Origin of the sequence: Campylobacter concisus (genome assembly GCF_002913945.1) — a bacterium.
Taxonomy (GTDB): domain Bacteria; phylum Campylobacterota; class Campylobacteria; order Campylobacterales; family Campylobacteraceae; genus Campylobacter_A; species Campylobacter_A concisus_P.
The window spans coordinates 1-57,671 of record NZ_POZK01000031.1; the positions used below are offsets into that span (position 1 = coordinate 1).

Below are 57,671 nucleotides of genomic sequence, written 5' to 3' on the forward strand. Positions count from 1 at the left end.
GTATTATTTTTATATAAATTTTTTATTATTATAGTATTGACAATGATTATCTAATTCCCTATAATTCTACAATTAATTTTTAAGTTTAGGGAGCAAATATGAAAAGAATTTCTCTATCTAGACTAACGGCTGCTTTATTGATTCTTACAAATTCAGCCGTAGCCGCAGAAGATATAGTGCTTGGTGAAGTTTCGGTTACCGCAAACAAAATCAGTGAGAATTTAAAGGACGTGCCTCAAAGCATCAGTGTAATTAGTGATGTTGATTTAGAGGAGCGAGGCGTAAAAAATGTAGAAGAGCTGGTAAAAACTATACCAAATATCAGCGGTGTAGGTGGAATGTATGAGGGTATCAGCACTAGAGGACTAAACCCATCTATATACACTAGCTCAAATCCAGTAACTGTCTACATAGGCGGTGTGGCACAGAGTAACAAAGATGCAGCCTACATCCAGTAACCAACATTGACCATGTCGAAGTTTTACGAGGTCCTAGTAGTGCGATTTATGGCAAAGACTCTATCGGTGGCATAATCAATATCGTCTTAAAAGAGCCCGAAAATGAATGGAGAGGTAGTGTTGGTACTGAATATGGATCAAACAAATACATGCTGGGCCTCTTTGAAACAAACGGTGCGCTAATCGATGATAAGCTATTTTTGGGCTTAAATGGCTCGGCATCTAAAGAAGATGGCTGGATCATAAACGATCTAAACGGAGATAAAGCCAATGATAAGAAAAATTATAACTTTGGTTTAAATTTAAAGATTGTTCCAACCGACCGTCTTACTGTAAAAATTCGTGGCGACGTTTTTCACCGACAAGACGACTCACTTGACGAGCTTTTTATCCCAAAAAGTAGATTTTATGATATCTCAAAAAGCGAAGCCAAACATATCAATTTAGAAACTCCAGCTCGCGTAAAGCAGACTTCAACATCTGGTGCGATAGATCTAAAATATGAATTTGATAAATTTGATGTAACATCGGCTACGACTTTTCGTAGAGCTAAAAAAGATGGACTTTACGACGAGGACTTTGGTAGCAAGGCAACTTACCTGCATCCCGACCACTACGGGCTAGTTACATTTTTAAACTCTAAAAACGATACTTTATCGCAGGAGCTTAGATTTAGCAGTACAGATGAGCAAAGCTTTAAGTGGGTCGGCGGATTATACTTTGAAAAGGAAAAGCAAGTTTTTGGCCCTATCGGAGATCAATATGGCTATGGTGGTAATACGATAGTAGAGGACTGGCCGTCTGTAAATCGTGCGCAGACAATATCGACATTTGGTCAAGTTATCTATCCAGTTACTAGTAGATTTGATGTGACACTAGGCGGTAGGCTACAACAGATCAAAAAGCACACCAAGGTTGATTATTTCTCTTATCCGCTAGGACATACTCCTGGTACACCAGCGTTTTCAATGGATGAAAAAGAGACTTTTAGAACGTTTTTGCCTAAATTTGCACTTGGATACGATCTTACCAACGAGCTAAATATCTACGCGATGTATTCAAAAGGTTACTTAGCAGGCGGTTTTAACTTTTATACAACTGGTGGTAGCAGAAAAGATAATAAATTTGATGCTCAGACAAGTGATGATTACGAAATTGGCCTAAAAGGCACATATGATAGTTTTAGATTTTCTACAGCGTTATTTTATATGGCTATTAAAGGTACTCATATATTCTATACCGACCCTAACAACTCTAACATATACTATATATCAAATGCCGATAAATCAACATCTATGGGCGTAGAATTTGAAGGCACTCTAAAAGCCAGCAAGGAGATTGATATAAATTTGGCCGCAAGCCTGCTTAAAACTAAATATGGCAACTATATCAATAAAGACGGCTCAAATAATAAAGGCAATAGAATCGAGAAAAATCCAGAGTATAAAATTTCTCTTGGTGCTTCATATTATGCTCCGATGGGAATTTATGCCAGACTTGATGGAAACATGATAGGTAGGACATATTTTGATGAGCAAAATACGCTTGCTCAAAAGAGCTACTTTACAGCAGATGCAAAAGTTGGTTATCTAAAAGATAGCTTTGATGTATATCTTTATGTCAAAAATTTAACCGACAAAGAGTACTTTACTCATGCTAGAGCCAGAGCTAGCAACACCCTTGTTACTTACGGCAAAGGTAGAACCTTTGGCATAGGCGTAAAATATAGTTTTTAAATCTAATAAATTTTTATTAAAGGATAAAAAATGAAAAAAAGTTTAGCTCTACTAGCTATTTTAGGTGCATTTAGTGTAGTAAGCGCGCATGATTTTTGGCTATTTGGACAAAACGGCGAAAAAGCTAGCGTAGATATAGGCTTTGGGCATGATTTTCCAAAATCAGAACCGATTGACGCCGAGCGCGTAAATAACTTTGAAGCGCCTGTAATCCTTGGCAAAGACGGTAAAATCGCGTTAAAACAAAGCGGAGAGAACTATCACTACGAGGGTACAAAGCTAAAAGAGGGCACCTACGCGATTACCGGCGAATACAAACCTACGTTTTGGACGGAAGATACCGATGGCAAATGGCACATGGGCGGCACTAAAGAGACGATAAAAAATGCTAAATTTTGCCGCCGCGCTACGATGAGCGCAAAAAGCGTCATAAATATCGGCGCAGAAGATGACTTTATAACCAAATCAACTGGACAACGCCTAGAAATCGTGCCTCTAGCAAATCCTGCAAAATTTAAAGTCGGCGAGCCGTTTCGTTTAAAGTAAAGGTGTTGTTTGAAGGAAAGCCTTTAAAAGTCGCTACCATTGACGGCACCTTTGACGGATTTTTAAAAGACAAAAGCGCGTTTCACGCTACAACCGATCTAAAAGGAGAAACCGAGGTTTTAGCGCTTAGGCCAGGAAAATGGGTGCTAAAAGTAGTGCATAAATTCCCTTACGCAGATGCTAAAAAATGCGACGAAGAGACAGCGATCGCCTCTTTTACGTTTGAAGTAAAATAAATTACGATTTGACCGCTTGAACGCTTGGGCGGTCAAATTTTAAGGATTTTAGATGAATCTTAGCGATGCAAAGATCGGAAATTTATATGAGATAAAGGGGCTAAAAGCAGACGGCAAATTGCTTTTAAAGCTGCTTGATATGGGCTTTATAAACGGAGCCGTCGTCGAGGCGGTAAGACTCGCTCCGCTTCTTGATCCCATAGAGCTTAAAATTCAAGGCTGTCTTATTTCGCTTAGAAAAAGCGAGGCGACGTTAGTGGAGGTTGAAGTTTGCAAATAAAAGTAGCTCTTGCGGGGCAACCAAACTGCGGCAAATCCACCGTATTTAATATGATAAGCGGCATACGTCAGCATATCGCAAACTACCCAGGCGTTACCGTCGATAAAAAATCGGGATTTTTTAGCATCGCAGACGTGGACGTCGAAATGGTCGATCTACCTGGTACTTATTCGTTTAGTTCGTATTCGCTTGAAGAAAAAGTCGCGAAAGAATTTATCGTAAACGAAAAACCTGACGTCATTTTAAACATCATCGACGCTTCAAATTTAAAGCGAAATTTATATTTAACCTTTCAACTGCTTGAAATAGGCGTTCCTGTCGTCATCGTCTTAAATATGCTAGACGTAGCCAAAAGACGCGGCATAATCATAGACTCCGGCAAAATAGCTAAAATTTTAAAATGTCCCGTAATCTGCGCTAGCGCGTCAAAGGGTGAGGGCAAGGCTGAAATTTTAGATATTTTAAGAAACGCTAAAAATCTAAAACAAAACTACGAAGAATTTAAGGTAAATTACGAGGATTTGGAGCCTTTTGTTTTAGAGCTACAAAATAGCGTATCTTTAGATAAAGGCATAAGTACGAGATGGCTTTGCGTAAAAGCCCTTGAAAACGACGCTGCAGCCTTAAATTTGCTAAAAAACTCTAACGCCGAAATAGAAAATTTAACGGCGGAGCAAAGGGCTAAATTTAACGAAAAAACGGGCAAAAGCATTGAGGGCTATTTGGCTGCGCTTAGATACGAAAACGCGAGCATAGTCTTTAGCGAGTGCGTAAAAGAGACCAAGAAAAATCAAGCCACGTTAACGGACAAAATAGATAAAATAATCCTAAATCGCTGGCTTAGTTTTCCGATCCTTTTTGCCATTATTTTTGCGATTTACGAGAGTAGTATAGTTTTTGGTTATAAGCTCACGAACTACACTTGGCCACTGCTTGCGGCTATTAAAAACTTTGTGGTAGATATTACGCCTGCGGCAGATATTGCTAAAGTACCGCTCATTACCGATGCGGCTATATGGCTCGTAAATTCCGCCGTCGCGCTTTTAAACTACCTGCCGATATTTTTTATACTTTTTGCGATGATCGCGATTTTAGAGGATGTCGGATATATGCCTAGGATGGCATTTGTCTTAGATAAAATTTTTAAAAAATTCGGCCTACACGGGCAAAGCACCTTACCGCTGGTGCTTGGCGGGGCGTTTGTAGGAGGCTGCGCGGTACCGGGCGTCATGTCTACTAAGGGTATCGCCGACGATAGAGCTAGGATGGCTACCATACTCACCGTTCCTTTGATGAACTGCCTAGCTAAGGTGCCTTTTTACACGCTGCTTTTGGGCGCGTTTTATACGACTACGACCGTGGCGGCGGACGGGAGCAAAAGCATAGACGCTTCGCAAATGAGCGTGATGATGTTTTATATCTCGACCGTTACGATGTTATCGGCACTTTTGATAGCTAAATTTTTAACTTCGACGATTTTAAAGACAAGGGAAACCGCGCCCTTCGTGATGGAGCTGCCGCCTTATCACCTGCCGACGTTTAAGGGCGTCGTGATAAGAGCGTGCGAGCGTGTGTGGCTGTATATTAAAAAAGTCTGCACAATCGTCATCGCAGTAGCCGTGATACTCTTTGCGCTTTTACAGTTTCCGGGACTTTCAAACGAAAAGCAGGAGTATTATGCAAACGAAGAGGCCAAGGCTCTAGCAAATTTTGAGACGGCTGCGAAAAAATCAAGCTATTATGCGAGCATAGATAGCAGAGAAAAGGTCGCGCGGCTACTAAATTTCTACGACGGATACAAAGCTAAAAAGATGGGCGGAGGCAAAGGCGTAGACGAAAAATACGAGGCCGAGAACCCCGAGTTTTATAAATTTATAATGCCAAAAACCGATCAAGACGCAAAAGCGATAAATTCGGCGCTTAGAAAGCTCTCGGCGCAAAGAAAGACGATCCTAAGAGAGCAAAAAAACGACAAGATAGAAAGCTCGCTTCTTGGTATGGCCGGGCGCGCGCTTGAGCCCGTGTCTAAATTTGCAGGGTTTGACTGGAGGATAAACGTAGCGTTTTTAAGCTCGTTTGCCGCCAGGGAGTCTGCAGTGGCAACACTTGGTAGTATATACGAAAGCGGTAAAGCCACCGAAGCAAGTAGTGGCGAAGAGATGAGGCCTGAAGAAGCAATGAGGCAAAGTAGCGGCTATACTCCGCTTCATGCGGCTTCTATCATCGTTTTTATGTTGCTTACGCCGCCATGTATCGCTACGATGATCGTCGTAAAAATGCAAACGAATAGCTACGCGTGGATGGCGTTTGGGATATTTTTCCCTTTTACACTGGCTCTTGTTATAGCTTCGGCGTTTTTCACGCTGGCAAATACTTATGAGCTTAGCGGGCTGGCAGCGATGGGGACGTATTATTTTATACTTTTGTTTTTCGTGATTGTTTTAGGATTTATGCCGCAAAAACGCCAAAACTGGAGCGGCGGCGTCAAAAAGTAAATTTAACTTTATCAAAGGAGAAAAAATGAAGAAAATTTTATTTTCATCTATTTTGGTGGCTCTTACGAGCTTGCCTGCGTTTGCGCATACGGCACTTATGAGCTGCATAGATAACGGCGACGGTAGCGTTACATGCGAGGCGGGATTTAGCGACGGCAGTAGCGCTAGCGGCGTGGAGTTTAAGGTTTTACAAAACGGCAAGGTTATTATCGAGGGCAAATTTGATAAAGACAGTATGTACACTTTTAAAAAGCCCGAGGGCGAATATAAGGCTAGGATGTTTGCGGGCGAAGGCCACGAGGTCATCGTAGAGTCAAAAGATATTTCAAAATAAATTAATAAACTCGCCGCGAAATGTTTAAATTTGACGCGGCGAAACGTCTTTAAAAGGAAAAATATGGCTTGGTATGAAGCTGCGATTTTGATTGTAATGGCAGTCGGTGCGGGATATTTCGTTTACGCAAAAGAGTTTAGGCAAAAAGACTGTGGTTGCGGTAGCGGTAAAAACTGTCACTCTGGTGGAAAAAAGTATAAGTAATATTCTTTAGAGATAATGCCTGATCTTAAACAATGCCTTTTTGGCTTTTTATAATAGCTGTTTAGGTAGGACTCTAAAAACCCTTAAATATTATTATTTAAAAAATCAGAGACAAAACCACTATCTTTTAATACATGCATAATGCTACGCAAAAGATAATTATTTACAAAATATATAGTGTAAATTCTTCCACCATCAGTTATGGATCTAACCATTTTTTTATCTTTCAGTTTTGCCATAATATTTGATTTTTCTTTTGATTTTCGTATACCAAATTTATCAAGTTCTTCGGCTTTCATACACATATCATCTTTTTTAACAATATACGTCAATATATCAAATTCTTGTTTTGTTATATGTTCTCTATCTAGTGCTATTTTGAGCATTGGTAGAAGTATAATTTTTTGTACATATTCTTTTTTTAAAAGATGGTCTATTTTTTCGATCTCATTTTTTAATCCTATTAAAAAATATTCGCACCAAGCTAACAAATCTCTAGGCTCTAAAGTATCGGCGCACGACAACATATCGTAATACTGATCTCTATTTGCGTAAAAAACAGAAGACGGATTTATAAGTCTACCTTGCTTAACTTTAAATCCGAGCTTAATTAAAAAAGCATAATTTAAAAGTCTACCCATTCTACCATTTCCATTGTCAAATGGATGAATAAACTCAAATCTATGATGTGCAATAGCAACCATTAAAAGCTGGTACTGCTCCTTATGTTTTTCGTTGATAAATTCTATAAACTTATTAAAATAATCTGGCAATATAAAGTGCTTTGGTGGAATATGTCCTGATTTTTTTATACTTACGTCATGTCACCTTAATTCTCCAGGATAGTTAGATCCTTCACCTTTTGTCGGCGGTGTTAAGCCTTTTGTAATAATTTTATGGATTTCTGAAATATAGGCACGATCAAATATGGTTTCTTCATTTGTGTTGTCTTCTATAAAAGCTATGGCATTTTCTAAGCTTTTTATCTCATCATCGCTTTCATCTGTCAAATTTTTATCTATAATCTTCTCAACATATTCAGATAATGTTGTATTATTTCCTTCGATTCTGGCTGATCCTAAAGTTTCTAAAATCTGAAAAATATTTTTAAGCTGAAAAAATATATATGGAGGTACATCACCGCCAAGCCTTTTGGTCCTTAGCTTTTCCAAATCTAAAATAATATTAGTCAAATTACTTCCAAAAGATGGCTCTGGTATTATTATATTACTACTTACTTCTTCTTTCATTTTTTAATACTTCCTTTTTAGTATAATGAAAGTACGATTATAACGTATTCTTTTATAAAAAATATAATTGTATTACTTCTGGTTATACTTATATACTACTTCCAAATAAATATATAAATATATAAATTTACAATCTATAAAAATGAGTAAAATTTAGTGGCTTTTGTCCACTAAATTTTTAGAATCTATAAGCAAACTGAAGTTTTACGCTGCTTTGATCTCTTTTACCAAAAGATTGTGCTATGCCAAAATTTATGAGTGTTGCATAAGTTGGCGTATATCTTAGACCGACCTCAACCTCTGAGCTTGTGCCTTTTTGAGTTAGGCTGATCTCCTCGTCTTCTTGGATTACTGCTATTTTTGACTTGGTGTTAAATTTATACTCAGCACTAATTTTTCCATAAGGATTAAATTTACCAGCATCATAGGCTATTTTTGAGTAAATTTTAGCTCTACTTGATGTAACGCTGCTAAATTTTAATGTGCTTTGTCCGATATCTGCCTCATCGCTACCAACATAAGAGAGTGTGTAGTTTAGCCCACTATCAAGTATAAAACTATCAAATTTTATCTTTTTGCCGACGCCAAAGCTAGCATTGTAGTATGGCATTGAGATTTTATAATCAACATTTTTCGCATCAACCTCAGTCTTGCTCCTACCAGCTTTTGCCATGAGATCGATATAAAAATCACGCGGCAAATTTAGCCTTGAAAAAATACCAAGTCCATAGTTTCTAACTCTACCATCTATTTTGGCATCTTCATCGCTGTTATCAAATGTTGGTATAGCAAAAGCTCCAAGCATAGACTCGCCATTTTTATTTTTACTTTGCTAGAATTTACATCACTTCTATCTGTTAAACCACTATAAACACCTGATTGTCCGCTTTTTTCAATGGTAGAGCCAATTATATTAACTTCGTTATGCATTGCATTACCCTAACTCCGCTAGTAAAATTTATCCATTTTACTTATTTTGTTTCTAAAAAATTTTTATTAGAAATTTTAGCCTTAAGATCGATTTTTCAAAAACGAACTTTTACTAATTTTCATCTATAATCACTCCATGAAAAACGAAGTGCAAAAATTTTATGCCATCATTGATCTAAAGTCCTTTTATGCCTCAGTTGAGTGCGTAGAGCGAGGACTTGATCCGTTTAAAGCCGATCTAGTCGTGGCTGACGATAGTCGCGGCAACGGAAGTGTTTGTCTAGCCGTTAGCCCAGCTCTTAGAGCCAAAGGTGTGAAAAATAGATGCAGGCTTTTTGAAATACCAAAGGCTATAAAATTTATGATCGCACCGCCTAGAATGCAGTTTTACATCGACTATGCGGCTAAAATTTATGAGATATACCTAAAATATGTCTCAAAAGATGATATCTATGTCTATTCTATCGATGAAGCCTTTATCGATCTTACTTCTTATGTTAAATTTTATAATACCGACGCAAAATCCATAGCCAAAAAGATAATGGATGAAATTTTAAAAACTACTGGCGTGACGGCTACCTGTGGCATGGGTACAAATTTATACCTCGCAAAAATCGCCCTTGATATCCTGGCTAAGCACAGTGATGATGGGATTGCATTTTTAGACGAGCAGCTTTATAAAGAACGTCTTTGGACACATCAACCGCTAGATGACTTTTGGCGTATCGGTAAGCAAACTAGGCTAAAGCTGGAAAAACATGGAATTTTTTGTATGAAAGATATAGCAAATGCTCCGCGAAGCTTGCTTGAGAAATTTTTTGGAGTTGATGCCTATATAACGATAGATCACGCAAATGGCATAGAGCCAACAACAATAGCTGACATAAAAGCATATAAACCAAGCACAAAATCCTACTTTAGCTCTGAAATTTTACCAAGAGACTACGAACGTTGTGAGGCAGTGATCGTGCTAAAAGAGATGGCGGATAGGCTAGCACTTAGGATGATCAACAAAGAAGTAATGGCAAGTGGAATAACGATAAATATAAAATTTGCCGATAAGCTTGAGCCACTACAGCGTGCAAGCGTTCGATTTAAAACACCAACAAATGTTTCAAGCATGCTGATGAGTTCAGCCGAAGAGTTACTCTTAAATAAGATAAAAAATGTTGGGCTGATTAGGCAAATTAGCATCAGTGCAAACGACGTAGTAAAAGAGAGCCTCGCTCACTCTAGTCTTTTTGATGATGACACTAAAGAAAAGGCGGTTTTAAAATCCCTAAATCTCATAAAAGAAAAATTTGGTAAAAACTCGGTTTTAAGAGCGATCGATCTACTACCAGAAGCCACTGGGCAAGACCGAAATAAAAAGATCGGAGGGCACAAAAGTGGCGAGTAAAGATAGAGCAAAAATTTTTAGCTCGTTTAATCCTCTCTCAACCTTAGAGCGAGCCTTGCGACAAAAAGAGCGAGAGAAATGCGAAAAACTAGAGCTTGATGAAAGCAAAGTCGATGAAATTTTTAAAAAGATAAGCGAGCTAAGGCCGGCTGATGAAGTATATGTGAGCTATCATGACGGCTACACCTATACAAGTGCTAGCGGACTAATCTCTGACGTAAATTTCAAAAATAAAACTCTTATGGTTGTAAAAACTAGGATCAAATTTGAAGATATAAATGACCTAAAAATAATTTAGCCCCCAAGCGAGGGCTAAATTTATATAAATTCTACAAAGATTGTAAAATTTTTGGTTTAGAAAACGCAGTTATTGGTTTGATCTCGCCTTTATATTTTTCAAGATCCGCTAGTATCGTATGTCCGCAGTTGCTTTGAGCGATGCTAGATGTGCCTTTGTCACGTGTTAGGACATTGATGCAGCCATGCTTACAAAGACTCCTCTCGCCAAGCACTTCAGGGTCGTACCATGCGCCTTCACAAATAGCGATGACGTGCTCTGGGATAATGTCAGTGACAAGCGCTCCTACTAAAATTTCACCCCTGTCGTTAAAGACTCTCACTACATCACCAGTTGCGATGCCTTTTTTCTTAGCGTCGTTTGTATTTATTAACATCGGCTCTCTAGCACAAACTTCAGCATAGTTTCTGATTATTGAGTTATTTAGCTGAGAGTGCAAGCGATATCTTGAGTGTGGGGTTGTGATGCTAAATGGATATTTCTTAGCTTTTTCACTACCAAGCCACTCAAACGGCTCTATCCAAGCAAAGTGTGGAGCAAAGTCTTTGTAGCCAAATTTAGCAATAGTTGGAGAGTATATCTCTATCTTGCCTGATGGCGTGCCAAGGCGATTTTTGTGTGGGTTTTCTCTAAATTCACTAAGTCTTGTGTAGTATTTTGTTTCTTCATTGTCTTTGTCAAATTTGACATAGCCCTCTTTCCAAAACTCATCAAAATTTGGCATTTTAAGATCTAGTGCTTTGGCTTGTTCCACCGCATCTGCGTAAAATTCTTTTGCCCAGCCAAGCTCATCTTTACCCTCAGTAAAGACCTCTTCTCTACCCCAGCGTTTGCAGATTTGTGAGCAGATCCAGTAATCGCTTCTACTTTCTCCCATTGGCTCAACTACTGGTTTGTATGCTACGATGTATTCGCTTGATGGGACACTTTGGTTGATGTCATTTCTCTCTACTTCAAGTGCCACTGGTAAGACGATGTCGCTTAGTTTAGCTGTGCTTGTCCAAAATGGCTCAGCTGTGATAACAGTATCAAATTTACGCCATGCTTTAACTGCATTGTTTACATCTTGGTGTCTTGTAAACATCGAACCAGAGGCCATATAAGCTACTCTCATATGTGGAAGTTTGATCTTAGAGCCATCATAATCTATCTCTTTGCCAGGATTTTGCAAAGCTTCTATTGATCTTGAAGATGGGATGGTTACGTTTTTAAATTTCTTCCACGGAGCACCATCTACATTTTCATATTTCTCGCTTATCCTAGTACTGATACCTTTTAGAGCAGGTGCTATCTTGTCGGTGCTGCCGTTTCCGTAGTAGAGGTTAAACTCAAATCCAAGACCCTCTTTACCGATGTGGCCAAGCATCGCACTAAGTGTTACGATACCCCAAAAGCCCATCTCGCCGTGATCTTGTCTTTGAAGAGATCTGCCAGCGATAATAGTGCTTGGCTCTTTTGCAAGTACGGTAGCAAATTTAGCGATATCTTCAGCTTTTACACCACAAATTTTACTAGCCCAGTTTACGTCTTTTACTACTTTGTCGGTGGTGCCAAGCAGATAGTCTTTAAATTTATTAAAACCAACTGTGTATTTTTTGATAAATTCCTCGTCATAGAGTTTGTTTTCATAAAGATAGTGACACATACCAAGCATCATTGCTACGTCAGTGTTTGGACGAACGATGATAGTTTCGGAGTCAAGGTATCTTGTGGTGTCATTTTTAAAGACGCAAACGCTATAGGTTTTAATGCCAGCATCTTTTATCTTTTTAATGCCAAGATAACCATCATGTGTTGGTGGCTGCCATGAAATTTGACCAGTTACAAGCGGGTCAGTACCCCAAAATACAATGTTCTTAGCATTTTTAACCATAGCTTCCCATTTTGTAGGAGCGTCATAAACCGCACTATTTCCAAGGACGTGAGGCATGATGACAAGACCAGCTCCAGTTGAGTAGTCGCCGCTCTCTTCGACGTATCCGCCAAGCACTTTTAGCATCCTGTGACCAACGGTCCTACCCCAGCTGATCTTACCGCTGCCACCCCACCAGTAGCATTCGCCGTAGATGCTCTCAGGGCCATATTTGTCAAAATTTTCTTTTAAGGCTTTTGCAGCAAGGTCAAGTGCTGTATCCCAGCTAACACGTACAAATTCTTCTTTGCCACGAAGCTCACTTTTTGCTGCGCCTTTTGCCTTTAAGTAGCTTTTTCTTACGTACGGATAGAGTACGCGGCTTTCGTTTTGGATGAGATCTGGCAAGCTATTATTCATTGTATTTGGGAATTTATCACCATCAAATGGATCAACAGAGACGATTTGATTTGAGTTGGTATTTGCCCAAAATAGACCAAATCTATTTGCTCCAAAAGTTTTCTTTTGGTCAAAAATGGTTTTTGTCACGCCCTCTATCTTGTTTGCCTGCGCCGCAGTGGCTGCAAGTGCAGAAAATTTTATAAAATCTCGTCTTTTCATATTTTCTCCCTTATGAAAAATTTATTTTACTTTTTTGGCATTGTGTTGTAAGTATTTGAGCACTAAATTTAGGTCAGTTTCGTCTAGTGCTACAAATTTTGCATCGACCATTCCAGCTAAATTTGCTGGCCACTGAGCCGCTGTAAAGCTATTTGGCTCGTGAAGTCTATGACACGCAGAGCAGGTCTCTTCATAAATTTGTTGTGCTTTTACGTAAAGCTTTTTTGTATCGCCACCAAGTGCGTCATTTGGCACTTCGTAAACGCCCTCAGCTTGGTACCAAACCTCGCCGTAGTCATCTTCAAGATCTTTTACTTTTTTGAAATTTGCCTCACTCTCGTCATTAAAAGCTACAAAAACTTCAGGATCTTCTACGCTTCTTTGAAGCTGGGCTAAGTAGTTTGCCGATACGACGCCATTAACCTTGATCTTGCTCGTTTTATCGCCTTTTTCGACGACTTCAACTGGTGTTAAAACCTCGATCTTTCCGATCATCTTGCCATCTAGCGTTATATTGGCATCTTTTGCGATGACATCGGCGCTAAAAGCAAGACTACATGCTAAGACAGGGGCTAAAAATAGCATTTTCATGTTGCAATCCTTAAAAATAAAATTTAAAAAAATCTTATAACCTAATGGCTTAAAATTACATTGTTATATTTATCTTTATTTAAGAAAATTAATATTTGCTTTTGTTAAAAATAAGGTTTAGTAGAAAATTTATCAATTGGTTTTGTCGATTGTTTTTGATAGCTAAAAATATAAGCAAACACAAGCTCTATAAAAATTTTACTTTTGAGTCTAGTGAAGTAAAAATTTAACTTTACTTCACTGGCTAATATAAAAAAAGTATGGCAGAGCTTTTATAAACTTAAAAATATAAATTAGTAAACTTCTTACAGTATTTATAAATATGCTAAAAACTACTACTCTACATTGCTGGCTATGTTAAGACTTTATAGAGTTTTATCATTTTAAATTTTTTTATCAAAATACCTTATTATCAATTTAGCAGCTTTGCTTATCGCCTAGCTCGCAAGCCTTTTTTCGCATTTGCTCTGCCTTTTTCGCGTCTTTTTTTACTTGCTCGTATCTGTTTTCGTTGAAATTTACCTCATACAGCCACGCCGCCCTCTCGCAGCCGCCTACGTAGCCTAGCTTACACGAGCGCTCGTAATACTCCATCATCTCGCCTATATCGCCTCCCGTTCGCTCTATCATCCAGCCCACGTTGTAGCATCCGGGAGCGTATTTTTTGTTGCATAGGGTATTGTTTATCGCAAACGACTGCACCTCGTCGCCTAGCTCTTCTTGTATGAAATTGGCTAGCGCCAAGCAACCGGGCAAATACTCGTAAAGGACGCAGCTAGCCTTGTAATACGCGCTAATCTTAGTCTCGCGCTCGCTCTTATCCGCGGCTTTTACTAGGTTATTTTTATAAAGTTCGCCAAGGTAAAAGCAGCCCTCGCCGTCTCCTTTGGCGCAGGCTAGGCTAAATAGCCCCTCTGCAGCGCCGTAGTCTTGCTTTAAGTTAGCCGCTACCATGCCCGCTTGCACGCACTCTTTGGTGGCGTTTAGGTCGGGGTTTTTGCATTTTTTGAGCTTTTCTAGCGTATCTGCGGCCAGCAATGGCGAAAGGCCGGGCTCGCTAGCAAATAAATTTATCGCCGCAAGTAGCGCAAATAATAAATTTTTCATTTTTATCCTTAAAAATTTGCCTAACCCCTCGCTTTGGCGATGCAAGCGGCGATAGCCTGCATCAAAGCTCCGCGAAATCCGCCGTTTTCAAGCGCGACAAGTCCCTCGATCGTGGTTCCCGCCGGCGAGCAGACCTCGTCTTTTAGCGCGGCCGGGTGCTTGCCGCTTTGGATCAGGCGCGCCGTCCCCTCTATCGCCGCACAGACGGCGTCGTAGCAAAGCCGCCTAGGCAGTCCGCCCCGCACGCCCGCATCCGCCGCAGCCTCGATAAAGGCGCAAACATACGCGGGCAGGCTTCCTGCGATACCAGTAAATGCGGCAAACCCGGCCTCGTCTATCTCGTAAATTTTGCCTATTTTAGCGATTATCTCGCGCACGGTCTCTTCCTTAGCCTCGCTAAATCCCGCGTCAAAGCAAAGAGCCGTAGCCGACGCGCCGATGCAAGCTGCTATATTTGGCATCGCGCGAGCGATATAAACGCCTTCGCCTACGATTTGCCTAGCGCGCTTTATGTCAAAACTCGGCGCCAAAAGAAGCAAAATTTTGCCCGCAAGCTCGGGCGCGATCAGGCGCAAGATAGCCTCGTAGCTAGCGGGCTTAGTAGCCAGCACGACCGCGTCCGCTTCGCGCGCTAGATCCGCTTCGCTCGCGGCTATTTTTACGCTAAATCTCTGCCGTAAGGCTTCATTTTTGCTTCTGGCGCAGGCTAGGATTTCAAATTTCGCCTTTTTTTCGCATTCGCACTGGCTCGCGTTTTTATCCGTTTGTGCTAAATTTTCCGTCCCGCACGCCTCGCTACCGCCGTCAAATTTCTGCTCGTCCTCGGCCGAGCTTGCCCCGTCAGGTTGCGCTCGCCAAAGCGCCTCTATCATTGCGCCGCCCATATTTCCGCCGCCGATAAAGCCGATTTTTACGCTTTTCATTTCGCCGTCTTTTTTAGAGTGCCGATTTTGACCGCTTTGCCAGCGATCGCCGTATTTACCGCCGCGCTATCCGCCCAGATCGCGCCCGTAACCTGCCCCGGCGCCAAGGTATAAACGCCACCCGTTTGCACCTCGTCGCTCGCCTTAAACTCGTTGCCCACGACCAGCTCATAGACATCCTTTGTGTCGTTTTCAAATTTGATCGCCGCTTTTAGCGTCGGCTCCATTTTCTGCTTCGCCGCACCCGCGTACTGCTCGAGCATGTTTTTGCTAAGCTTGCCGTAGACTTCGCCGTCTTGGCTTAGATATATCCGCACGGCGCGCTTATCCGAGTTTTTGCCGCCCTTTTCACCCTTGCCTACGCTAACGCTCATCTCATAGGCGGTTTCTCCCGTCGGGAAGTCCTTAAATTTAGCGTCCGGGACGAAAATGCGAACATTATCCGTTACCGTTTTCGTAACGTGCGTCTGCGGCGTTATACCCGTTAGCACGATCGTGGATTTCACGTCCAAGCTTTTATCCGAAATAAGCGCGGAGATCGGCACGCGCGTAAGTAGCGTCGTCTCGTAGCAGCCGCCAAAAATAAACGCCGCGGCGAGAGCAAAGATAAATTTTAGTTTTTTCATCGGTTTCCTTTAAATTTTCGCCGATTCTAGCATAAACTAAGCATTTTTGTATTGATTACATTAAAAGCAAAAATAGAAAAGTAAGTATGGTATTTTAAAGCATAAATAGTTTTAAGGTTGATAAATTTTAGATGAAAGAGAATGGCTCTATTTCGTCTTGAACAAAGCCAACTTAAATAAATAATGCAAAAAAAGTATGAGAAATTTATTTAAATATTTAATTTGCTGTTTTTAGAGTTCAATTATTAGCCCCTTTACAAAGGGGCTGAAATGATAAAATTTGATTAGAGTTTTGCTTTTCTTTTGCGTTCTGTTGGATCTAAATAGCGCTTGCGAACGCGGATATTTATAGGCGTAACCTCGACTAGCTCGTCATCTTCTATCCACTCTAGCGCGCGCTCAAGGCTTAGCTTTCTAGGTGGGACAAGCTTGATCGCATCGTCACTACCGCTAGCACGCACGTTTGTTAGGTTTTTACCCTTGATAGGATTTACGTCAAGGTCGTTTGGACGGCTGTGCTCGCCGATGATCATGCCCACATAGACTTTTGCTTGTGGATCAAGGAAAAGCACACCACGATCTTGCAAGTTAAATAGCGAATAAGCAAGCGTTACGCCGTTTTCCATAGAAACTAGCGCGCCATTTGTTCTGTGCTCGACTGTGCCACTAAGTGGTCTAAACTCCAAAAAGCTGTGGTTCATAACGCCCTCGCCTTTTGTATCAGTCAAAAACTGGCTTCTAAAGCCGATAAGCCCGCGCGCTGGGATCTCAAACTCGATCCTTGTTTGGCCATCTCCTGTTGGGTTCATAGAGACCATTTCCGCTTTTCTTTTACCTAGTTTTTCTATGACTGTGCCTGTCGTATCATCAGGTGCATCGATAACTAAAAGCTCGTATGGCTCGCATTTTACGCCGTTTATCTCTTTTACGATGACCTCAGGTCTGCCAAGTAAAAATTCATAGCCCTCGCGGCGCATATTTTCAGCCAAAATAGTAATCTGAAGCTCACCACGACCACTTACTTTAAATTTGCCCTCGCCGATGTTTTCGTATTTCATCGCGATATTTGTCTTCATCTCGTTTGCAAGACGCTCATCGATCTTGTTTGATGTGACGTGTTTGCCCTCAGTACCTGCCAATGGGCCGTCATTTACAGAAAATACAACGCTAAGTGTCGGCTCTTCGATGTGAAGAGGATCTAGTGGATGAGGGTTGTTTGGATCAACGACGCTATCGCCAACGTCAAGCGCATCAAAACCAGCGATCGCTACGATGTCACCAGTACCAGCTTCGTTAATATCGGTTCTTTCAAGACCCATAAAGCCAATTAACTTTGAAATTCTACCAGTTGTCTTTGTGCCATCAGCCTTTGCAAGCATGACATTTTGGTTTTTAGATATCTTGCCGTTAAAAATTCTCGCAATACCGATCTTGCCGACGTAGTTATCATAATCAAGCGTGAAAACTTGAAGCTGAAGCGGATTTTCGTCACTACCACTTGGAGCTGGCACGTGAGATAGGATGGTCTCGAAAAGTGGCTGCATATCTTTGTTTTCATCACTTAGTTTTAACTTAGCGTAGCCATTTTTCGCAGCGGCATAAACTACCGGAAATTCTAGCTGTTCGTCATTTGCATCAAGTGCTACAAAAAGGTCAAAAATTTCATTTATAACGCGGTCTGGATCGCCTGCTGGCTTATCGATCTTATTTACGACGACGATTGGACGAAGCCCCAAAGAGAGCGCTTTTTTAACGACAAATTTAGTCTGTGGCATAACGCCTTCTTGCGCATCGACAAGCAACAAAACGCCATCAACCATCTTAAGAACGCGCTCAACCTCACCACCAAAGTCAGCGTGGCCCGGAGTATCGATGATGTTGATCTTTGTATCCTTGTAACGAATAGCAGTATTTTTAGAAAGGATCGTGATGCCACGCTCTCTTTCGATGTCGTTGCTATCCATTACACGCTCGCCAAGGTTTTGATGCTCGTTAAATGTTCCTGACTGCTTCAAAAGCTCATCAACCATTGTTGTTTTACCGTGGTCGACGTGTGCGATAACGGCTATATTTCGTATCTTTTCCAAAGTTTTCTCCGTTTATTAGTTTGCTATTTTCGCTTCATTAGTTTTAAAATAGGGGCAGATTATAGCCAAATTTTTATAAATTTTAAGCTGATATCAAGAAATTAATTTTTGGAATAGATTTTGCATGTTTGGCATTAAGTTTAAAAATTTGAAAGGTTTAAATGCAAGCTTATACAGCGAAAAACAACATAGATTTGCTGGCTCCTGCTGGGAATAAAAAGCCCTCTGTTTCTAAAAAATCTCAAAATAACGGCGAATTTTTATCGATGGTTTTAGATGCAGCTGCGAGTAAGGCAAATAGCGGCCAAAAAATCACTGAAAAAGATGTCAAAGAGATAGTAAAAACGGTTACCACTCAAAAAGAGACACTGCAAAAAGCACAAAGCGAAAGTGCGGCAAAAATTTCAACTGCACTTGAAGAAAATTTGGACGAAGATACAAAAAATGAGCTCTATGAAAATGCAAATTTTATGCAGCTTTTACAAGTTTTAGAAATTCTAAATGGCAATGAAAAAGTAAGTAAATTTCCAAATTTCAGCGACAAAATAGCAAATTTCTTAAGTGTGCCTGAAAACGTTGAAGAGCTTAGCAATGTTAAAAGCGTTAGCGATCTTATCGACCTTGCTAAGAAATTTGACCTTGGCCTTGAAAATATAGAAATTTCAAACGAAGATGTGCCAAAACTAAATGAGATGTTTAAAAATTTAGGCAAGAAAGAATTTTTCACACCGATAAAGACCGAAGAGAAGCCTTTTTACCTAAAAGAGCTAAAAAATGAGGTCGAGCAAACCATCATTAAAAATGAGCCAAAAGAGGTCGTAAAGCTTGATACTTTGTTAAAAGAGGTAGTGGTAAATCCAACTAATGAAGTTAAAAATTTAGTAAAAGAAGAGCCTAAAAAGCTAGATAGCGAAGTAAAGCTTGATGATGAGATAGTGGATGTTGAGCCAGAGGAGCAGCCAAAAGAGCCAAAAGTAAAGGTAAATTTACAAGAGCAAAAGGTGCAAAAAACTCCAACTCTCGAGTCACTACTCTTCCCTGAAAGAGAACAACAAAAAAATGAGAATTTAGAGAGCAAAGAGACATTTAATAGCGATAATAAATCAGAACTAAATCAAATGGTAAAAGATATCGCTAGTAGCGCTAAACACCAGCTTCAAACAAAGGCTGAGATAAAAGAGACGCTTAGTAACTTCTCTTCTACGCTAAAAGAGCAGGTGCAAAATTACAAAGCTCCGATCACTCGTTTTAACATAACGCTTAATCCTCTAAATTTAGGTGAAGTTGAGATCACGATGGTAAATCGCGGCAACAACTTACATGTAAATTTTAACTCAACCACGGCTACTATGAATTTATTTTTACAAAATCAAGCCGAGTTTAAAAACAGCCTTGTAAATATGGGATTTACCGAGCTTGAGATGAATTTCTCAGACCAAAATCAAAGACAAGAAAAAAGAGAACAAGCAAAGAACAAATATAGCTCAAATCAAAGCGACGAGAGCGAAAACACTCAAGCGGAACAAAGCTTGCTTGAGCTAGTAATACCAAGATATATTTAGGAGAGATTATGGCTTCAGTTTCAGATATAACCACACAAACAACGCAGCAAAAAAATGCCGAGAAAAAGGCAAAAGCAAAGCAAGATGCGGCAGCTGGCACAGGAACTAATCCAAATGCGCAGCTAGATAAAGATGCATTTATGAAGCTACTTTTAACAGAGCTTCAGTATCAAGACCCAACAAGTCCTATGGATACTGAAAAGATGCTTACGCAAACTAGCCAGCTAGCATCACTAGAGATGCAACAAAATACAAACTCAGCTATGAAAGAGCTTGTAAATCAGTTAAAATCAAATGCAAATGCCTATGCCATATCAGCTCTTGGCAAAATGGTCTCAACTGGCTCAAACTCAGTTTTACTAACAGATGAGCAAAAAACTGTAAATTTTGCACTTTATTTTAAATCAGATCTTGCAAATGGTAAGCTCGAAATTAAAAATGCAAATGGAGAGGTCGTTCGTTCAATCGATATAAAAGATCTAAAATCAGGAGTCCGCAGAATATCTTGGGATGGCAAAGATGATTCTGGAAAACAATTACCAAACGGTGCATATACAGTCTCTGTTAATTACACTGGCAAAGATGGTAATTCATACAAGACTCAGGTAGGTAGCTATCCGGTTGAGGCAGTAAAATTTGTAGATGGCAAAGCTATGATAAAAATCGCAGGCGAATATGTCCCAATGGATAAAATATCTGAATTTTACGAAGGATAAAAGCCATGATGAGAGGTTTTTACAACGGAATTAGTGGCATTAAAACACAAAGCTTTGGCATGGATGTTTGGGCAAATAATATTTCAAATATCAACAACGTAGGTTTTAAAGCTTCAATCCCTGAGTTTAAAAATTTAATCAATCAACATATGGCTTCTGCTGGAAGTGGCCCAACTAACAATCAAGTAGGTCTTGGAGCTACGAAACAAACGACAGCTTTAAAGATGACAAATGGTAGTTTTCAAAATACTGATAATAACTTTGACCTAGCCATAGGCGGTAAAGGCTTTTTTGGTGTCGTTGATAAAAATGGTAGAAACTACTACACAAGAACAGGTAGCTTCGATATAGATGGGGCTGGAAATTTAGTAGATAACAAAGGCAACTTGCTTCTTGGTACGTTAACTAGTTTTACTCCAGTCACTCCAAGTGCTAATGCTCTTAGAAAATATGGTCAAACAAAAGGTACCACGCAGGCATTTACTGCAAAAGAAGAAGATCTAAAACTAGGCGATACTGGCTCACAAAAAGGTATAAATTTACCTCATTTTTTATTTATGCCAGCCAAGCAAACAAAAAATATAAATTTAAAAGGTAACCTAGACTCAAGCCTTATAACAGATAAGCGAACAACAGCCATTGATGCGGCAAATTTTAATTATACACTTGATAATACAAATAAAACTATCTCGCTAAATGGACAAATCCCACTAAGTCAGACAAGATTTGGTGCAAAAGCAGGTGACAGCGTGGTGGTAAAAGTAAAAGACGGTGATGGTAAATTTAGTGAGTTTTCAACCACACTAGAGAGCGATGGCAGCTGGCATATAAACAATAAAAGTCTAAAATTTATGAATTTTGCTAGCTTAGATGTAAAAGCAGAAGTTACATCACTAGTTGAAGTAGCTAATAAAGAAAAACTAAGTTCAGAGATATATAACAGCGATGGCACAAAGAGCTTAGTAACTATAAATTTTACAAAGCAAATCCCTCAAGGTGGCAATCAAACTACATGGAATGCCACAGCTACGATAACTGATGCTAATGGTGTTGTGCAAAATACAGCTATGGGAACACTTACTTTTGATGGTAGTGGTAGGCTTGTTACAAATACATTAACAAGCGTTGGAAACGTTGCTTTAAATTTTCTTGGCGATGGAGATGCGAATGTCTATAATGGCATAACAAGCTCGGCTAATTCAAAAAAAGACTTTGTCATAAAAGCAGATGGCTACGCCGAAGGAAATCTCACAAAATATAGCGTCGATGATCGTGGAAATATCATGGCAAATTTTGACAATTCTCGCTCATTTATAGTTGCAAAAATAGCTCTATATCACTTCCAAAATGAACAGGGTGTATCAAAAGTAGGCGATAATCTCTATGAAGCAACTCCAAATTCAGGTGAAGCATTTTTTTACAAAAATAAAGCTGGTGAGACCATTTATGGTTCACAAATTCTTGCAAATAAACTTGAAATGAGTAATGTCGATCTTGGTCAAGCGCTAAGTGAGGTTATAGTCACGCAAAAGGCTTATGAGGCTAGTGCAAAAAGTATCACAACAAGCGATGAGATGATCCAAACTGCTATTCAGATGAAGAAATAATTTTTATGCTAGTTGATGATTAAAAATTTAAAATGAATGATAATCTTAAGAATAGAGTTTAACTTCGTTTATTAAAAACTCATAAACTCTTTGCTGAACTAAAATTTCTTCCTCACAGCCACTCATCAAGCGACGAAGGTGAGAAAAATCTATCTTTTTGGCATATCTTTTGTGATCTTTTAGATCTTTATCGATACTTAAAAGAAGTGCATCAAGTGTGATCCTGTCGTTTCTTTTAACTCTTGCTACATACTCTTTAACAGTTTGGATCAAAAAGTCTTTTCTGGTTTGGTCATTTTCATAAATTTCATTTGTAATGTCATTTAAAACAAAAAAATCATCTTCGTCTGGGTCAAATTTAGCAGAGATCATTGCGGCAAAAATTTTGGCACGAAACTCTAAAGATTTGTGATGATAGATAAAAAAATCTCTAAAAGCTGATAAAAAACGAAGTTTAAACTTTCCAGACATTACTCTACTTTTTATGAAATTTGGGCTGATTATATACTTTTAAAGCTAAATTTTTAAAAATGTAACTATAAAACAAAATTTAAGTATAGTTTTTGTATGATTGCGAAGCTCCTTCTTAGACCTGTGCAATGCTTTTTATGAGCACCGCTTCAGGGTGGGAACACAGCAGAGCACTTGTATTAAGTGTGTGCCGCAGTTATCTGAGAGGGGGTCTTTCTAAACCAAAATGCTCATTAAAATCATCACAAATTTCTAAAAAATCCACTCCATCAATCTTAGGTTTTTCACTAAAAAATTTATACATATTATTAAAGCCGTCGGTTAGCTCTTTTGACTTGACGCCGTAGCTTATAGAAATTCCAGCTTCTATGTAAGCTGAGAGCTTGTCACAGTATTTTAGCGCTTTGCCATCGATTGAGTTAAATTTATCCTCATTTACGTTCTCCATAGTCCCTTCGTGGCAGATGATTTTACGCTCATATGTTCTATTTTCAAACTCATCTTTTATAAATTTCTCACCATCTTTTCTGATACCAAGGATGTAGCTAAACTCATCTCTTATCTTTTCAGGCACAAATGGCAAAATCCTCTCATCAATAAGCCTCATCTCATACTCGCTGATGATCTCATTTAGCCCTTTTACACCGTATTTCACAGGGCTTATGATATCTCTTGTGAGGCTCTCTGGCAGATCGTGAAATAGCGCGCAAAAGAAGTTATTTTCTAGGCGTTTTTTGCAAGCTCTTGCTTTGAGTGAGTAAAAATAACTAAGTATCGCAACAACTAGCATATGTCCTAAGACCGCAGTTTCAGGAATGCGAGGCGTTTGTGCCCAGCGCTTTTGAAACCTTAGCCTACCGCTTAGATCAACAAGGCGGGCTAGCTTTTGATTCATAGCGATCTTTCTAACGCCGATTAACTCGTAGTAATCCTCCATCTCCTCTTCAACCTTCGCCTTAAGCTCGTCGATATCGCTTAAAAATTGGCTCGTTTGATAGACGATAGAAAATTCCCACCTCGTGGCAAGATAGCTCGCTGCTTTTAGTATAAGGCGCTCTTTTTCGTGAGTTTTATCATTTTTAAAGTGGTTTTTAAATCTCTCTAAAAATTTGCCATCTTCGATTTCTGAAATCAGCCCCTCTAGGTTGCTTAAGACCCAGCTATTTATCTGCTCTTTTTTTGTCTTTTGGATGTGGTGAAAGACGTCAGGGCGTATGTCTGTGACTACGACCCTACTTAAAAACTCAAAAATTCCAGCCTCGATGATGTAGTTCATGTCGGCGTTTTGCTCTTGTTTTGCAATGAAATAAGCGATGATAAATTTATGAGCCTGCTTGTCAAGCTCAACTAAATTTGCCATCTTTGGATAGTCGTTCCAACGTGATATAGATGCTGCTTTAAAGATATGTTCTATAAGCTTAGCACTTATCATTATTTATCCTTTTTGACTACTTTTGGCTTCTTATCATCTGCGTAGCTTATCTTTCTAAAGCCCTCTTTGTTTGAGCTTCTTCTTGGTTTATCATCTTTTTGAAATTTATCATCTCTGCCACCTCTGCTGCCACCAGCTCTACTGCTGCCCCTGCTACTGCCACGATCACTCGTACTACGTCTTTCGCGTGGCTTGTCGCCAAAGCTACTTCTCTCTCTAGTTCTTGGAATAAATTCTTTCTCTTCAGCTGGCTTTTTCACCACTAGATCAGAGCTGATCTCAATAACTGTATGGACGTTTCCACGAGGGTTAAAGTCGCCAACTATCTTCATAAATTTTGGCTCTAGTTTTTTCTCTAAAACAGAGTAAATTTCATTTATACTATCTTCGTGGCTGATATTGCGGTTCATAAAACTATTTATATAAAGTTTTATCGCTTTTAGCTCGACTACAAGCTTATTTGGTATGTACTCAAGATAGATCGTCGCAAAGTCAGGATAACCAGAGCGAGGGCAAAGGCAGCAAAACTCAGGCAGAGTGATCTTTATGACATAGTCCCTTGTCTGCTTATTTTCCCAGACCTCAAGGTCACTCTCTACGTCAAATTCTTTCAAAATTTTCTCGCCATATTTCATATCTAGCTCTTCGCTCATTTTTTATCCTTTATTTTTTTGCTAATTAGATCAAATTTAAATTTGATCACCTTTTAAATATCTAAGTGTTTAACGTCTTTTGCGTGGTCTTGGATATAGTTTCTTCTTGGCTCGACCTCATCGCCCATGAAGAGATTAAACGTGTCAGAGGCGCTTATAGCGTCGTTTATATCGATCTTTAAAAGTCTTCTATTTTCAGGGTTCATCGTAGTCTCCCAAAGCTGCTCTGGGTTCATCTCACCAAGACCTTTGTAGCGCTGAATATATGCACCTTTTTTCGCATTTTTTTCTACTTCATCAAGCACGTCTATAACGTCACTATGCAAGTCTAGGCCACGCTCTTTTATCTTTTGGCTGATGTAAAGCGCCTCTTCATAAAGTGGATTTGTAAATAAATTTTCATTTACTACAAGCTCTTCTAGGCCACTTTCAGTTTGGACATAAATTCTAATCTCATCTTCGCTAACGTAGTGGTTTAGGATGTTGTGACCCTCAGCTTTTAAGAAATTCTTTAAAATTTCAAAAATTTCATTGTAGCTTTTTGAGACGATGTCCGGATTTTCTATCATATAGCGAATCGCTGAAAGGACGTTAAAGCGTTTTTCAAGCTCTTTTAAGACGCTTCTATAAGCTGCAACAATCTTTAAAAAGTCAATCAAATCCGCACTGCCGATACCCTCTATATCAACACCCTCGATACCAGTTTCGATAAGAAATTCGTTTAATGCCTTTTCATCTTTTAGATAAATCTCTTTCTTGCCTTTTTTATAGCGGTAAAGTGGCGGCTGAGCTAGGTAGATGTGGCCGTTTTCTACAACTTTATTTAAAAATCTAAAGAAGAAAGTTAAAAGAAGTGTCTGGATGTGGCTACCATCGACGTCGGCATCGGTCATGATGATGATCTTATGATATCTAAGCTTCTCAGCGTCAAATTCATCTCCGATGCCGCAACCTAGCGCTGTTATCATATTTTTTATCTCGTCAGACTTTAAAATTTTATCCAGTCTTGCCTTTTCAACGTTTAGAATTTTACCCTTAAGCGGTAATATTGCTTGGAAAACTCTGTCACGTCCCTGCTTAGCAGAACCGCCCGCAGAGTCGCCCTCCACTAGATATAGCTCGCTAATTACTGGGTCTTTGCTCTGGCAGTCAGCTAACTTACCAGGGAGTGTGCCTACGCTCATGCTCTCTTTTTTGCGAGTTAGATCCCTAGCTTTTTTAGCAGCTTCGCGGCCACGTGCAGCCATTAGGGCTTTGTCCATTATCGCTCTTGCTTCGATAGGATTTTCTTCAAAATACTTTGTAAGAACATCAAAAACCATCTTTTGAACGATTGGTTTTACGTAGCTTGATCCTAGTTTACCCTTTGTTTGTCCCTCAAACTGAGGCTCAGGCACTTTTACGCTCACAACAGCGATAAGTCCCTCGCGGATATCTTCGCCAGTTATCTTTGTATCTTTTTCACGTGCAGCAGCGTTTGCTGAGACATAGTTTGTGATAACTCTTGTAAGGCCCGCTCTAAATCCAGCTTCGTGTGTACCACCATCTGGAGTTTTGATGTTATTTACAAAGCTTAGTAAATTTTCACTATAAGTGTCGTTGTAAAGCAGGGCAAAATCAACCATAACATCATCTTCGCCGCCGCTAAATGATACTGCTTTACTAACAGCATTTGCTTTGTTCATATCAGTTACAAAGCTCTCTAACCCGCCCTCGAAATGAAAGCTCTCGCTTCTGCCATTTCTTTGATCTTTAAAATTTATAGTTATCTTTGGGTTTAGATAGGCTAACTCGCGAAATCTTTTTACTAAAATTTCATCATCAAATTCTGTCACTTCAAATATACTATCATCTGGCCAGAACTCAACTTGCGTACCTGTGCGGTTTGTAGTTTTTATCACTTCAAGATCGCTTTGAGGGATACCTTTTGCAAATTCTTGTCTATGAAGCTTACCATCACGCTTGATATTTACGACTAGCTTTTTAGAAAGGGCATTTACAACAGATACACCAACACCGTGAAGACCACCAGAAACTTTATAAGTGTCCTTATCAAATTTACCACCAGCGTGAAGAACAGTTAAAACAACTGTCGCAGCTGAAATTTTCTCAGTTGGGTGCATATCTACTGGGATACCACGGCCATTATCGCTAATGATAGCTGAGCCCTCACGTGTAAGCTCAATGTCTATCGTATCGCAGTATCCTGCCATTGCCTCATCGATAGAGTTGTCAACAACTTCATAGATCATATGGTGAAGACCACTAATGTTTGTATCGCCTATATACATGCCTGGGCGTTTCCTGACCGCCTCAAGCCCTTTTAGTACTTTAATATTTTCTGCGCCGTAATTATTTTCCATAATCTTGCCTTATCTTATAAATTTATCGGCATTATTACTGTTGTTAATTCTTTTGAATTTACAACAAATGCTAGTGAGCTTTCATTAAATCCAAGCTCAAAATTTTCATCTTCGATACTAGTTAAGAAATCAAGCAAGTATCTATTTTTTATGCCTATAAAGAATTCATCTTCTAAGCCAGTTTGATAATCAATCATAGTTTTTGCTTCAGAGTTATCTTCTATAACACTTTCAAATGTTATGTTGTCTCTTGCAAAAGTTATTTTCATTGTATCACTTAGCATTGAGATAGTTTTTATACCCTCTATCATCTTATCTCTACTTAGTTGAAGTCTTTTTCTTACTTCTTTTGGTATGACACGCTCATAGTCTGGAAATTTACCATTTATAAGTTTTGTGAAAAACTCAAAATTTTGGCTTTGAGCGATTAAGATATTTTCATCATAGTAAATTTCTATCTTGTCAAAAAATAGTTTTTGTATTTCATTTATAGCTTTTTTAGGGATTATAAGTGAAAATTCTTTTTCAGTTGGTGTTTGAAATCTAAATACACTAAGTCTTCTTGTATCAGTACCAACGATATTTATAAAGTCTTTTTTAATATCAAGAAAAGCTCCGTTTAGTTCAAATTTTGGGTTATTACTATCAATACTTGGTAAAATTTTCTTTAAACTTCTTCCTAACATAACAGCGTCAACGTCAAATTTTGATTTACCTTCAATCGTTGGAAACTCTGGAAAATCTTCAAATTTATACATTGGAAGTTTATATTTTGAGTTTTTTTGTTTTATGTAAAGATAGTTATTTACAGTTTCTAACATCACTTCTTCGTCTTTTAGACTTTTTATAATGTCAAGTAGTTTTTTTCCATTTGCAGTTGCGTAACCTTCATCAACGATTTTTACATTACTTAGCTTATATGCTAGACCTATTTCATGATCAGTTGCTTTTATGTTTAAAACTCCATCTTTTGCCGAGATATAAATGTGAGAAGTTATAGCACTAAGATCTCTTTTTTCAAGATATGGATTTGTATTTGTTACTATGCTTTCAAGCATATTTTTGTTTATTAAAACTTTCATTAAAAACTTCCTTCTATTTTTAAATTTAATTTTTTTGTTTTAGTAGGTGATGTTAAAAAGTGAAAAGTGCTTTTAAACATCGAAATACAGCTATTTAAAATGTGAAAAATTATATTTTCTTTTTCACATTTATTCACAAATTTCATATTGTATTTTATCCTTTTGTCAAAATTTTGTTTTTTAATTCAGTAACTTTTAGACTAAAAATTTCATTAGTTTGTATTAGCTCATTTATCTTTTTAATATTATGACTAACAGCACTGTGATCTTTCATACCAAAATAGTTTGCGATTTGTGGCATTGAGTTTGTTGTAAGCATCTTTGCAAGATATATGATGATGCGTCTTGCTTCTACGATATTTGTAACTCTTGATTTGCTTTTTATATCACTTTGTTTGATATTTAGTTCTTTACTAACTATTTCAACGATAGTATCGAAATTTATATTTTCACGTTTTTCTTTGATCAAATCTTTTAATATACTTTTTGCAAGATCAAGTGTGATCTCTTCTTTCATAAGAGTTTTAAATACGTTTAAATTTATGATAGCTCCCTCGATCTCACGGATATTATCTCCCATATTTGTAGCTATGTAGTTTATGACCTCTTTATTTAGATCGATTTTATCAAATTCACATTTTTTGATGATGATGGCTATCTTTGTATCAAGTTCAGGCGGCGTAATATCAGCCATAAAAGCCTTATCAAATCTTGAAATCATCCTATCTTCAAAGCCTTTTAGAGTTTTTGGAGGTCGATCTGAAGTCATAACTATTTGACCATTTTTTGCTAAAAGCTCATTATATGTGTTGAAAAATTCCTCTTGGATTTTATCAGTTTTACCAAGAAACTGCACATCGTCTATTAGTAAAACATCACAGTTTCTATACTTTTCACGAAATTTTGGCATTGAGTGGTTATTTATGTGACTGGTAAAATCTATCATAAATTGTTCGCTAGTTACGCAAATAACGGTTTTTCCTTTATTTAGGCAGTGATTTCCGACTGACTGGAGTAAGTGAGTCTTGCCAAGTCCCGTCGTGCCATAGATAAAAAGTGGATTATAAAGTACGCCAGGTTTTTCAGCGGCTGCTTTTGCGCTTAAAAATGCGTATTGATTTGACGCTCCACAGACAAAATTTTCAAATGTGTAGCTTGGATTTAAAATGCTACTTTGCGTTTTTATCTGCTTAACATTTATTTGATTTTGTTTTGATACCTTGCTACTTTTAGTAGATGAAATTTCTATATTTGGTTTTATGCCTGTTCTAACTTCATATAGATGAGCGATTTTATCAGCATATCTTGTATTTATAAATTTAGCCATTAACTCATTTGGTGCAGTAAATACTATAATATGATCGTCTGAAGCCTTTTCGTTAAATTTTAATTGTTTGATATAACTTTGGTATTCTTCAGGTGAAATTTGTGTTGAAAGATTTTCTAAAATTTCGTCTGCTATCAAATTTTTATGCCTTAAATTTCGAGAATTTTTATAGTGATACTATCTTAATTTTAATAAAACCTTTGTTAAACTCCGACAAACTTTTTCACATCGTGAAAAAGTCGTGAAAAAGTATTGAAAAGATAGTGATGAAAATTTTAGGAATCGACCCAGGTACAAAGAATTGTGGTTATGCAATACTTGAAAAAAATAAATTTAAAACTACTCTTCTTGAAGCAGGACTCATAAAAATAAAACCAAACACACTTCAATATCAAATTACCGAGCTTTGCGAGGGACTCGACTTGATTTTTAAAAATCATAAATTTGACGAGGTTGCGATTGAAGATATATTTTTTGCTTATAATCCAAAAACGGTTTTAAAGCTCGCTCAGTTTCGTGGAGCACTTAGCCTTAAAATTTTACAGCTTCATGGTGATTTTGCCGAATATACGCCACTTCAGGTTAAAAAGACGGTCACTGGCAAGGCTAAAGCTGATAAAGAGCAAGTAGCGTTTATGGTGAAGAAAATTTTAGGTATAAATAAAGAGATAAAACCACTTGATATCACAGATGCAATCGCGATCGCGCTAACTCACGCAAATAATTTAAGAATAAGCTAAATTTGATAGGAAAAAGATGGCAATAGTAAAAGCATTATTAATTGGCGAGGTGAAAAACTATGGCTCGCAAAGTGCTACTAATAAGCTAAATACACCATGGAGTTCAGCTATATTTAAAGTAGCTCAAAATGGTGAAATTTTTGCAAATGAACTTGGCTTTGTGGGCGATAGTGTCGCTGATATAAAGCACCATGGCGGTCCTGAAAAAGCTATATTTGCAAATTCGTTTGCAAACTATGCTCAGTGGGAGAAATTTTTAGGATTTAAAAATTTAGCTTATGGAGCTATGGGGGAGAATTTATGCATTGATGGATTTGATGAGAGTAGTGTCTGTGTAGGTGATATACATAAAATCGGCTCATTAGTCCTTCAAGTATCGCAGCCAAGAAAGCCTTGCTTTAAGCTCTCAAAAAGATGGGGTAATGAAAATATGGCTACTCACATCTTTGAAACTGGTCTTACTGGCTGGTACTACCGCGTAATAACACCAGGATCGTGCAAAGTGGGCGATGTGATAGAAGTTATAGAAAAAGATCCAGTTCATATGAGCATTTTAGAGATAAATAGGCTCTTTTTTACACCAAATGAAAATTTAAATTTACTAGAGAAATTTAACTCTCTTACTACTCTTCCAAAAAGTTGGTATGGTGACATGGAAAGACGTATTCAAGGTATTTATAGTACGGAATATATGAGAAATTTATAATAGTAAGTAAAAGTTTTGTTATTTTAATACTCACAAACATTCAGATATTACAAGGCTTATGTAAAATTTTTCATGAGCCTTTAAATTTTTAAACATTTTTTACGATAGAATTACCAAAAATTTAAAGGAGAAGATATGCCATTACTTGATAGTTTTTGTGTAGATCACGTAAAAATGCAAGCCCCAGGAGTAAGACTAGCAAAAAGTATGAAAACGCCAAAGGGTGATGATATCAGTGTTTTTGACTTGAGATTTTGCAAGCCAAATGAAGAAATTTTGCCAGAAAAGGGCACTCACACTTTAGAGCACCTTTTTGCTGGCTTTATGAGAAACCATCTAAACGGCAATGGAGTAGAGATCATCGATATCTCGCCGATGGGCTGTAGAACTGGCTTTTATATGAGTTTGATCGGCACACCTAGCGAAGAAGCTGTAAAAAAGGCATGGTTAGCCTCTATGAAAGACATCTTAGAAGTCAAAGACCAAGATAAAATCCCAGAGCTAAATAAATTTCAATGTGGCACTTACAAGATGCACTCACTTGATGAAGCACACACTATAGCAAAGAAAATTCTTGATCAGGGCTTAGTTATCATAAATAACGATGAGATTAAGCTTGACGTTGATGCTATGGGACTAAAAAAGCACTGATTTGAAGCCAGCTAAACAAGAAAATCAAGCCTATTTAAAAGAGCAAATTTTAACCTATCTTGGTAACAAACGCTCTCTTTTAGGCTTTATAGATCTAGGCGTAAAATACGCAAAAGACGAGCTTAAAAAAGAGAAGCTTAGCTGCTGTGATCTCTTTAGCGGAAGTGGCGTGGTGGCTAGGTTTTTAAAGCAAAATAGCGAATTCCTAGTCGCAAACGACTTGGAACTTTACAGCTTCATCACAAACTCATGCTACCTGCAAAACGCCACAAATGAACTAAAAAATGAGATAAATTTCTGGCAAAAAAAGCTTGAAAAAGAGATAGAAAATAACCTTTCTGAAGGCTTTATAACAAAACTTTATGCCCCACAAGATGATAAAAATATTACCGAGGGCGAGCGGGTCTTTTACACAAGAAAAAATGCTATATTCATCGACACTGCAAGAAGGCTCATAGATGAGCTCTTACCAGATGAAATGAGAAAATTTTTCATAGCTCCACTTCTTTATAATGCAAGTGTGCATGCAAATACAAGTGGAATTTTTAAAGGTTTTCATAAAAATAAAGAGGGCATTGGTCAGTTTGGCGGCAGGGGGCAAAACGCCATCTCAAGGATTACTTCTGATATAAATTTGACTAAGCCTATTTTTTCAAATTTTAGTGTGCCATTTGAGGTCTATCAAAAGGACGCAAATTTACTAGCAAAAGAGCTTGATGGGCTTGATCTAGTCTATCTTGATCCGCCTTATAATCAGCACCCATACGGCTCAAACTATTTCATGCTAAATCTCATCGCAAGCAACACTGAACCAAGTAAAATTTCAAAAGTTTCAGGCATCGCAAAGGACTGGAACAGATCAGTCTTTAATAAAAAATCGTCAGCAAGCGAGGCATTTTTCGAGCTGATAGCAAATTTAAAGGCGAAATTTGTTCTGATTTCATTTAACTCAGAAGGCTTTATCAATCAAGAGGAATTTGATCAAAATCTAAATAAAATGGGCAAAGTTCAACTATTGCGCCAAAAGTATAACGCCTACCGTGGCAGCAGAAATTTAAAAGCTAGAAACATCCACGTAGACGAGCTTCTTTACGTTTTAAAAAAGTAAATTTAGCGCTCATTTCATTACTTCTAAATCACAAACCGCACTAACGTAAATGTTAGTTTTGCTCATCATCTGGCAAGCATTTTTCAAAGATAAATTTATGCTCTTCAGGTAAGACATCGTAGATAGCATTTGCTAAATTTCTTATCTCCCAAAGGGCTGATTTTGAGCTACGAAGTGAGATAAAATTTTGCAAGCTTCTAGCGTTTATGCTCCATGTAAGCTCGGTTTTATAGCACTCTGGCAGGCAGTATTTGACGATGTCTAGGCTCTTTGTCGTTGAGGCTAAAATTTCACGTAAATTTTCAAGCGCTTTTATGCTTGCGTTATCGACTAGTTCGTCATTTGTTAGTACGATAAATTTAGCCGCACGCTCAAACTGCCCTACTTCAAATTTCTCCTCTTTTTTTAGCTCTTTTAGTGTGTAGCGAGTTGATTTGACGCTTAGACTTGCCAAGCGGTGACGAGCTAGCTCTTGAAGTAGCGCACGAGAGATGCCTTGGATGTAGAAGTTGTAGTATAGGTGCTCTAAGGTCGAGGCGTGTTTAAATTTATTTCCTACTCTATCTATTAGCTCAACATCTTTTTCGCCGCCATTGTCGCCTTTTTCAAAGCTTTGCCAGCATGTGCGGATCGCGTGAGAGCAGATATTTAGTGGAGTGTGATTTAGTAGTGTTACTTGCATTTTTTCTCTTTTGTAAAATTTTTTAACATTTTACAAAAAGAAGGCTGATTTTATTTGTAAATTTAAAGCATAAATTTCAAAGGGAGACAAACGCTCCCTTTTGTAAAAGTCTTAGTTATTATTGTTTTAATTGAAGAAGTGTATTTAGCATCTCATCACTTGTTGTGATCGTTTTTGAGTTTGCTTGGAAACCTCTTTGAATAACGATAAGATCTGTTAGCGCACGACTTAGATCGACGTTACTAGCTTCAAGTTTTGAAGCTGCGATCGTTCCCTTATCGCCTGTACCAGCTGCACCGATGACTGCTTCACCTGAGTTTGCGGTTTGTGAAAATACGTTTCCACCCTCGCTTTGAAGACCCTCGTTATTTGTAAAGGTAGCAAGTGCTACTTTAGCTAGGCCAAAGCTTTGACCATTTGAAAATGAGCCTATTATCGTTCCGGTCTCATCTATTTTTATGCCGTTTAATGTGCCGCCTGTGTAGCCATCTTGTGAGATTGACTCAGTTGATGAGTCTTTATCAAAGCTTGTTAAGCCGTTAAAATCAGTTCCAAGACCAAAATTTAAACTAATGTTTTGACCACTTTGTGAGCCATTGTTAGCTGAAAATGTTATCGTTGCTGGATGGAAACTTGCAAGTGAGCCATTTGCGTTAAATCTAGCTGTTCCAGTTATAACGTTATCTGGACCCTGACCTGAATAGTTTATCTTAGCTGGCTCTGGCACTTGTATAACCATACTCCACTCAGTTCCACCATCTGTTGTGGTGCCTGTTTTTGTCCATTTGATACTAACTGTGTGTTTTGAACCAAGTGAGTCAAAAATTTCTGCCGTTGAGCCGTGGCTTGACATCATCATTTTGCCACTTGCTCTTAGAGCTTGGCCCGGGCTTAGTGCACCATCAAGTGCTTTCATAATAGTTGTAAGTCTAACATTTTCATTTATAGCTGAATTATTTGTACCTTGAGCTGGCTTTGTAAGGCCAGTTGTTGTCATATAAAGTGCATGATCTGCTACTTCATTTGATGGATTTTCTAGTTGAAATTGACCTAGTTTATTTACAGTGATCTTTACACCATCATTTGTATCATCACCTGCAAGTGCTTGAAGTGCTGCGATACCAGCTGCATGAGCATCATCTGGCGTATGACCTAAAGCTATTTCATTGTTGTAAGCAGTATTATAAGCTGTTTGATATGTAGTGTTAGTTATGGCTGCCCCGCCAGTTCCAGGTGTTCTTCTATGTGCCGCTATTGCTTGTTTTGCAGCATCAAGTGCATCTGAGTTTGCTCTTATTTGACCATCACCGTTGTAGTCAATATAGTTCCTTGCATCTTTTTGCATAGCAGCACGAAGATCTTCTGTTGTAGTTACTTGCCTTTCTTTCGCATCATTGTATTCGTGAACTGCTGTTGTTTGCGAGCTCGTATAGACATATTGATAAGCTGTAATAATATCTCGATTTTTTAAACCGCCATTTGCCACTCCCATTGCTGTCGTTGCTGCTACTAATTCATCACCAGTATTGACAGTTAAGTGAATATTTTTTGTCTCTTTTGTAGTACCTGAATTATTTCTATTTATAAGTGTTAGTTTATTACCTTCTGAAATTTCAGCTCTAACACCAGTTTTATTGTACTGAGCATTGATAGCAGCAGCAACATCACTTATGTTTGTTACATCTCCGGTTATATTTACACCATTTAATGTTATATTTAATTTTTTTGCAGTTCCATTAGTAAGTGAACCAACATTATTTGGTGATCCACTACCTATAGTAAATTTTTCAGTTTTGGCATTTGCATAGCTCACCCAGATGCCTTGTCCATCTCTTAAAGCAAGACCATTTCCAAGCTCATCAAATGTAACACCTAGATCTACACCACGCTCTGTTAAGCTTTGTTCTTTTCTTGAGTTTGTATAAAATTGATCATTATTTACATCATTTTCATTGTGGACTTCATTTGGATCTAAAATCCCGTCATTGTTATAGTCACGTCCACCAGCAACTGAGTCTAGTGAATAAATAGGAGTGCTTCTTTGGTCTATGGTGTTGCCTGAGTCAAGGTTGCCTTTTATCTTTACTTCTGTTGTGGCTCTTGCTGGAGTAGTAAGACCCTCTTTGATCACGATATTTTTTATCGGCCCAGTTGAGTCGATAGTGCCAGTCTCTTCATCTCTTGTCCAGCCTTGAACGATATAGCCGCTGTTGTTTACGAAGTTGCCAGCTTTATCACGGACAAAGTCACCATTTCTTGTATAGTATCTTGTAGTTCCACCATCTGGAGATACGACGAAGAAACCATTTCCTTGAAGTGCGAGGTCTGTTTGCTTATCAGTAGATGTTAGTGTGCCTTGTGAGAAAATTCTTGTAGTTGAGTTTATAGTCGTTCCTAGACCTATTTGCATAGCATTTTGACCGCCTAGCTGACCTTGTGGAGCAGTAGCTACTCTTGGAGTTTGGCTTAGTATATCAGCAAAATTTGCACGGTTGTATTTATAACCATAAGTATTGACGTTTGCGATATTGTTGCCTTCTACGTCCATGGCTATCTGGTGGGCTTGCAGGCCTGAAACACCAGACCAAAGTGATCTCATCATTGACTTATCCTTTTTGCATTTTAAATTTTTATATTTTTCAAAAGCAAAAGATGTTCCAAAAATTTATATTGATAAAAAGTAGAAGAAATAAAAAGAAATTTGGCGTAATTAACGCCAAATTTTATCCAAGTACCATAGCTCCAACGATACCACCGATGATGAGTGGGATATTGAAAAATACAAATGTAGGTACACAAGTATCATATATGTGGTTGTGCTCACCATCAGCATTTAGACCGCTTGTTGGCCCAAGTGTGCTATCACTTGCAGGACTTCCAGCATCTCCTAGAGCTGCAGCTATGCCAACTAACAAGATGATGGCTGGTACGCCAAAACCAAGATTGAGGCAAAGTGGTACATAGATAGAGGCTAAGATAGGTATCGTACCAAAGCTAGTGCCTATACCCATCGTAACGAGAAGACCAATAAGAAGCATCAAAAATGCTCCGCCTATCTTGCCGCCAGATACCAAGCTAGCGTATTTTACAAGCTCGTCTATTCCGCCACTCTCTCTTAAGATAGTGCCATAACCTGCAGCAACTAGCATGATAAAAGCGATAAATCCCATCATAGCAAGGCCATTATCCATGATCTTATCTACTTTTTTGTATTCGATACCACCAAAAACAACCATTACCAAAAGTCCAAGTAGTGCGCCAAGAGGTAGCAGCTCAGTATAAATTTGCACACCAAAAGCCACAACTGCACCAGCTAAAACCGCCCACTCTTTTTTAGTCATCTCAAGGCTTTTTGCGCGCTCGATCTCATCAAGCTCTTCTTTTTCAAATTTTGAAGTTTTATAAGCTCTTTTTTTACCGTAAAAAAGTATGGCAAGGATAAGTCCAATAAGCATCGAAGCGCCGCCTATCCACATAACAGAAGAGATATCAGAAATAGATGTGGTTATGCCGTTATTTGCTAGCTCTTTTTTTAAGATATTGTGAAAAAGCAGACCAAAGCCAACGCTAAGGCTTACATAAGGTGCTTGAAGACCAAATGTCAAAGCGCAAGCTACGGCACGTCTATCTATTCCCATTTTGTTCATAATAGCAAGAAGTGGCGGGATCAAAATAGGTATAAAAGCTATGTGAACTGGGATTAAATTTTGAGATAAGCATGCTATAAATGCGATAGTTAGTATAAAAATTACTTTATTTGAGCTAAGGAATTTACTCAAAGCATTTATCAAAATAGCAGTTAAATTTGTATTTGCAATGGCAGCTGCTAGAGCGCCAAGTAAAATGTAACTAAGTGATGTTTCAAGATTGCCTTGCATACCGCTTATGAGGCTTTGTGTAGTCTCTTTTAGGGCTGTAAAGAGGCTATCAATCCCATTTACAATACCACTTTCAAATCCGCTAAATCCATGCTTATACATCACACCAGCAAAAAGAGCAGAGATAAGGATAGAAAGCAAGATGTTAAAACGCAATAGACAAAGTATCGTCATTACCAAAATGCTAAAAACAACAGGGTTAAATATAAGCATGAGCGTCCTTTTTGTGAGTGTTGAGAGATTATACAAATGTGTGGCTTATTAAATTTTAAAAAGAGTGGCTTAAGTGGGCTTGTGTTAAGATTTTGAGTAAATTTTAAAAGGAAAAAACGATGGATTTAGAGAAAATTTATAAAGAGGCTGGGGCATATTTAGAGGGGCATTTTTTACTAAGCAGTGGCAATCACTCGCAGTTTTATCTACAAAGTGCAAAGGTGCTTGAAGACCCAGCTTTGGCTGGAAAACTAGCTGATGAGCTTGCCCGTGTGATAGAAAAATTTGGCATTAGATTTGATAGCGTTTGTTCTCCTGCACTTGGAGGAATTTTAGCTGGCTATGAGCTAGCTCGCGCAGCAAAGAAGCGATTTATATTTACAGAGCGAGTTGAAAAGATAATGAGTCTTAGACGTGGTTTTGAGGTAAAAAAGGGTGAGAAATTTATCGTTTGTGAAGACATCATCACGACTGGCGGCTCGGCACTTGAAGCAGCGCACGTAATAGAGAGCCTTGGCGGCGAGGTAGTTGGCTTTGCAGCGCTTGCAAACCGTGGCTTTTGTAAGGTTACAAATTTAGACAATGAGGCTAAGCCAAATGCAAAACTACCAAGCGATAAGCCATTTTTTGCTTTAGGAAATTTTGAGTTTGAAATTTATGAGCCTGAGTATTGCCCACTTTGTAAAAATGGAAGCAAAGCGATCAAACCTGGAAGCAGAGGCAACTAAAATTTATACTATAAATATAGCTATCTTTCTTTTTTAAATTGATCGATAGCTAAAATTTTTATAAAAATCCAAAAATAGTACTCATAAAAAATTTTAATCAAGATTTCAAGTCACTTCAACAAAAATTTATAGTTTAATTTTTAAAAGTAATCTATCTTTTATATCGGTATGAATTATTTTTTAGATAATCTTATTTTTTAAGCTACCAAGTGATAATATCTGCTCAAAAAGCGAGATGAAGCTATGCAAGAATATGATATTTTAGACGTTTTATCAAATAAAAAGGTCCTTTGCCTTGAAGATGAAGAGGCGATTTTAAAAAATATTTGTGCTTCTTTGGAGCTATTTTTTGGAGAGGTAACAGGCGTGCAAGACGGCTGTGAAGCACTTGAGCTAGCGATGAGCGATACTTATGATGTTTTGGTGCTTGATATAAGTGTGCCAAACATCGATGGCCTAGAGATCGCTAAAAAAGTAAGAACTATAAATCAAAAAATTCCTATCGTGATCTTATCAAGCCACGTCGAGCAAGAGTATTTGTGGAGAGCAGTTGAGCTAAAGATCACAAGGTATCTTGCAAAGCCATATGATAAAAAGTCATTTATAAAAGCCCTAGAAGACGTTGCTTTAGAGCTTGTTGGACGCAAGCCGACTCTTAGGCTAAATGATGAATTAGAATATGATTTTGGCAAAAAAGTACTTTATATAAATGGTGAAATTTCTCATCTAAGTAAGAGTGAAAGTAGGCTTTTAGAGTATTTTTTAAACAACAAAAATCAAACTATAACTTATGAACAAATTTTTGATTATATTTGGGAGTATGAACAGCCAAGCAAAGAGGCGATAAAGACGATCGTAAAAGAGCTTAGAAGGAAGCTTGGCAAAGATGTGATTAAAAATTTATACGGTGTAGGTTATCTTTGTGAAATATAAATTTCAGCTAATCGTTAGTGTTTTTATCTTTGTTTATCTCTTAATATCCGCACTTGTTTTAAATTTTTATAATAATCTTGCAATGAAAGATGCCAAAAAAGAGGCGTATTATGTGCTTGAGAGTATAAATTCTGTAAGAGAGTACGTTGCAGGCGTTCAGCGTCCGCTAATAGAGCAGCTAAAGCATGATGGCATTATAAAAGAGGATTTTTTTGATGAGAGATTGCTTTCATCTTCATATATAAGCCGTGAAATTTATAATATCCAAAAGAAAAAATACAATCTTGATTTTGACTACAAACTAGTCGCCATGGCACCTTTAAATAAAGCTCATGAGCCAAATGAATTTGAAGCGCAGGTGTTAAAAGGCTTTAAAGAGAATAAATTTAGTGAGTTTTCAAAGATTATAAAAGATGAAAACGGCTCACAATTTTTTGTAGGGCTTCCTATAAAAAGTCAAAATACATCTTGCCTAGCCTGTCACAATAGCGAAAGTGCTCCAAAACAGATGTTGGATCGCTATGAAATTTCAAATGGAAAAATTTCTGAAGCAAGTGAGATGATGGCAATGCTATCTTTTAAAATCCCACTACGTGCCATTTTTTCTTACCATTTAAAAGAGGTTGTCATCATAATGAGCGCGATAGCCTTTGTATTTGGGATATTTTTGCTACTTGTTTATAAGATGCATAGGCGCGGAGAAGAGAGTAAAAGACAGACTGAGCAGCTAATGATACATCAAAGCCGCCTAGCCTCAATGGGCGAGATGATAGGCAATATCTCACATCAGTGGAAGCAGCCTTTAGCTCAAATTAGCTCAGCTTTAATAAATTTAGAGCTCTATCAGGAGCGAAAAAAGCTTGATGAAGCAAAAATTTATGAGTTTATAGAAGAGACTAGCAAGCAGATAAATTTCATGTCTGAAACGGTTGATGATTTTAAAAACTTTTTTAAGCCAAATACTTTAAAAAGGGAGTTTAGCGTAGAGGAAGTAGTAAATCAGACTATAAAAATTCTAAACGCCTCACTTAAGAAATATCAAATTGAAATAGAGATCGATATAAGAGAAAATTTTACGATTTTTGCAAATTTTAATGAAATAATCCAAATTTTAATAAATATTATAAATAACGCAAAAGATGCATTTAAACAAAGCTATGTAAAGCCAAGAGTAATAAAAATTTATACTTTCATAAAAGATAATCGTAAAAATTTATGCGTGCAAAATAATGCAGGAGCTATAAAGGCTTCGTTTTTAAAGGTTATCTTTGAGCCACACTTTAGCACAAAAGAGTCTGGCAGCGGGCTTGGTCTATATATGAGTCGGCTAATCGCTAGTAAAAATAACGCTCTAATCTTTGCTAGAAACGTAGATGAAAATAGTATTACATTTACAATTAGTTTCGAAAATTTATAATTTATTAAAATTCCCCCTTTTCTACCCTTTTTTGGTGTTAGTATTATCAGTATGAAATCATTTTGATTTTAGGATAAAAAATTTAAAGGAGGGCACATGAGAAATCTACAAAAAGCCTTAGCTGGTTTGCTCATGGGTGTTAGCATCTTCGCTTCACAAGCCTGTTGCGAAGAGCATAATATGCAGATGTCCGATAAAGCACGTGATGTTATCGCAAATCCTAAAGGCACACTGCAAAGTAGAGGTGTTATCTCCTTGCAAGACTACGTTGTAGAAGAGCAAGAGATGTATAACTGGTTATTTAAAAACCACCCTATTTTTACAAAATATGGTGGTAAAACCGTCGGTAAAATGGTCGTTCACGACCGTGGCTTAGAGTGGCTTGCCGAGGGACATGGCTTTGATATGTCAAAGCTTAGTAAAAGAGATGGCGGTAAGGGCTATAGCTCTATGATGTATAGAATTCCAGCCACTTCATCACTTCAATTTCCTAACAAATTTGTAGGACCAGAAAAGTGCGGTGAGTGTCACCCAGCTCAGTATGAAGTATGGAGCAGATCTCGCCACGCAACTACTATGCGTTTCCCTGGCGAGCACCCAGAGGTTAATAACAACCTAACTGAGCCAGTATTTGACAAAGATACCGCTTCTATCCTTCCAAAAGGTATCACTCCAGATGTTATCTACGCAACCGTTGGTCACTTAAGAACAAAAATGGGCTACGTAGATGCATGGTTACTTCGTGGTACTTACTATGTTGAGGGTGGTTTGCTAAGAGATGGTACAGGTCAGATCGTGGCTGGTGGTAACCAATGGCAAAGAACATGGGCGTTAAATTTAGACGACGCTACTGTTAAAAAGATAAAAGAGCTTGTCCCAGAATTTCCTGGCACTCTTGAAGAGTACGGCGACAATGGCGGATATGTCAGAGGTCTAGCTTCATACGCCGCAAAACATAAAAAATCAATGTTTTTCCAAGCAAACTCATCATATTGTGAAGTTTGTCACCCAGTTAAATTCGATTTCAAATCAAAAGCAGAATTTTATGCAGCACTTGGTAATGCCAAAGAGCTTCAAAAACACACTATCTCAAAAGGCGTAAGCTGCGAGGAGTGCCACGGAGCTGGCGGTCACCTTGATGGAGCTACAAATTTTAGAACATCAAACTGCGAACGCTGCCACCAAAGATTTAACTTTAGTCCAGATCTAGCTCGTGCTAATCCTCTTAATAACGGTAAGCTTGATCTCTCACTTAGCTCTAAATTTAAATCAATGGGACCAGGATGTGGTTCTGAAGGTTCTCAATCATACTTTACAGCTCACTATGACAAAGGTATGAGATGTGTTACTTGCCACGATCCACACGATAACACAGGTCCAGTTGTAGGCGATAAGAGCGTAACTGGTATGAACTATAACTCAGAACAAGGCTATCTAAGCTCATTCTATACTAAACCAAAAATTAGAAAAGAGTGTAAAGATTGCCACGAGACTCAAGCATATATCGCATCTAAAGCAGATACTCACAAAGATAACACTTGTGCATCTTGCCACATGCCATTTATGATGAGTTGTGAGAATTTCTATGCTGTTCAGTTCCAAGACAACGCTGGCTTTGATACTCAAAGAAGATCTCACATCTGGAAGATCATGGTTGATCCAAAAGAGAAATCTCTAGTACCAGGCGATGCTGCTAAAGGTCCAAGAGATGCTAAAGATTGGCACTTTGAGAGAGATAAAAATGGCCATAACTACGTTGACTTGATGTGGGCGTGCGCTAGAACATCTTGGGCTGATAAAGATATGAAAGATACCAAAGGCTGCCACAGCCCAGTATTATCTGAGCTAAAACCAACACTTCACTTCAAAAACCAAAAACAAGTTTATGATGAAGTTATGGGATGGCAAACTCCAGTTAAGAATGAATTCTCTGAAGTTAAGATTGGTATTGAAGGACTTTACTCACTACTTGAGACCAAAAAACTTGACGCAAGTGATAAAGTAAGAGTTTATGAGCTTATCCAAAATGCTCAAGAGATCATCGATATGGTTGAAAAAGATGGTTCGTGGGGTATGCACGGATTTAAATTTACTAAACAAAAACTCGATGCATCAAAAGAGTATATAAAAGAAGCTCAAAGAATTTTGAATAAAAATTTATAGCATTTAGGGGCTAGTTTTAGCCCCTTTAATCTTAAGGGTCCGATATGAAAAATAAGGTTTTAAAATTTACGCTACTTCTTAGCTTAAGTGCTTCTGGTTTGCTTGCAAATGTAGATTCAAATGAGTCTTATGCTATGGGAGCAACAAGTGGTGGATATGTTTTAAAAGGGTTACTTGAACAAAAACAAATAGGCATTAGCTACGATGCTGAGGCCGTTATCAAAGGTTTTAGTGATGCACTAAAAGGAGAGCTAAAACTAAGCGATGATGAGATAGCAAAGCTACTAAACAAAAGAGCTGAAAATTTAGACAAGATAGTAAAAGAAAAAGAAGCTGCCGTGCTTAAAGAGAATTTAAAGCAAGGCAAGGCTTTTATGGATAAAAATGCAAAAAATAAAAATGTAAAAACGACAAAATCAAAATTACAATATGAAATTTTAAAATCAAGCAAAAAGGGAGCGACTCCAAAACAAGAGAGTATCATCATAGCAAACTATAAAGCTAGTTTTATCGATGGTAAGGTCTTTGATGAGACAAAAGAGGCTCCAGCCCATCTTTCTATGCTAAATTTGATCCCAGGTCTTGAAGAGGGCTTAATGCTCATGAAAGAGGGCGATAAGTTTAAATTTGTTATCCCGCCAGAACTTGCATACGGCAATAGCGGCATGGAGGGTATACCTGGAGGCGAGACTATTGTTTTTGAGATAGAGCTTGTTAAGGTCTTAAAGCCAGGTGAGTTAGCCGAGGCTGCAAAGAAAATTCACGAAAAAGAACTAAATGAGGGCATTAAAAAGCCTCATTAAGATATAAAATGGAGTTAAAAATGCAAAATCAAAAAAATAGAAGAGCCTTTTTAAAAAGCATGGTAGTTGTGGCTGCTGGTGCTGGTGCGGCAAGTAGTGGTTTTGCTTTTAAGAGTGAAGAAAGTGTAAAAAAACCACACTTTGGTATGATATTTGACCAAAATAAATGTGTTGGCTGTACAGACTGCGAGATAGCTTGCAGAAAGGTAAATTTAGTCCCAAAAGGACAGATGAGACTTTTTATAGAAGATAAGACTAATCCTAAAAATTTACTCGATAAAAGATTTGTAAGAGTGTCTTGTCAGCAGTGCGTCGATGCGCCTTGTGTAGCTGTTTGTCCGACCAAGGCTTGTCATAAAGACGAAAAAACTGGCATACAAACTACAAATATAGATGATTGTATCGCCTGTAAATACTGCATCGTAGCCTGTCCATATGACGTGAGATATATCGATAAGGTTACGCACTCAGCTCAAAGCTGTAACTTTTGCGTAGATACAAATTTAAAGGACGAAAAAGAGCCAGCTTGCGTAGAAGCTTGTAGATATGAAGCGATCGTTTTTGGTGATCTTAACGATGAAGATTCGCACATCAGCAAGCTACTAGCCGTAAAAGATAGCATAAGGCTAAGAGCAGAGCTTGGCACAAAACCAAGCCTTAGATATATTCCTAAAGTAAAAATGGGGGTGTAAGATGGATGGTGCATTAAATTTTACTGCAACATTTTCGCATGGAGTAGAGTGGGGCTGGCCGATCGCTGTTTATCTTTTGCTAGCTGGTATGAGTGGTGGAGCGCTAATCGCTGCTATACTTTTAAAACACTATAAAAAGCAAAAGAGCTTTAGTCCATTTTTCAAGGCTGCTTCGCTTCTAGCCTTTGTTAGCATCATGCTCGGTATGGTTTGCTTGATAGCTGATCTTGAAAAGCCGCTTTTATTTTGGAAAATTTTGATTAATTATAATTTCACATCAGTTATGTCTATCGGTGTTGCTGGACTTTGTATATTTATACCGCTTAGCTTTTTGATGTGCCTTTATGCATTTAATGATGAGATTTCAAATTTCTTAGCCAAAAGTTTAAAATCCTTTAGCGCTCTTTTTGCACTAATAATGAAAATTTTAATACCGCTTTATCCATTTTTAAGTCGTATTTGTCTTATTTTTGCTGTAATAATTTGTGCTTATACTGGATTTTTGATCTCAGTTTTGATTAGATTCCCACTCTTAAACACAGCTGTGCTTCCAGCTTTATTTATAGCTTCAGGACTAAGTGCTGGCATAAGTGGCAGTAGCTTGGTTGCAGCAGCTTTATTTAAAGAAGATCCACATTCAAGCGACCTTCATTCGCTTCATAGCGTAGAATTTAGCGTTTTGGGGGCTGAAATTTTACTCATTTTAATGCTTTTTGTATCGCTTTTACTTGGCTCAAGTTATCAGCAAAATGCAGCTGTTGCTTTTTATAGTGGCGTTTGGGCAAATTTCTTTTGGCTTGGTGTTGTGCTGGTTGGCTTTATTGTGCCTTTTGTTTTAAATTTTGCATTTGGCAAAAAAGTAGCTAGCCTAAAATTTAGCTTTTATATCAGTTCATTAGCGGCTGTTATTGGTGTTTTACTGCTTAGGGTGTTTATACTTTATGCGGGACAAACTTATAGCATTTAAAGTAGAGGCGAGCGATGAGAATTTTAAATATCTACCGCTTGTCTTTGATATTATTATTTATTCTTGCTTTTGGTGCAGGACTTGCGACCTTTTTAGAAAATTTTTATGACACACAAACGGCCAGAGTACTTGTCTATGAAGCGCTTTGGTACGAGTGTGTTATGTTTGCTTGCACCATTTGTTTAGCCATTAGTATCGTAAAAACCAAGATGTATAAAAAATTTGGCGCATTTTTGATACATCTTGCTTTTATTATTATCTTCATCGGGGCTGCGCTTACAAGGTATTTTGGCGAAGAGGGCGTGCTACATCTAAGAGTTGGCGAGAGCGGCAACACCATGCAAAGCGTAAAGCCTTATCTTATAGTCGAAATGCTTGGAGAAAATTTTAGTTATCCATTAAAATTAAGCTTATTTGGTAAAAACGACTTTGAGTTTAAAAATTTTATAGACGGCAAAGAATTTATAATTAATTTGCTTGGATATAAAAAAGATGAGAAAAATGCTCCTGCTACGCTTAGTTTAGAGATAAGTTTTAACGGCGAAAAAAAGAGTATTAAACTAAAAGGCGGAGCCGGATATGAGCTGGAGCCTAGTGTGCTAAGTTTTGGTGGGCAAGAGGTGAAATTTTACTTTAGCTCAAAGGCTTTAAATTTACCATTTTCATTAAAGCTTGACGAGTTTATTTTAGAGCGATATGCAGGGCTAAATAGTCCATCATCTTATACAAGCAAAGTAAGTATCGCTGGCAGTAAGTACGACATCTCGCTAAATAATCCACTAACGATTGATGGCTATAAAATTTTTCAGTCTTCATACGATCCTGACGAGCTTGGAAGCGCTTTTGAGATCAGCCGTGATCCTGGCAAAATCCCAACTTATATCGGATATTTCTTGCTTTGTCTTGGCTTTGTGGCAAATTTATTTAGTAAAAAGAGCCGATTTTTTAGGCTGCTAAATTTTATAAAAGGTTCGCAAATCGTATTTTTGGCTATTTTGCTTTTAAATGCTACTCCAAATTTTGCCAATGAAAATAATAAAAATTTAGACGCTCATGCAAGCAAATTTGCCAAAATTTTAACTCAAGCTGATAACAGAATCGCTCCAGCTGGCTCTTACTCAAGAGCTGTGATAAGTAAAATTTCAACCAAAACTACGCTATTTGGGCTTAGTAGCGAGGAGCTAATGCTCTCTTTTGCTATCTCGCCAAAAGAGTGGATGGATAAAAGGATGGTAAAGATCACAAGTGAGCGTGTGGGCGAGCTTTTGGGAGTTAATGAAAAATTTGCTAGTTTTAACGATGTCTTTAACGAAAATGGCGAGTATAAGCTGGCTAAATTTGTAGAAGCTGCAAATGAAAAATCTGCCTCAAAAAGAGATAAATTTGATAGTGACGTTATAAAATTTGACGAGAGATTAAATGTCTTATATCTTGCGCTAAAGGGCGAGATGCTTAAATTTATCCCAGCTAAAAATGGTGATAAGCTCACGTGGCTAGGCGTAAATGAAGCCTTTAGCTCAAGTGAAATTTCAAACGAGCTTAAAAGCATTTTGGGCGCTTATATAGAAAATTTAAGCCTTTGCGTAAAAAGTGGTGAGTGCAAAGAAGCTGATAAGAGCTTGGAGAAAATTTCAAGCTATCAAAGAAGCATTCTAGGCTCTCTTGCGCCAAGCGAGGCAAAGGTGGAGCTTGAAGTGCTTTATAACCAAATGGAAATTTTTAAATTTCTTATATATTTTTACATGATTCTTGGATTAGTTTCGCTCGCTCTTGGCTTTTATAGGCTATTTTCTGGAAAGAAATTTAGATTTGAAAAAGCGCTTAGCCTTGCATTTTATTTTGGCTTTGCGGTACATTTGCTAAATTTAGCTCTTCGTGCTTATATCTCAGGGCATGCGCCTTGGAGTGATGCTTATGAGAGCTTAGTGTATATCTCGCTTGCAAGTGTATTAGCTGGAGTGCTATTTTTCAAGCATCAAAGCTTCGCTCTTGGAGCTGCTTCACTTTTTGCAAGTGTGAGCTTGCTTGTGGCTCATTTAAATTTTATAAATCCACAAATAACAAATCTAGTCCCAGTTTTAAAGTCATTTTGGCTTAGTGTGCATGTAAGTGTCATCACGGCAAGCTATGGCTTTTTAGGTTTTAGCTTTGTGCTTGGGCTTCTTGGGCTTCTTTTAATGGCTATAAAAAATCAAAAAAACGAGCAAAAGCTTAGTGAGCAGATAAGATACCTCGCCGCAACTAATGAGCTAAGCCTCATCATAGGACTTAGCTTGCTAACTATTGGAAATTTTCTTGGCGGCGTCTGGGCAAACGAGAGCTGGGGTAGATACTGGGGCTGGGACAGCAAAGAGAGCTGGTCGTACATTACGATAATTATTTATGCCATTGTGCTTCATTTAAGATTTATCCCAAGATTAAAAAATATTTTTACTTTTTTGGTAGCTAGCGTGCTCTCTTTTGGTTCAGTTATTTTTACCTATTTTGGTGTAAATTTCTATCTAAGCGGACTTCACTCATACGCAAATGGCGATGGATTTAGCGTTTCAAATTTGCTTTATTTGCTTTTAATGCTCTTGGCTTTGCTAATCGCCTTTGCTTATAGAGGTAAGGATATAAAAGAGATTTAGGAGATATGATGAAAAAGAGTTTGGTTTTATTGTTTGCTTGTTTGGGACTATTAAATGCTGGCTATATCAAAGAGGCTTTAAGCGCAAAAGACGATCACAACAAGCTAGCACAAATTTATGAAGATGCTTGCGATAAAGAGAAAAAGGCATCAGGCTGCTACAATCTAGCTGTGCTTTACAGTAGAGGTGATGGTAACGTCAAAAAGGACGAAGCAAAGGCGGCGATGCTTTATGAAAAGGCTTGTGATCAAAATTTCTCTATGGCTTGCAGTAATCTTGGCTATGCCTATGAAAAAGGCAAAGGTGTGGAGAAAGACCTAGAAAAAGCAGTTAAATTTTACGAAAAGGCTTGTAAGGATAATGAGGGTTGCACGGAGCTTGGCTTGCTTTATGCAAATGGCACCGGCGTGACAAAGGATCTTAAAAAGGCAAAAGAGCTTTACGAAAAGGCTTGCAAGGCAGGGGACGGCATAGGATGTAGCAACCTTGGCTATCTATATGCACAAGGCGAAGGTGTCGAGAAAGACTACGCAAAAGCCAAAGCAAACTACGAAATGGCTTGTGCAAACGAAGCTGGCATAGGGTGTGATAATCTTGGATTTTTATATGTTTATGCACAAGGCGTTGATCAAAACCTTACAAAAGCCACAAAGCTTTACGAGCAAGCGTGCATATATGGATATGAAAAGGGCTGCAACAACTACGCTATCATGCTAGCTGAAGGCAAAGGCGTAAAAGAAGACGTGGAGAAAGCACGTGAAATTTTTACTAGAAGCTGCAAAAATGGCTTAAAAGAAGCGTGCGAGAATTTAGAAATTTTAGGAAAGCATTGATGCTTGATAAAGCTAACCTAGCGGTATTTAAAGCTTATATAATATAAAAATAAAAATACTAAAGGAGATAATATGATTTTACGTTCTATCTTGGGTTCAGCACTACTAGCGACCCTACTTTTTGGTGCCTCGGCAAATGAACAAGCTGTAAAAATGAAACCGATGTTTCAAAGCGTGGATCCTAGCAAGGCTACACTAGTAGGAAGCGGCGAGGGCAAGGAGTATTGTGCTGTTTGTGGAATGAATTTGGTTAAATTTTATAAGACTAATCACGTATATAACGGCAAGCAAGTAGCATCACTCCACTGCTTATACGAGCTAACAGAAGGCAAGATTCCAAGCGAGGCACAAGTCGTTGATACTAAAAATCTAAATTTAATCGATGTAAATAAAGCCTTTTATGTCGTTGGTAGTAGTGTTAAAGGCACAATGACTAGAAATAGCAAATATGCCTTCTCAACTGAGGCTGACGCAAAAGAATTTCAAGCAGAAAATGGTGGCGAAATAATGAATTTTGCTAAAGCTTACGAGATAGCTGGACAGGATTTCGAGGGCGATAATAAAATGATAAAAGCTAAACGTGAGGACGGCGTTTATGCGCATGGTAAAGAATTTTATGAAGCAAACTGCGAAAAAACAGATCCAAAAGGCTTTAAAGCTATCTCTGAGCTAAAAGCTCATCTTAAACAAGTATGTGACTCAAAAGAGGCTAACAAAGCTCCTGAATACGACAAACACCTACAAGCTGCCGCTTTGTATCTATGGGACGCTCCAGCAAATTTAAGTACTAGCAACCAAGCTTCAAAAGCTAAACAAGAAATAAAAAAACCTGAGAGAATAGTCGTGCCAAAGGGCACAAGATGTGCGGTATGTGGCATGCTTGTCAAAAATTCTCCATGGGCAACACTCATCAAATCAGATGGCAAGGATTATTATTTTGATGGCGTAAAAGATATGTCGCAATTTTACTTTGCGGATGGCAAAATGAAAGATGCTTATGTGAGCGATTATTATACGTTAGAAAAGCTTGATGCAAAAGATGCGTTTTATGTTCATGGCTCAAACGTTTACGGACCAATGGGCGATGAGTTTATCCCATTTAAAGACGAAGCAAAGGCAGTGAGCTTTTTAAAAGATCATGCTGGCAAAGGTGTCATAAGATTTGACGAGATAAAGAATTTTATCGGTAAATAGTGTGAAATTTCTAGTTTTTTTGGCGTTATTTTTTGGACTCTCTTATACGCTTTTGGCGGCACACTATCTTAGCTTTGATCATAAAGCAAAGCAAGATGAACTAAGAGAAATTTCTAAGATAACAAGAGCAAATGCTGCTTTTAGTTTTAACCAAAAGGGGCAAAAAGGCTTTGTCTATGATAGGTAAAAATTTTATAAACTATGCTGTGGTTCTGCTTTTTAAAGATAGGAAGGATCACCTTTTTAGCTTTTGCCTCTTTGCACTCATTATCTTTGTGCTAAGCTCGGTACTTTTTATCTCTGGATCGATCCAACATGATCTTATAAATTTAGTAAAAGATAGATCAAGTATCGTAGTGAGTGCATTTCGTGCTGGCAAAAATGATCTCATGCACCCTGGCTATATCTACGACATCTCAAAGATTGATGGCGTAAGTGATGTAAGGGGTGTGGTTGATGGAGAGTACTACTTCGTTCAAAAGCGTGTTTGGTTTCATCTATATGAAGATGATAGCTTAAAAGAGGATGAGATGATTGTCGGAGAAGGTGTAAAGGCGGCGATGAATGAGCTTTACTACGACGAGAGCTTTAATTTTCTAACTGAAGAGCGCATGATACCGGTAAAGATATTAAAGACCATGCCGGCACAAAGTGGCTTAATCACAAATAACGCTATATTTTTGCATCCAAATACGCTAAGAGCTATCTTAAATTTAAAAGATGAAGAGTATACAAAGCTCTATGTTGAGGTGCCAAACACCGATGAAATCAGTGAAGTAGCTTTAAAGATAGAGAATTTATATCCAAATTCTTTCGCCCTTAGTATAGAAGATGAGGTGGCTAAGGTTAGGCACCTTTACTATTATAAGGGTGGAATTTTCATGAGCATTTACGTTAGCGTTATGCTTATATTCTTTGTCTTGCTTAAAAACCAAATTTCACTTGCCTATGGTAGTAAAAAGCGTGAAATAGCTATTTTAAGAAGTATTGGTTTTTGTATAAAAGATATTATATTTTTAAAATTTATACAAAATTTCATCGTGAGTGTTAGTGCTTTTTTACTCGGTGTTATGCTGGCTTATCTCTTTGTTTTTGTACTTAACGCTCCACTTCTAAAAGGGATATTTTTAGGCGATGAGCTTTTAAATTTTACAAATTTCACCCCTATTTTAGAATTTGATAAGCTCTTTTTGATCTTTGTTTTTGGTGTGATACCATTTTTGGCGTTTGTACTCATACCTTCATGGAGAGTAGCAAGTAGTGACATAAATGAGGGGCTAAAATGATAAATATAAGAGGTGTTAGCCTAGTTTATAACCAAAACAAACAAAATGAGTTTTGTGCTTTAAAAAATATAAATTTAGATATTAATGACGGCGAGCTAGTGATACTAAAAGGCATTAGTGGAAGCGGTAAAAGTACCCTACTTTCTCTTATCGCCCTACTTCAAAAGCCAACTAGTGGAGAAATTTTGATAGATGGCACTAACATCGCAAAGCTACCTGATGCCTTTTGCTCTGAGCTTAGACACAAAAGACTTGGATTGGTTTTTCAAAATTTTAACCTTATTGATGGCTTGAGTGTATATGAAAATTTACTAGCTCCATTTGCTCTAACAAATTTTAAGGCAAGTGTGCGAGATGAGATGATAAAAAAGGCTCTAAGCCTCGCAAATATCGCTCATAAAAAAGATGAGAACGTATCAAATTTAAGTGGTGGCGAGCGTCAAAGATGTGCGGTAGCTAGGGCTTTATCTATGGATGCTAACATCATCTTGGCTGATGAGCCAACGGCAAATTTAGATAGAGATAATGCACGTGCATTTTTAGGCTTGCTAGAGTCTTTTAAAGCTCTAAAAAAGAGTGTTATTGTCGCTACTCACGATAGCATTTTTGATGAGCTAAGTGCAACAGATAGGGTTGTTAGCTTGCAAAACGGAGAGATAGTATGAGTGTCTTTTTATCAAACGCCGTTATTGCCTTTTTGTTAGCGGAGTTTGTACTGTTAGTTTTGATGAGTATTTCGCTCTTTTACGTCGTTAGGATCGTGAGGTCGTGGGACTACAATGCACTAACATCGCTTCAATACTCACTTGAAAAGCAAAACTATCTTGTAAATACGATCTTGCTTTTTTGCGTCTGCATAAAGATCGTTTTGTTTATATTTTTTGCACTTTGCCTAAATGAGCTCTCTGACATCGTACCTGGTGCTATGTGTTCAGCTGGAGTGATCGGCTCAAATAAATTTGGCGGCATCCTGATGCTTACTAAAATTTTGCTGATCTTTGGGCTTGGCATTTGGCTGGTTATAAATAAGCTTGACTTGCAGGCTCTAAATTTCCCTTATCTAAAGAAAAAATACGCCATTTTTATCTGCCTTTTTGTCATGATATTAGTCGAGCTTGGTATAGAAATTTCGTTTTTTTACAATATCCCACTAAAAGTGCCGGTCTTTTGCTGTTCTGTTACTTTTCAAGCTCCAAAGCTACCATTCGGCTATACAAATTTTGGCTTAGTGAGTGCATTTTATGTGCTCTTTTTTGTCATTTTGGTGCTAAATTTTTTAAAGCAAAGTATGGCGAGCTTTGTGGCAAATTTGTTGTTTTTGGTGCTTAGCTACTATGCCATTACCTACTTTTTTGGCCTTTATGTTTACGAGCAGCCAAATCACAAATGCCCATACTGCATGCTAAAAGGTGACTATTTTTATGTTGGCTACCTCATCTGGGGCAGTTTGTTTCTCGGTGTATTTTACGGCCTCATGCCATATCTTGTTGAGATTATCACAAAGACAAACTACTCACACAAGCTTAAATTTTCATCTATCTGGCTAAGTGTTTGTGTGCTGATCTGTGCGCTTTATGTCCTAAAATACTATCTTTTAAGAGGATTTTTATTTTGATAAAACAAATTTTTTCTTTGTGTTTGTTAGCTCTAGTCTTAGCCGTACTCGCCTATAATGCCGACATAAGTGATGATAAAATTTTGGTTTTAAATAACGGTAAATCAGAGCCGATCGAAGAGCTAACACCAAATAAATATATATGTTATGAGAGTAGGACACTCATTGCCGATAATAACGATACGGCTCAAGCTATCATGCCAAATGGCAATATCTACTTCTTTAACGATATTACAAATTCTTTTATCTGGTATATGGCAGAAAAAGATAAAGAAAAGATAAAGCTATATGTATACACAAAGGATACAAACCGCTATATCCTAGCACAAGACGCTTGGTACTCAAGGGTTGACATCACACCGATGGGATATGGCATAGGGGCATATGAGTTTCATTTGTATGGCATATGCGATAACTATTTTAAAGAGGTCTTACTATACGCAGCACGCGGTGAAACGCTACTAAATCCATACATAAACATCTTGCTTTCAGAAAATAAGATATAAATTTGCGGAGCTCTAAATTTGTTAGAGCTTGCTTGGTTTTTGGTATTAATGGAGGGAATGATTTAAATTTATTACCTAAAATATGCTGCTAGTTTATTCTTATTATGTCTATGTTGCTATTGTTCATTTTTTTAAAATAATCACATCCTCTCTGATATTCTAAATCACAAGCTTTTTTAAATAGTTTAATTGCTTTGATATAGTCATGTTTTATGCCCTGGCCTTTTAAATATAAAACCCCCAAATTAGAACAACTTTGGCTAATTTCGTCATCACATGCTTTTTGCCATAGTTTGGCTGCTTTTAGGTGGTCTTGTTTTACTGATTGCCCCTTTGAGTAAAAATTTCCTAAATTATTACAGCTTTGAGAATATCCATCATCACAAGCTTTTTCATAAAATTTGGCTGCTTCTATATAATCTTGCTTTACACCATTGCCATTCATATACAAAACTCCTAAATTGTGGCAACCATTGGCGTATTCGCCATTGCAAGCTTTTTCATAGAGCCAGGCTACTTTATGATAGTCTACTTTGACGCCAAGACCATCTGAGTATAAAGCCCTTAGCATATTGCAGCATTTAGCATTTCCATCATCGCAAGCCGTGCTAAATATCTAGGCCGCCTTATAATAATTGCCTTGATCATAGGCTTCAATTCCAAGCTCCACTATATCCTTAGAGAAGCTGGTAGTTATTAGGATCACGGATAAAAGAGCGGCCTTTTTCATTTTTTCTCCATTTTTGTAAATTTGTTGTTATTTTGGTTTAGCTTGTCTTCTTTTATTAGAGAAACAAGCCAAATTTAGTATCTAACGTTATTAACCTTTAAAAAGTCTCTTAGGTCTTCATATTCGCTATTTTCGAAGTAGCGCCATTTGCCAGGCTTTAGCATATCAAGGCTAACGCGCCCAAAGCTAACACGTTTTAGGTCCATCACTTCAAGGTCAAAGTAGCCAAAGAAGCGGCGAAGCTCCCTGTTTTGCCCCTCGTTGATGATAACCTTTAGTTTTGTGTAGCCACCACTTGAGCCAAAGACTTTGTAGGCTAGAAATGGCTTAAATTCCATTGATTTTATAGTAGTTTTTGCGTGTGCGCCTTTTGTGGCATCCTTGGCAAAAAAGCCATTTATCATCGCCTCAATTACCTCTTTTGTTATCTCGCCTTTTACTTTTAGATAGTATTCGCGCTCTAAGTCGCTATTCATGAGCGCTGTGGCGATCGCTGGAGCGTCAGTTAGTAAAAGTAGCCCCTCACTTGCATAGTCTAAGCGCCCTACGCTAACAAATTTTGCAAATTTCTTATCTAATGTGTCGTAGATCGTTTTTCGTCCGCGGTCGTCTTTTTTGCTAACTAGCTCGCCCTTTTGTTTGTGATAAACGATAACGGTAAATTCCTTTTTTAGCTTTATTAAGCGACCATTTATACGAACTTTATCATCTTCATCCACACTTGTCGCAAGATCGCTAACCACACGTCCTGCTATGCTAACCTTGCCAGCTTTTATCAGCTCATCTGCCTCACGGCGTGAGTAGTTTGTGTTGTGTGAGATAAATTTATTGAGTCTTGTTTTTTCCATTTTTATAGTCCTAAATTTGCAAGGTCATGGATGTGTAAAACACCAACAGGTACGCCATCTTCCACAACGGCCAGAAGCTGAATTTTATATTTTTCTATCAAAGCTAACGCATCCACGGCTAACATTTCCTTGTCGTTTATCTCTTTTGGATGCAAGGTTGCAAATTTCATCGCTGGCTCGTCTAGATCAAAGTCTTCTCTCATAAGCGCACGTCTAAGATCGCCGTCGCTTAAAATAGCATTTAATATACCATCTTTATCGACGATTAGGACCGTGCCAAGTTTACCGTGTGTCATAGTATCGATTGCTTTTTCTAGGCTCGCATTCCAGCGAACTATCGGTAAATTTTCGCTTCTCATCACATCTTTTACCTTTAAAAATAGCCTCTTGCCAAGGCTGCCACCTGGATGAAAATTTGCAAAGTCCTCTTTTTTAAAGCCTCGCCTTTGCATCAAACAAACAGCCAACGCATCGCCAAGAGCTAACGTTAGTGTGGTTGATGCTGTTGGAGCAGCGTTTAATGGGCAGGCCTCTTTCTCTATGTCTATACTAATAAATACATCGCTAAATTTACCAAGTGAGCTTGTTTCACTCCTTGCCATGGCGACTATTTTTACGCCAAAGCGCTTTACGTGAGGCAAAATTTTGATAAGCTCATCGCTCTCGCCGCTAAAGCTAATGGCTAACAAAACATCATCTTTTTCTATCATGCCAAGGTCGCCGTGCATAGCCTCTGTTGGATGCAAGAAAAAGCTTGGCGTACCAGTGCTTGCAAGCGTAGCAGCGATCTTTGCTCCCACATGACCGCTCTTGCCTACACCTGTTACTATGACCTTGCCTTTTGTATTAAATATCAAATTTACAGCATCTTCTATCTCTAAGTTTTTAGCATGTCTTAAAAGCTCGTTTGCTTCTATCTTTAAGACTTCGGCTGCGATTTGGTTGATTGTTTGCATAAATTTCCCTTACATTAGATAGATAATTGGCACGATAGTTGGGTACTTTTTGACCTTTCTAAAGATATGCTTTCTAATCACTTGACGTACTTGTGACTCGAGTAGTCTGCCATCTTTTAAAAGCTCCTCCTTGACGTTGCTTAAAAACTGCGTCAAAATTTCTTGCATCTCTTTGCTAAACTCCGCATCTTGTTTATTGCCTACAAGTCCGTAGCTAATGACACGAGGCTTGTTTATTAGCTTTGCGCCATGACGTGAAATTTGAGCGATTATCATGACGACACCTGCTTCGGCAAGATTTTGTCTATCGATGACGACATCGTCTGATATTTGTTTATTTATTTGATTGTCTATGAAGACTTTACCAGTTTTTACCGTTTTTACACGTTTTAAGTATTTTTGACAGATCTCCATTTGATCGCCATCGCTCATTAGATAGATATTTCTCTCGTCTACGCCGCAGCTTATAGCTGTCTCTTTGTGCTTTGCGATGTGATTGTACTCGCCGTGAACTGGCAAGAAAAATTTTGGTTTTATAAGACGTAGCATCAGCTTTTGTTCTTCTTGTGCTGCGTGACCGCTGACGTGGATCTCGCTAAAGTCTTGATAAGCGACGCTTGCACCTGATTTTATTAGGAAATTTAATACAGTTGAGATACTGCTTTCATTACCAGGGATCGCCTTTGAGCTGATTATTATCTGATCGGTTGGTTTTATTTTGATGTATTTGTGTTCATCGGTAGCCATTCTGTAGAGTGCGCTCATAGTCTCACCCTGAGAGCCTGTGGTGACGATCAGCACTTCGTTATCTTTAAATTTGCCGACTTCGTTAGCGTCGATAAAAATTTTCTTATCGAGTTTGATATAACCAAGCTCCATTGCAGTATATAAATTTCTCTCCATTGATCTACCGATGACGCAGACCTTGCGGTTGTATTTTAGCCCCCACTCGATCGCTTGATAGACGCGGTGGATGTTTGAGCTAAATGTGCTCATTATGACGCGACCCTTGGCCTTTGAGAAAATCGCATCAAAGGTTTTGCCCACGCTACTTTCGCTTTTAGTAAAGCCCTCTTTATAGCTGTTCGTGCTATCGCTCATTAGGCACAATACACCTCTTTCGCCGTAGTATGCAAGTCTGCCAAGGTCGGTTGGATAGCCATCTATCGGTGTGTGGTCAATCTTAAAGTCACCCGTATGGATGATGGTGCCCGCCTTTGTCGTGATGGCTAGCGCGCTAGCATCGATGATAGAGTGCGTGATGTGTATCCACTCGACTTCAAAGTCGCCTATGAGATATGGCTTTCGCTTCTCGACCGATCTAAAGAGTGAGCGCTCTTGCTTTAGTCCGTGTTCTTCGAATTTATTATTTATCATGCCAAGTGGTAAAGGTGTGGCATAAATCGGAAATTTAAACTCTTTGTAAAAATATGGTACCGCGCCGATGTGATCTTCGTGTGCGTGAGTGATGATGACACCTTTTATCTTGTCTTTTATTTTTCTAACATAGTCAAAGTCTGGAATTAGGATATCCACGCCGTGCATACTCTCGCTTGGAAAGCTCATGCCAATATCCACGATGATCGCGCTCGTGTCGGTCTCAAATATCGTCATATTTCCGCCGATCTCGCCAAGACCGCCAAGTGGAGTTATGCGAATTTTATGTTCGCTTGAGTTTAGATACTTCATCGGCTCTAGACGTAGCTCGTGAACGGCCTTGTTTGCCACCATTGCACTTGCGATATCTTGCTGCCATTGTTCATTGCCGTTTAGCTTAGCTGGTAAATTTTTCTTTGGCTTTTTAGCCTTTTTTGGCTTTTCTTTTTGTTCTTGTGTTTTGGTTTTTGTTTCTTGTGATTCTTGTTTTTGCTCTTTTGGCTTATTGTTTTCGCCATTTTTGTTTTGATTTTTGTTATTTCTTGACTTTTTTGGGCGAGGATTTTGGCTCTTTGGCTCGGCGTGCGCTTCATTTTCAGCCTGCTCTGCTGCAAAGAAGTTATCTATTACACTTTTGCTTGCTAGTGAAGCTTGCTCGGTAGTTTCGCCTTCTTGTTTTGGTTTATTTTTTGGTCTAAATCTTCGTCTTTTGTTGTTTTTGCTTTGATTAGTTACAACTTTCTCTTCGTTTTTGTCGTTCATTATCTTCCTTTAATCTTTCAAATACTTTTAGATAAGAATCGACATCTAGCTCGTGTGGACGTAAATT

57 protein-coding genes and 1 other RNA gene (1 of these 58 running past the window's edge) are annotated in these 57,671 nt (G+C 38.1%); 34 read left to right on the forward strand and 24 right to left on the reverse strand.

Features of this window, described 5'->3' with window-relative positions:
* Positions 1-98: 98 nt before the first annotated feature.
* From CYP64_RS06990 to CYP64_RS10040, 8 genes are all read left to right on the forward strand, one after another.
* A complete protein-coding gene (locus CYP64_RS06990) occupies positions 99-458 on the forward strand; it encodes a TonB-dependent receptor plug domain-containing protein (protein WP_103649199.1) in 360 nt (119 codons plus the stop codon).
* A gap of 149 nt (positions 459-607) precedes the next feature.
* Positions 608-2,194 carry a TonB-dependent receptor gene (locus tag CYP64_RS07000; RefSeq protein ID WP_103649200.1) on the forward strand — a complete coding sequence of 529 codons (1,587 nt, stop codon included), beginning with the start codon at positions 608-610 and terminating at the stop codon, positions 2,192-2,194.
* A gap of 30 nt (positions 2,195-2,224) precedes the next feature.
* Positions 2,225-2,740 carry a DUF4198 domain-containing protein gene (locus CYP64_RS07005; protein ID WP_258032980.1) on the forward strand — a complete coding sequence of 172 codons (516 nt, stop codon included), beginning with the start codon at positions 2,225-2,227 and terminating at the stop codon, positions 2,738-2,740.
* Between the two features lie 5 nt (positions 2,741-2,745).
* A complete protein-coding gene (locus tag CYP64_RS10340; protein WP_258032981.1) occupies positions 2,746-2,976 on the forward strand; it encodes a hypothetical protein in 231 nt (76 codons plus the stop codon).
* A 52-nt stretch (positions 2,977-3,028) separates the two neighbouring features.
* Entirely contained in the window at positions 3,029-3,256 is a 228-nt protein-coding gene (locus CYP64_RS07010; RefSeq protein WP_103649201.1) for a FeoA family protein, read from the forward strand.
* Positions 3,247-5,751, forward strand: a complete 2,505-nt coding sequence (gene feoB / locus CYP64_RS07015; protein ID WP_103649202.1) for a ferrous iron transport protein B — start codon at positions 3,247-3,249, stop codon at positions 5,749-5,751. The genes CYP64_RS07010 and feoB overlap by 10 nt, the downstream gene beginning before the upstream one ends.
* A gap of 25 nt (positions 5,752-5,776) precedes the next feature.
* The gene (locus CYP64_RS07020; RefSeq protein ID WP_103649203.1) at positions 5,777-6,085 is read left to right on the forward strand and encodes a hypothetical protein; all 309 of its coding nucleotides are present in this window, start codon (positions 5,777-5,779) and stop codon (positions 6,083-6,085) included.
* 63 nt (positions 6,086-6,148) lie between these two features.
* Complete coding sequence (locus tag CYP64_RS10040) at positions 6,149-6,289, forward strand: hypothetical protein (protein WP_159070072.1); 141 nt, start codon at positions 6,149-6,151, stop codon at positions 6,287-6,289.
* Positions 6,290-6,372: 83 nt separating this feature from the next.
* On the opposite strand, the gene CYP64_RS07025 is transcribed toward CYP64_RS10040, so the two are convergent.
* From CYP64_RS07025 to CYP64_RS10045, 4 genes are all read right to left on the reverse strand, one after another.
* Positions 6,373-7,101 (reverse strand): Fic family protein, encoded by a 729-nt coding sequence (locus CYP64_RS07025; protein WP_103649204.1) that lies wholly within the window; start codon positions 7,099-7,101, stop codon positions 6,373-6,375.
* A 12-nt stretch (positions 7,102-7,113) separates the two neighbouring features.
* Entirely contained in the window at positions 7,114-7,539 is a 426-nt protein-coding gene (locus CYP64_RS07030) for a hypothetical protein (RefSeq protein WP_103649205.1), read from the reverse strand.
* Between the two features lie 178 nt (positions 7,540-7,717).
* Positions 7,718-8,344, reverse strand: coding sequence for an autotransporter outer membrane beta-barrel domain-containing protein (locus CYP64_RS07035; protein ID WP_103649206.1), 627 nt, complete (start codon positions 8,342-8,344; stop codon positions 7,718-7,720).
* Positions 8,287-8,469, reverse strand: a complete 183-nt coding sequence (locus CYP64_RS10045; protein ID WP_141089418.1) for a hypothetical protein — start codon at positions 8,467-8,469, stop codon at positions 8,287-8,289. The genes CYP64_RS07035 and CYP64_RS10045 overlap by 58 nt, the downstream gene beginning before the upstream one ends.
* A gap of 136 nt (positions 8,470-8,605) precedes the next feature.
* Between CYP64_RS10045 and CYP64_RS07040 the strand changes: the two genes are divergently transcribed.
* Together CYP64_RS07040 and CYP64_RS07045 are read left to right on the forward strand one after the other, a co-directional pair.
* On the forward strand, positions 8,606-9,868 hold the full coding sequence (locus CYP64_RS07040) for a Y-family DNA polymerase (protein ID WP_103640862.1): 1,263 nt from the start codon (positions 8,606-8,608) through the stop codon (positions 9,866-9,868).
* The gene (locus CYP64_RS07045) at positions 9,858-10,166 is read left to right on the forward strand and encodes a YolD-like family protein (RefSeq protein WP_223155376.1); all 309 of its coding nucleotides are present in this window, start codon (positions 9,858-9,860) and stop codon (positions 10,164-10,166) included. The genes CYP64_RS07040 and CYP64_RS07045 overlap by 11 nt, the downstream gene beginning before the upstream one ends.
* A gap of 31 nt (positions 10,167-10,197) precedes the next feature.
* On the opposite strand, the gene CYP64_RS07050 is transcribed toward CYP64_RS07045, so the two are convergent.
* The 5 genes from CYP64_RS07050 to CYP64_RS10345 all read right to left on the reverse strand — a co-directional run bounded on the left by CYP64_RS07050 (position 10,198) and on the right by CYP64_RS10345 (position 15,634).
* Positions 10,198-12,639, reverse strand: a complete 2,442-nt coding sequence (locus tag CYP64_RS07050) for a molybdopterin-dependent oxidoreductase (protein ID WP_103649207.1) — start codon at positions 12,637-12,639, stop codon at positions 10,198-10,200.
* Positions 12,640-12,660: 21 nt separating this feature from the next.
* A complete protein-coding gene (locus CYP64_RS07055) occupies positions 12,661-13,230 on the reverse strand; it encodes a hypothetical protein (protein WP_103649208.1) in 570 nt (189 codons plus the stop codon).
* A gap of 417 nt (positions 13,231-13,647) precedes the next feature.
* The gene (locus tag CYP64_RS07060; RefSeq protein ID WP_103649209.1) at positions 13,648-14,337 is read right to left on the reverse strand and encodes a tetratricopeptide repeat protein; all 690 of its coding nucleotides are present in this window, start codon (positions 14,335-14,337) and stop codon (positions 13,648-13,650) included.
* Between the two features lie 20 nt (positions 14,338-14,357).
* Positions 14,358-15,260, reverse strand: coding sequence for a pyrroline-5-carboxylate reductase (proC, locus tag CYP64_RS07065; RefSeq protein ID WP_103649210.1), 903 nt, complete (start codon positions 15,258-15,260; stop codon positions 14,358-14,360).
* A complete protein-coding gene (locus CYP64_RS10345; RefSeq protein WP_258032982.1) occupies positions 15,257-15,634 on the reverse strand; it encodes a hypothetical protein in 378 nt (125 codons plus the stop codon). The genes proC and CYP64_RS10345 overlap by 4 nt, the downstream gene beginning before the upstream one ends.
* 55 nt (positions 15,635-15,689) lie before the next feature.
* Here CYP64_RS10345 and CYP64_RS10350 point away from each other — a divergent pair, with 55 nt between their 5' ends.
* The gene (locus tag CYP64_RS10350) at positions 15,690-15,830 is read left to right on the forward strand and encodes a hypothetical protein (RefSeq protein WP_258032983.1); all 141 of its coding nucleotides are present in this window, start codon (positions 15,690-15,692) and stop codon (positions 15,828-15,830) included.
* A 340-nt stretch (positions 15,831-16,170) separates the two neighbouring features.
* Here the strand turns inward: CYP64_RS10350 and typA are convergent, their stop codons facing one another.
* Entirely contained in the window at positions 16,171-17,973 is a 1,803-nt protein-coding gene (gene typA / locus CYP64_RS07075; RefSeq protein WP_087584862.1) for a translational GTPase TypA, read from the reverse strand.
* A gap of 161 nt (positions 17,974-18,134) precedes the next feature.
* Between typA and fliK the strand changes: the two genes are divergently transcribed.
* Genes fliK through CYP64_RS07090 form a run of 3 tightly spaced genes read left to right on the forward strand, consistent with a single transcriptional unit; the run spans position 18,135 to position 21,858 of the window.
* Complete coding sequence (gene fliK, locus CYP64_RS07080; RefSeq protein ID WP_103649212.1) at positions 18,135-19,535, forward strand: flagellar hook-length control protein FliK; 1,401 nt, start codon at positions 18,135-18,137, stop codon at positions 19,533-19,535.
* Between the two features lie 8 nt (positions 19,536-19,543).
* Complete coding sequence (locus CYP64_RS07085) at positions 19,544-20,251, forward strand: flagellar basal body rod modification protein (RefSeq protein ID WP_021090228.1); 708 nt, start codon at positions 19,544-19,546, stop codon at positions 20,249-20,251.
* Positions 20,252-20,256: 5 nt separating this feature from the next.
* Positions 20,257-21,858: a flagellar hook protein FlgE gene (locus CYP64_RS07090; protein WP_181001706.1), complete on the forward strand. Its 1,602-nt coding sequence runs from the start codon at positions 20,257-20,259 to the stop codon at positions 21,856-21,858.
* Positions 21,859-21,903: 45 nt separating this feature from the next.
* Here CYP64_RS07090 and CYP64_RS07095 read toward each other — a convergent pair whose 3' ends face one another.
* Positions 21,904-22,329: a hypothetical protein gene (locus CYP64_RS07095; protein ID WP_072595304.1), complete on the reverse strand. Its 426-nt coding sequence runs from the start codon at positions 22,327-22,329 to the stop codon at positions 21,904-21,906.
* Between the two features lie 112 nt (positions 22,330-22,441).
* Here CYP64_RS07095 and ffs point away from each other — a divergent pair.
* Positions 22,442-22,539, forward strand: an RNA gene (ffs, locus tag CYP64_RS07100) — signal recognition particle sRNA small type.
* On the opposite strand, the gene CYP64_RS07105 is transcribed toward ffs, so the two are convergent.
* The 5 genes from CYP64_RS07105 to dnaA form a co-directional block, all read right to left on the reverse strand.
* Complete coding sequence (locus tag CYP64_RS07105) at positions 22,526-23,761, reverse strand: HD domain-containing protein (protein WP_103649213.1); 1,236 nt, start codon at positions 23,759-23,761, stop codon at positions 22,526-22,528. The genes ffs and CYP64_RS07105 overlap by 14 nt on opposite strands.
* A complete protein-coding gene (gene queF, locus CYP64_RS07110; RefSeq protein ID WP_223155378.1) occupies positions 23,761-24,414 on the reverse strand; it encodes a preQ(1) synthase in 654 nt (217 codons plus the stop codon). The genes CYP64_RS07105 and queF overlap by 1 nt, the downstream gene beginning before the upstream one ends.
* A gap of 53 nt (positions 24,415-24,467) precedes the next feature.
* Positions 24,468-26,777, reverse strand: coding sequence for a DNA topoisomerase (ATP-hydrolyzing) subunit B (gyrB, locus tag CYP64_RS07115; protein WP_103649214.1), 2,310 nt, complete (start codon positions 26,775-26,777; stop codon positions 24,468-24,470).
* A gap of 14 nt (positions 26,778-26,791) precedes the next feature.
* Positions 26,792-27,859, reverse strand: coding sequence for a DNA polymerase III subunit beta (dnaN, locus tag CYP64_RS07120; RefSeq protein WP_103649215.1), 1,068 nt, complete (start codon positions 27,857-27,859; stop codon positions 26,792-26,794).
* 154 nt (positions 27,860-28,013) lie between these two features.
* Complete coding sequence (dnaA, locus tag CYP64_RS07125) at positions 28,014-29,324, reverse strand: chromosomal replication initiator protein DnaA (RefSeq protein WP_054195855.1); 1,311 nt, start codon at positions 29,322-29,324, stop codon at positions 28,014-28,016.
* A gap of 122 nt (positions 29,325-29,446) precedes the next feature.
* On the opposite strand from dnaA, the gene ruvC reads away from it, so the two are divergent.
* From ruvC to CYP64_RS07145, 4 genes are all read left to right on the forward strand, one after another.
* Entirely contained in the window at positions 29,447-29,926 is a 480-nt protein-coding gene (ruvC, locus tag CYP64_RS07130) for a crossover junction endodeoxyribonuclease RuvC (RefSeq protein ID WP_178140253.1), read from the forward strand.
* 16 nt (positions 29,927-29,942) lie between these two features.
* Positions 29,943-30,632, forward strand: coding sequence for an MOSC domain-containing protein (locus tag CYP64_RS07135; protein ID WP_103649216.1), 690 nt, complete (start codon positions 29,943-29,945; stop codon positions 30,630-30,632).
* Between the two features lie 135 nt (positions 30,633-30,767).
* The gene (gene luxS, locus CYP64_RS07140; protein ID WP_103649217.1) at positions 30,768-31,283 is read left to right on the forward strand and encodes an S-ribosylhomocysteine lyase; all 516 of its coding nucleotides are present in this window, start codon (positions 30,768-30,770) and stop codon (positions 31,281-31,283) included.
* A gap of 1 nt (position 31,284) precedes the next feature.
* Complete coding sequence (locus CYP64_RS07145) at positions 31,285-32,391, forward strand: DNA adenine methylase (protein ID WP_103649218.1); 1,107 nt, start codon at positions 31,285-31,287, stop codon at positions 32,389-32,391.
* A gap of 52 nt (positions 32,392-32,443) precedes the next feature.
* On the opposite strand, the gene thyX is transcribed toward CYP64_RS07145, so the two are convergent.
* The 3 genes from thyX to CYP64_RS07160 all read right to left on the reverse strand — a co-directional run bounded on the left by thyX (position 32,444) and on the right by CYP64_RS07160 (position 37,164).
* Positions 32,444-33,073, reverse strand: coding sequence for an FAD-dependent thymidylate synthase (gene thyX / locus CYP64_RS07150; RefSeq protein ID WP_021090313.1), 630 nt, complete (start codon positions 33,071-33,073; stop codon positions 32,444-32,446).
* Positions 33,074-33,191: 118 nt separating this feature from the next.
* Positions 33,192-35,675, reverse strand: coding sequence for a flagellar hook protein FlgE (gene flgE / locus CYP64_RS07155; RefSeq protein WP_103649219.1), 2,484 nt, complete (start codon positions 35,673-35,675; stop codon positions 33,192-33,194).
* A 121-nt stretch (positions 35,676-35,796) separates the two neighbouring features.
* On the reverse strand, positions 35,797-37,164 hold the full coding sequence (locus CYP64_RS07160) for a Na+/H+ antiporter NhaC family protein (RefSeq protein ID WP_103649220.1): 1,368 nt from the start codon (positions 37,162-37,164) through the stop codon (positions 35,797-35,799).
* Between the two features lie 119 nt (positions 37,165-37,283).
* Here CYP64_RS07160 and pyrE point away from each other — a divergent pair, with 119 nt between their 5' ends.
* From pyrE to CYP64_RS07235, 15 genes are all read left to right on the forward strand, one after another.
* A complete protein-coding gene (gene pyrE, locus CYP64_RS07165) occupies positions 37,284-37,892 on the forward strand; it encodes an orotate phosphoribosyltransferase (RefSeq protein ID WP_103649221.1) in 609 nt (202 codons plus the stop codon).
* A 243-nt stretch (positions 37,893-38,135) separates the two neighbouring features.
* Positions 38,136-38,825: a response regulator transcription factor gene (locus tag CYP64_RS07170; RefSeq protein ID WP_103649222.1), complete on the forward strand. Its 690-nt coding sequence runs from the start codon at positions 38,136-38,138 to the stop codon at positions 38,823-38,825.
* Complete coding sequence (locus CYP64_RS07175; RefSeq protein WP_103649223.1) at positions 38,815-40,242, forward strand: c-type heme family protein; 1,428 nt, start codon at positions 38,815-38,817, stop codon at positions 40,240-40,242. Before CYP64_RS07170 ends, CYP64_RS07175 begins: the two co-directional genes overlap by 11 nt.
* A gap of 96 nt (positions 40,243-40,338) precedes the next feature.
* Positions 40,339-42,405: a multiheme c-type cytochrome gene (locus CYP64_RS07180; protein WP_021090404.1), complete on the forward strand. Its 2,067-nt coding sequence runs from the start codon at positions 40,339-40,341 to the stop codon at positions 42,403-42,405.
* Between the two features lie 44 nt (positions 42,406-42,449).
* The gene (locus CYP64_RS07185; RefSeq protein WP_103649224.1) at positions 42,450-43,208 is read left to right on the forward strand and encodes an FKBP-type peptidyl-prolyl cis-trans isomerase; all 759 of its coding nucleotides are present in this window, start codon (positions 42,450-42,452) and stop codon (positions 43,206-43,208) included.
* Positions 43,209-43,228: 20 nt separating this feature from the next.
* Positions 43,229-43,900 carry a 4Fe-4S dicluster domain-containing protein gene (locus CYP64_RS07190; RefSeq protein WP_072595319.1) on the forward strand — a complete coding sequence of 224 codons (672 nt, stop codon included), beginning with the start codon at positions 43,229-43,231 and terminating at the stop codon, positions 43,898-43,900.
* Between the two features lies 1 nt (position 43,901).
* Entirely contained in the window at positions 43,902-44,867 is a 966-nt protein-coding gene (gene nrfD, locus CYP64_RS07195) for an NrfD/PsrC family molybdoenzyme membrane anchor subunit (protein ID WP_103649225.1), read from the forward strand.
* A gap of 14 nt (positions 44,868-44,881) precedes the next feature.
* Complete coding sequence (gene ccsA, locus CYP64_RS07200) at positions 44,882-47,497, forward strand: cytochrome c biogenesis protein (protein ID WP_103649226.1); 2,616 nt, start codon at positions 44,882-44,884, stop codon at positions 47,495-47,497.
* Between the two features lie 8 nt (positions 47,498-47,505).
* Entirely contained in the window at positions 47,506-48,330 is an 825-nt protein-coding gene (locus CYP64_RS07205; protein WP_103649227.1) for an SEL1-like repeat protein, read from the forward strand.
* A gap of 72 nt (positions 48,331-48,402) precedes the next feature.
* A complete protein-coding gene (locus CYP64_RS07210) occupies positions 48,403-49,524 on the forward strand; it encodes a nitrous oxide reductase accessory protein NosL (protein ID WP_103649228.1) in 1,122 nt (373 codons plus the stop codon).
* Between the two features lies 1 nt (position 49,525).
* Positions 49,526-49,711, forward strand: coding sequence for a hypothetical protein (locus CYP64_RS07215; RefSeq protein WP_054197437.1), 186 nt, complete (start codon positions 49,526-49,528; stop codon positions 49,709-49,711).
* Positions 49,701-50,810 (forward strand): ABC transporter permease, encoded by a 1,110-nt coding sequence (locus CYP64_RS07220; RefSeq protein ID WP_085658401.1) that lies wholly within the window; start codon positions 49,701-49,703, stop codon positions 50,808-50,810. The genes CYP64_RS07215 and CYP64_RS07220 overlap by 11 nt, the downstream gene beginning before the upstream one ends.
* Positions 50,807-51,475 (forward strand): ABC transporter ATP-binding protein, encoded by a 669-nt coding sequence (locus tag CYP64_RS07225; protein ID WP_054197336.1) that lies wholly within the window; start codon positions 50,807-50,809, stop codon positions 51,473-51,475. Before CYP64_RS07220 ends, CYP64_RS07225 begins: the two co-directional genes overlap by 4 nt.
* On the forward strand, positions 51,472-52,425 hold the full coding sequence (locus CYP64_RS07230; RefSeq protein ID WP_103649229.1) for a hypothetical protein: 954 nt from the start codon (positions 51,472-51,474) through the stop codon (positions 52,423-52,425). Before CYP64_RS07225 ends, CYP64_RS07230 begins: the two co-directional genes overlap by 4 nt.
* On the forward strand, positions 52,422-52,931 hold the full coding sequence (locus CYP64_RS07235; protein WP_103649230.1) for a hypothetical protein: 510 nt from the start codon (positions 52,422-52,424) through the stop codon (positions 52,929-52,931). Before CYP64_RS07230 ends, CYP64_RS07235 begins: the two co-directional genes overlap by 4 nt.
* An 88-nt stretch (positions 52,932-53,019) precedes the next feature.
* Here the strand turns inward: CYP64_RS07235 and CYP64_RS07240 are convergent, their stop codons facing one another.
* The 5 genes from CYP64_RS07240 to rsmA form a co-directional block, all read right to left on the reverse strand.
* Positions 53,020-53,502: a tetratricopeptide repeat protein gene (locus CYP64_RS07240; protein WP_258032984.1), complete on the reverse strand. Its 483-nt coding sequence runs from the start codon at positions 53,500-53,502 to the stop codon at positions 53,020-53,022.
* Between the two features lie 233 nt (positions 53,503-53,735).
* The gene (locus CYP64_RS07245) at positions 53,736-54,509 is read right to left on the reverse strand and encodes a pseudouridine synthase (RefSeq protein ID WP_103649231.1); all 774 of its coding nucleotides are present in this window, start codon (positions 54,507-54,509) and stop codon (positions 53,736-53,738) included.
* A 2-nt stretch (positions 54,510-54,511) separates the two neighbouring features.
* The gene (locus CYP64_RS07250; protein WP_103649232.1) at positions 54,512-55,465 is read right to left on the reverse strand and encodes a KpsF/GutQ family sugar-phosphate isomerase; all 954 of its coding nucleotides are present in this window, start codon (positions 55,463-55,465) and stop codon (positions 54,512-54,514) included.
* Between the two features lie 9 nt (positions 55,466-55,474).
* Positions 55,475-57,604, reverse strand: coding sequence for a ribonuclease J (locus CYP64_RS07255; protein ID WP_181001707.1), 2,130 nt, complete (start codon positions 57,602-57,604; stop codon positions 55,475-55,477).
* Positions 57,570-57,671: the 3' end of a 16S rRNA (adenine(1518)-N(6)/adenine(1519)-N(6))-dimethyltransferase RsmA gene (gene rsmA / locus CYP64_RS07260; RefSeq protein ID WP_103649241.1), read on the reverse strand. 741 nt of this gene lie beyond the right edge of the window; 102 of the gene's 843 nt are visible here — the last part of the coding sequence; its start codon lies beyond the right edge, outside the window; it ends in the stop codon at positions 57,570-57,572. The genes CYP64_RS07255 and rsmA overlap by 35 nt, the downstream gene beginning before the upstream one ends.

What these genes read in the sequence shown, in the direction of transcription:
- CYP64_RS07020 (WP_103649203.1), top strand. Translation starts at nt 5,777, where the DNA reads ATGAAGAAAATTTTATTTTCATCTATTTTGGTGGCTCTTACGAGCTTG.
- CYP64_RS07030 (WP_103649205.1), bottom strand. Translation starts at nt 7,539, where the DNA reads ATGAAAGAAGAAGTAAGTAGTAATATAATAATACCAGAGCCATCTTTT.
- CYP64_RS07010 (WP_103649201.1), top strand. Translation starts at nt 3,029, where the DNA reads ATGAATCTTAGCGATGCAAAGATCGGAAATTTATATGAGATAAAGGGG.
- CYP64_RS07160 (WP_103649220.1), bottom strand. Translation starts at nt 37,164, where the DNA reads ATGCTTATATTTAACCCTGTTGTTTTTAGCATTTTGGTAATGACGATA.
- nrfD (WP_103649225.1), top strand. Translation starts at nt 43,902, where the DNA reads ATGGATGGTGCATTAAATTTTACTGCAACATTTTCGCATGGAGTAGAG.
- CYP64_RS07240 (WP_258032984.1), bottom strand. Translation starts at nt 53,502, where the DNA reads ATGCTAAGGGCTTTATACTCAGATGGTCTTGGCGTCAAAGTAGACTAT.
- gyrB (WP_103649214.1), bottom strand. Translation starts at nt 26,777, where the DNA reads ATGGAAAATAATTACGGCGCAGAAAATATTAAAGTACTAAAAGGGCTT.
- CYP64_RS07085 (WP_021090228.1), top strand. Translation starts at nt 19,544, where the DNA reads ATGGCTTCAGTTTCAGATATAACCACACAAACAACGCAGCAAAAAAAT.
- CYP64_RS10345 (WP_258032982.1), bottom strand. Translation starts at nt 15,634, where the DNA reads ATGAGCGTTAGCGTAGGCAAGGGTGAAAAGGGCGGCAAAAACTCGGAT.
- CYP64_RS10040 (WP_159070072.1), top strand. Translation starts at nt 6,149, where the DNA reads ATGGCTTGGTATGAAGCTGCGATTTTGATTGTAATGGCAGTCGGTGCG.
- CYP64_RS07250 (WP_103649232.1), bottom strand. Translation starts at nt 55,465, where the DNA reads ATGCAAACAATCAACCAAATCGCAGCCGAAGTCTTAAAGATAGAAGCA.
- CYP64_RS07190 (WP_072595319.1), top strand. Translation starts at nt 43,229, where the DNA reads ATGCAAAATCAAAAAAATAGAAGAGCCTTTTTAAAAAGCATGGTAGTT.
- thyX (WP_021090313.1), bottom strand. Translation starts at nt 33,073, where the DNA reads ATGCAAGTAACACTACTAAATCACACTCCACTAAATATCTGCTCTCAC.
- CYP64_RS07090 (WP_181001706.1), top strand. Translation starts at nt 20,257, where the DNA reads ATGATGAGAGGTTTTTACAACGGAATTAGTGGCATTAAAACACAAAGC.
- CYP64_RS07185 (WP_103649224.1), top strand. Translation starts at nt 42,450, where the DNA reads ATGAAAAATAAGGTTTTAAAATTTACGCTACTTCTTAGCTTAAGTGCT.
- luxS (WP_103649217.1), top strand. Translation starts at nt 30,768, where the DNA reads ATGCCATTACTTGATAGTTTTTGTGTAGATCACGTAAAAATGCAAGCC.
- flgE (WP_103649219.1), bottom strand. Translation starts at nt 35,675, where the DNA reads ATGATGAGATCACTTTGGTCTGGTGTTTCAGGCCTGCAAGCCCACCAG.
- dnaN (WP_103649215.1), bottom strand. Translation starts at nt 27,859, where the DNA reads ATGAAAGTTTTAATAAACAAAAATATGCTTGAAAGCATAGTAACAAAT.
- CYP64_RS07245 (WP_103649231.1), bottom strand. Translation starts at nt 54,509, where the DNA reads ATGGAAAAAACAAGACTCAATAAATTTATCTCACACAACACAAACTAC.
- fliK (WP_103649212.1), top strand. Translation starts at nt 18,135, where the DNA reads ATGCAAGCTTATACAGCGAAAAACAACATAGATTTGCTGGCTCCTGCT.
- CYP64_RS07225 (WP_054197336.1), top strand. Translation starts at nt 50,807, where the DNA reads ATGATAAATATAAGAGGTGTTAGCCTAGTTTATAACCAAAACAAACAA.
- CYP64_RS07055 (WP_103649208.1), bottom strand. Translation starts at nt 13,230, where the DNA reads ATGAAAATGCTATTTTTAGCCCCTGTCTTAGCATGTAGTCTTGCTTTT.
- CYP64_RS07040 (WP_103640862.1), top strand. Translation starts at nt 8,606, where the DNA reads ATGAAAAACGAAGTGCAAAAATTTTATGCCATCATTGATCTAAAGTCC.
- CYP64_RS07230 (WP_103649229.1), top strand. Translation starts at nt 51,472, where the DNA reads ATGAGTGTCTTTTTATCAAACGCCGTTATTGCCTTTTTGTTAGCGGAG.
- CYP64_RS10350 (WP_258032983.1), top strand. Translation starts at nt 15,690, where the DNA reads ATGCGAACATTATCCGTTACCGTTTTCGTAACGTGCGTCTGCGGCGTT.
- CYP64_RS10045 (WP_141089418.1), bottom strand. Translation starts at nt 8,469, where the DNA reads ATGCATAACGAAGTTAATATAATTGGCTCTACCATTGAAAAAAGCGGA.
- CYP64_RS07000 (WP_103649200.1), top strand. Translation starts at nt 608, where the DNA reads ATGCTGGGCCTCTTTGAAACAAACGGTGCGCTAATCGATGATAAGCTA.
- queF (WP_223155378.1), bottom strand. Translation starts at nt 24,414, where the DNA reads ATGAGCGAAGAGCTAGATATGAAATATGGCGAGAAAATTTTGAAAGAA.
- CYP64_RS07135 (WP_103649216.1), top strand. Translation starts at nt 29,943, where the DNA reads ATGGCAATAGTAAAAGCATTATTAATTGGCGAGGTGAAAAACTATGGC.
- CYP64_RS07105 (WP_103649213.1), bottom strand. Translation starts at nt 23,761, where the DNA reads ATGATAAGTGCTAAGCTTATAGAACATATCTTTAAAGCAGCATCTATA.
- CYP64_RS07220 (WP_085658401.1), top strand. Translation starts at nt 49,701, where the DNA reads ATGATAGGTAAAAATTTTATAAACTATGCTGTGGTTCTGCTTTTTAAA.
- CYP64_RS07210 (WP_103649228.1), top strand. Translation starts at nt 48,403, where the DNA reads ATGATTTTACGTTCTATCTTGGGTTCAGCACTACTAGCGACCCTACTT.
- CYP64_RS07170 (WP_103649222.1), top strand. Translation starts at nt 38,136, where the DNA reads ATGCAAGAATATGATATTTTAGACGTTTTATCAAATAAAAAGGTCCTT.
- proC (WP_103649210.1), bottom strand. Translation starts at nt 15,260, where the DNA reads ATGAAAAGCGTAAAAATCGGCTTTATCGGCGGCGGAAATATGGGCGGC.
- CYP64_RS07255 (WP_181001707.1), bottom strand. Translation starts at nt 57,604, where the DNA reads ATGAACGACAAAAACGAAGAGAAAGTTGTAACTAATCAAAGCAAAAAC.
- CYP64_RS07205 (WP_103649227.1), top strand. Translation starts at nt 47,506, where the DNA reads ATGAAAAAGAGTTTGGTTTTATTGTTTGCTTGTTTGGGACTATTAAAT.
- CYP64_RS07005 (WP_258032980.1), top strand. Translation starts at nt 2,225, where the DNA reads ATGAAAAAAAGTTTAGCTCTACTAGCTATTTTAGGTGCATTTAGTGTA.
- pyrE (WP_103649221.1), top strand. Translation starts at nt 37,284, where the DNA reads ATGGATTTAGAGAAAATTTATAAAGAGGCTGGGGCATATTTAGAGGGG.
- CYP64_RS07180 (WP_021090404.1), top strand. Translation starts at nt 40,339, where the DNA reads ATGAGAAATCTACAAAAAGCCTTAGCTGGTTTGCTCATGGGTGTTAGC.
- CYP64_RS06990 (WP_103649199.1), top strand. Translation starts at nt 99, where the DNA reads ATGAAAAGAATTTCTCTATCTAGACTAACGGCTGCTTTATTGATTCTT.
- ccsA (WP_103649226.1), top strand. Translation starts at nt 44,882, where the DNA reads ATGAGAATTTTAAATATCTACCGCTTGTCTTTGATATTATTATTTATT.
- CYP64_RS07035 (WP_103649206.1), bottom strand. Translation starts at nt 8,344, where the DNA reads ATGCTTGGAGCTTTTGCTATACCAACATTTGATAACAGCGATGAAGAT.
- CYP64_RS07060 (WP_103649209.1), bottom strand. Translation starts at nt 14,337, where the DNA reads ATGAAAAATTTATTATTTGCGCTACTTGCGGCGATAAATTTATTTGCT.
- CYP64_RS07050 (WP_103649207.1), bottom strand. Translation starts at nt 12,639, where the DNA reads ATGAAAAGACGAGATTTTATAAAATTTTCTGCACTTGCAGCCACTGCG.
- CYP64_RS07095 (WP_072595304.1), bottom strand. Translation starts at nt 22,329, where the DNA reads ATGTCTGGAAAGTTTAAACTTCGTTTTTTATCAGCTTTTAGAGATTTT.